Here is a 41,203-nt window from a genome sequence, read left to right on the forward strand (position 1 = left end):
TATCCCGACAACCGATGACATCCGGCAATTCACAAATTTTATTTTTTGATCAGCTCTTCAGCGTTGCCGAGCCAAACATCCGTCCCGTGAGACAATCCTGAAATCTGAACCAGCTCAGAAAATGTTGTCGGTTTGGTTTGTTCAAGCATTTGACGAACAAATCGCGTTCCAAATTCCGGTATACCGAGCGTTCCAGTCTTAGAATCAATATCTTGCGGTGTAACACCAAGAGATTCAGTTGAACCAAACAGCTTCATCACTTCAGGATCATCCGTCGGAATCGTTTTTGGATCAATCCCACTTAAATCCTGCAACATCCGTATTGCCGTCGGATCATCGTGCCCGAGTATATCAAGTTTCAAAACATTATCGTGAATTGAATGGAAATCGAAGTGCGTCGTTTTCCATTCAGAATCCGTTGCATCTGCTGGGAACTGCACTGGTGTAAAATCATAAACATCCATATAATCTGGAATAACGATGATTCCGCCTGGATGCTGTCCTGTTGTCCGTTTTACACCTGTACATCCTGCCACAAGCCGGTCAACCTCTGCCCCGCGAATATTCATATTCATATCGCGTTCATATCCGCGAACATATCCAAATGCCGTCTTCTCAGCAACCGTACCGATTGTTCCGGCACGATAGACATAGTCTTCACCGAAAATTTCTTTCGTATAAGCGTGAGCAACCGGCTGATAATCCCCAGAAAAGTTCAGGTCAATATCGGGAACTTTATCCCCTTTAAACCCTAAGAACGTTTCAAATGGAATATCTTGACCTTCCTTACGGTAAGCCGTGCCGCAGTGCGGACATTCTTTATCAGGAAGGTCAAATCCAGATCCGACCGATCCATCATCAAAGAACTCAGAATGCTTGCAATTCGGGCAAAGATAATGTGGCGGAAGCGGATTTACTTCCGTGATTTCCGTCATTGTTGCAACAAATGAAGAACCGACCGATCCACGCGAGCCTACTAAGTAACCATCGTTTAGCGACTTCTTAACCAACTTATGCGAGATTAAATAAATAACCGCAAAGCCGTGTCCAATGATGCTTTTCAATTCTTTTTCAAGCCGTGCTTCCACAATTTCCGGAAGCGTTTCGCCATAAAGTTGATGCGCCATGTTATAACTCATATCGCGCACTTCGTCCTCAGCACCATCAATCTTTGGTGTGTAAAGCTCATCTTTAATCGGTTTCAGCTCATCCATCCAATCTGCAACAAGATTTGAATTCGTCACTACAATTTCATGTGCCTTTTCTTCACCAAGGAAACTGAACTCTTTTAGCATTTCTTCTGTTGAACGGAAGTGTACATCCGGAAGCTCGTTCCGATTAAGCGGATTGGCTCCGCCCATCGAATGGATCAATATTTTACGATAGATTTTATCTTGCGGATCTTTATAATGAACATTTCCGGTTGCAACAACAGGTTTTCCTGTTTTCTCACCAACTTTTACGATGTTGCGTAAAATCTCTTCAAGCGCTTTTTCATCACGCACCATCTCTCGTTCGATCAGCGGTGCATAAACCGGTTTCGGCTGAACTTCGATAAAGTCATAGAATCCGGCAACTTTTTCAGCCTCTGCCATTCCTTTTTGCATCATCGCTTCGAACAGCTCACCTTGACTGCAAGCCGTTCCAATGATCAAACCTTCGCGTAGTTTTTGCAGCTGCGACCGCGGAATCCTTGGAACACGGAAAAAGTAATTGAGGTTTGACATCGTGATTAATTTGAAAAGATTTTTCAACCCCTCAGCCGTCTGTGCATAGATTGTCGCATGAAACGGACGGGCACGCTTGTAGGCATCGCCCTCGCCCATATAATCATTCAGCTGATCGTGGTAATCAATATCGTGTGTTTCTTTTGCATCTTTGATTAGTTTCCATGCCAGATAAGCCGTTGCCTCAGCATCGAAAATCGCGCGGTGATGTTGTTCAAGAATAATATTGAATTTCTTCGTTAGCGTATTCAAGCGATGGTTCTTGAAATGCGGATATAGAAAACGAGCCAGCTCAAGCGTATCTATAACCGCGTTTGGCGCATCTTGTAGCCCAATTTTACGATAAGCCGTATTGATGAAGCCCATGTCGAATGACGCATTATGCGCCACTAGAATAGCATCTTCGCACCACGTACGGAAATTTTGTAACACCGTTTCGATCGGATCAGATCCTTTTACCATGTCATCAGTGATCCCTGTCAAATTGATTGTTGTTGCTGAAAGCGGATGCCCAGGATCAATAAACGCTTCAAACTTATCCACAATTTCGCCGTCACGCATTTTAATGCCGGCAAGTTCGATAATCGTATCATATACCGCAGAAAGTCCTGTTGTTTCCACATCAAATACAACATAGGTTGCATCTTTTAGCGCCGTATGCTCATCATTATAAGCAATCGGAACCCCATCATCGATCAAATTTGCTTCAATTCCGTAGAGAATCTTCACGTCAAATTTTTGACCAGCCGCATAGGCTTCTGGGAATGACTGCGCCACCGAATGATCCGTCAGCGCCATCGCTTTATGACCCCAATCCGCGGCTTGTTTCACAAGATCCGTCACCGAGTTCGTCGCATCCATTTGGCTCATATTGCTGTGCAGATGCAGTTCAACACGTTTCTCCTTAGCACCGTCAAGCCGTTTTTTCGGCGGAATTTCATTAATATCTTGAGCCATCATGATCAAATCCCGCACAAACGTATCATTTTGAACACTGCCGCGTACTTTAACCCACATACCCTTCTGCAAGTTTTGGAACATCGCCGCATCTTCCTTATCACGCGAGAACATCTTGATGATCATTGAGCTGGTATAATCGGTAATCTTGAATTGCAGCAAACTGCGGCCGCTTCTTAGTTCACGAATTTCCGTTGCGAAAATATAGCCTTGTACAGTAATACGACGCTCTTCATCGTAAATATCGCCGAGGTGTTTAACCTCTTCATCCTCTTTAATTTTATAGCCGATTTGGAAAGGACCCGTGAGTTCCGGAGCTGCACCAGGTGAGCCACTGTCTGCTTCCATTTGCCGTTTTTGCATCACCTCAACAGCCGCCTTCGCTTTAGCCGCGTCTTCCTCCTGCTTCGCTTTCGCGAACGCTTGATAGGCCTCTGTATTTTCTTGGGTTAAAAGTGAGCTACGGGTAGCAAGGCGCGGGAAACCGCGTTCCAAGTACCTCTCAACAATTTCGCCAGCAAAGCTCTGTTCAAATTTCGTCTGCTCCATCTCGTTATGAAAAGCGAGCTCAAGAAAATGCGGTTCCCGAAGCGTCGGTTTTTGCTCGAGCAAAACTTGCCCAATGAGCGGAGATGTAGTAAGAAACGGCGAAACAATCATATTCCAATATTCCTGAATCAAGCTTTCATCAAGCCGTGCATCGCGTGCTTTAATACGCAACTCCGTATCGGCAATCTCGCTAAACGCCCGCTTCATTCCGGCATCAAGCATCGTATAAAAAGCTGCGGGAAATATCTGTTGAGTTTCAAGATGAAACTGCCAGGTTTTCGTCCTTTTATCCGCAACCAATTTTTCAATTTTAGTATCCTTCGTAAAATCCTCGAAAGCTGTTTCCCCTTTTAATCCAATTTGTTCCAAAAGAAGTTGAAATCGCTCCTTTTTTTCTTCCTCTGAAGCACTCAAATGTTGTCACTCCTTTCGACTAGAAAGTCATAAAAAGTACCTTCCGTAAAATGCAAAGGTACTTTCCAAACGTTAATCCTATTGTACATGAAAAATTACTTTTCGCCAAAGAGAATAGGTAGCGTGTTAAGAAGCTCATCTTGACGAACTTCGATCATCTCGCCGGTTTTTCGAATCTTCACTTCAACAATACCATCAGCAGCCTTTTTCCCAACCGTAACCCGAATTGGAAGTCCAATTAAGTCTGCATCGGCAAACTTCACTCCCGCACGTTCAGTCCGGTCATCCAAAAGCACACTGTATCCAGCATCCTTAAGTGTTTTATATAGTGAATCGCCAAATTCGCGTTGCTCATCATTTTTCATATTAACCGGAATCAAATGAATATCAAACGGTGCAATTCCTTTTTCAAATACCAAACCATTTTCATCATTACATTGTTCCGCTATCGCTGAAAGCAGTCTCGATACACCAATCCCGTAACAACCCATTAGAAGCGGGTTTGCACGTCCGTTTTCATCAAGAAACGTTGCATTCATTGCTTCCGAATATTTTGTGCCAAGCTTAAAGATATGTCCTACTTCAATACCTTCTGCAAACTTAATAACTCCTTGACCATCTGGTGACAAATCACCTTCTTGAATCATTCTGAGATCAAAGTAGCTTTGTACCTCAAAATCGCGTCCTGGATTGACATTTACAAAGTGAAAATCATCTTCATTCGCACCAACTGCAGCATTTACAACGTCTTTTACCGCATTGTCGGCATAAATCCGAATATCACTTGGAACACCAACCGGACCAAGCGATCCGAAGTTTGCACCAAGCAGTTTCACAGCCGCATCCGGATCTGCAAACTCAACCACTTTCGCTTCCAGTGCGTTTTTAATTTTAATATCATTCACTTCATGATCCCCACGTACAAGCACCATGATGATATCTCCATCAACATCAAACAGCATTGATTTTACTGTCTTCTCAATTGGAATTTCTAAGCTTTGGACGATATCTTCAATCGTACGTAAGCCCGGTGTCGCAACCTTTTCAAGCGTTGCTTCTTGTTCCACCGATTTTTTCTCCATGTAGAGTACCGGCGCCATTTCTACATTCGCCGCATAATCTGAACTGTCGCTGTAGGCAATTGTATCTTCACCGATTTCAGACAGCACCATAAATTCTTTTGTTTCTTTGCCGCCGATTGAACCAGAATCCGCAATTACTGCACGAAAATTAAGTCCACAGCGGGTAAAAATATTACTATAAGCTTGATACATCTTTTGATAAGTTTCATCCAAACTTTCCTCAGTCGCATGGAAAGAATAAGCATCTTTCATAATAAACTCACGTCCGCGCAAAAGTCCAAAACGAGGACGTTTTTCATCTCTAAATTTTGTTTGAATTTGATAAAGCGTGATCGGTAATCGTTTATACGAATTTAATTCATCACGCACCAGTTCAGTAATGACTTCTTCATGTGTTGGTCCGAGCGCAAAATCACGCGCATTACGATCCTTAAGTCGCATTAATTCAGGGCCGTAATCATTCCATCTGCCCGATTCCTGCCAAAGCTCAGCAGGTTGTAGCGCTGGAAGCAAGAGTTCAGAAGCCCCGATTTCATTCAGTTCCTCGCGGATGATTTGCTCAATTTTTTGAAGCGTCAAAGTTGCAAGTGGTAAATAGCTGTAAATCCCGCTCGCTGTTTGACGGATAAAGCCTGCGCGAAGCAAAAGCTGGTGGCTTTTAACCTCAGCATCAGCAGGCGTTTCTTTCAGTGTTGGTATAAAAGTCATTGTCTGACGCATGAAATACACTCCCTTTTTATAATAATCCCTTTAAATTTCATCCTAGAAAAAAGCTCGCTGAATATCATTCCATGTGACAAGAATCATCAGCACCATCAGGAGTGCAAAACCAATAAAATGAATCATGCCTTCCTTCTTCGGATCAACCGGTTTCCTACGGATCAGCTCATAAGCAAAGAACAACAGCCGCCCGCCGTCAAGCGCTGGAAGCGGAAGCAAATTCACGATACCAAGATTGATACTTAAAACTGCCGTCCAATTAAGCAGCGTCATGAAACCATAGCTTACAACCTGTTCGGTACTAGTATAAATACCAACTGGTCCGTTCAGCATATCTAGCGAAAAGCCGCCCGTCACCATCTTGCCGAGAATTTCAAAAATTTGTTGAATCCAGAACCACGTTTGCGTAAAGCCGTATGTGATCTTATCAACGAACGAATCCTTAATCGGGTTCGCTACCCCAATCTTCCCAACCGTCTTGCCTTGTTCCTTTTGCTTTTCAGGCGTCACAGAAACATCTTGCGTACTGCCGCCGCGTTCAATCTTGAAGTCAACCGTTTTCCCCCGGATTTTTGGAAACCTCCGTCACGATATCCGTCCACGACTCCGTTTTCTTTCCCGAAATTGACAAAACTTTATCGCCTTGTTTAAGACCAGCAGTAGCCGCCGGACTATCCTTGACGACATTGCCAAGCGTATTTTCCTGTGAGGCAACACCGCCCTGAACAAAAGCAAGCACCGTAAAAATGATGACCGCTAAAACAAAGTTGAAAAATGGGCCAGCAAAAATCGTTGCGGCACGTTTCCCAAGCGACTTAGCGCCAAATGTCTTATCATAAGGTACAATCTGCGTTTCAATTTTACCGTCAATAACGACTGCATCGCGCGAAACAGGGTAGCGTACTTTCTTCGATTCATCAAAATCCTCGAAGCCTTCAATATAAAGCTCTTTCTCAAGATCAGCCTTTGCCACTTCAAACGGCTGTGCATCCACATACTGATCTTTTCCATTCACGATGATTTTTGTCACCGTTTCATCATTAGAAAGCTCAAGCCCGACGCGGTATCCCGGTTTTAAATCCAGTTCCTCTCCATCTTCGCCTGCCATCCGCACATAACCGCCGATCGGCAAAAGCCTAATTGTGTACTGTGTTTCTTTTTTCTTATAAGCAAAAATCTTCGGCCCAAAACCGATCGAAAAATCCCGCACCATAATCCCAGAGCGTTTTGCAAGCAAGAAATGGCCTAATTCGTGAAAGAATACAATCAATCCGAAGACCAGAATAAATGCAATAATCGTTGTCAAATTTACTTCACCTCTATAAAAGTGTTTTTGCGTACGCTCTTGTTTCCTGATCGACCTGCAAAATCGTATCGAGCGATGGAACTTGTACGACATCATGTGCATGATGATTCATAGCATTCTCAACCACAGCTTCAATGTTGTAAAAATCAACTTGTCCGTTTAAAAAATCCAGCAACTGCAATTTCATTTGCCGCATTTAAAACCGTCGGCATCGTTCCGCCTATTTTACCAGCATTGTAAGCTAATTTCAATGCCGTAAAACGTTCATAGTCAACTTCCTCAAAATGAAGTGCGCCGATTTCAGCAAGACTGAACCGTTTCGGAAAACTCATTTCCGCCCGTTCCGGATACGTTAACGCGTACTGAATTGGAATACGCATATCTGGGGCACCAAGCTGTGCAATCATGCTTCCGTCTATATATTCTACTAGCGAATGTACAATACTTTCGCGGTGAATTAAAACCTCAATATCATCATAATCCATCTCATAAAGCCAGTGTGCCTCAATCACTTCAAGCCCTTTATTAAACATAGTTGCTGAATCAATCGTAAGCTTATTGCCCATGCTCCAGTTCGGATGATTAAGTGCTTCTTTCACCGTCACATTCCGAAGCTCCTGACGAGTCTTGTCACGAAAGCTTCCGCCACTTGCCGTAATAATCAGCTTCGCAACATTCGCTCGTTTTTCCCCGTTAAGCGCCTGAAAAATTGCCGAATGTTCACTATCAACCGGAAGAAGTGGAACCTTTTTCTTCCGAGCAGCCTCTACCACTAAGTGTCCAGCAGTTACTAGTGTTTCCTTATTGGCAATTGCAATCTGCTTTCCAGCTTCAATTGCATCAAGCGTCGGCAAAAGTCCTACACTGCCAATTACTGCGCTGAGAAGCACTTCGCCTTCTTGATAAGCCGCTACTTCACGTAAGCCTTCAAGTCCGTAATAAAATTTAATCCCCGGAAACTCCGCCCGAAGTCCATCCAGATCGCGCTTATTCTGAACCGACACAAGTTTAGGCTTAAATTCCTGAATAATTTTACGACCGAGCTCTACATTGCGGCCAAATGATAAAGCGGCGATTTCAAATAGTTCTGGATGCTCTCTCACAATTTCGAGCGTCTGTGTTCCAATTGATCCAGTTGCACCCAACAAATTAATTTTCTTCATTGCTTCATCTCCATCAAATTATTTGAAGTATATGCAAGAGCGGCAAGACAAACAGCAAACTGTCGAAACGATCTAAAATTCCGCCATGACCCGGCATAATCTTTCCTGAGTCTTTCACACCATAAAAACGTTTTAAAGCCGACTCCACAAGGTCGCCAAGCTGCCCAAAAATAGAAAGAACAATAAGTCCCAAGAACACAGCAACAAAATTGTCGCCTAAATCAAAGAAGTAAAAGAATCCTCCTGCCACAACAAGCGCAGAAACAATCCCTCCGATAAAGCCCTCAACCGTTTTGTTCGGACTGACATGCGGAGCAAGCTTATGTTTGCCAATAGCTCGTCCGATAAAATAAGCTCCCGTATCCGTTGACCAGACAATTAGTAACGCGAACAATACATAGTAAAAACCTGCATCGCGTGTCAGCGCCAAATGATGAAAGCCCATTCCAACATAGAATGCAGCCAAAACGGCAATTCCCGCTTGATCAAAATGAAATTTATTTCTCGAAAAAACAGTATACGCTAGTAAAAGAGCGATCGCAATGAAAATTAACTGCATCAGCGAAAGCCCGATATGATTGAACCATGTAAGATAGCGATCCGGCACAACAACCAGCCATGTGAGTAGCATTGTCACTATGCCATTTACTGATAGCAGCGGATGCTTGGTCATCGTTAAAATTTCGTATACCGCAATTGAAGCCAGTAAAATGCTGACGAGTTCAAACGGTATCCCTCCGATAACCACAAAGGGAATAAAAATAATAAGCGCTACAATTGCTGTAATAATTCGTGTCTTCACCTTTTTTCTTCCTCCCTACAAGCCACCATATCTGCGTGACCGGTTTTGAAAATCGATCATCGCTTCTAAAAAGTTGCCTTCCGTAAAATCTGGCCAGTGAACATCTGTAAAATAAAATTCGCTATACGCGAGTTGCCAGAGCATGAAATTACTCAGCCGTAATTCTCCACTCGTCCGAATTAATAGATCAGGATCGCCAAGCCCCGAACTCATTAAGTATTTTTCAATATCCGATTCTCGAAGCTCCTCCGCACTTTTCCCAGCCTTCTCAAGCTCACGCACAGCTTCCTTTGCCGCCGAAATAATCTCCGCTCGTGAACCGTAGTTCAGTGCAAAATTTAGTACAAGCCCCGTACAATGTTTCGTACGTTCTATTGCATTTTCAACAGCTCGAAGCGTATGAAGCGGCAAGTTATCGCGGTAGCCCATCACGTTGATTCGCACATTTTGCTCCACAAGTTCAGGCACAAACGTATCGAAAAACTCAACAGGAAGCTTCATTAAATAGTCAACTTCGTCAGTCGGACGCTTCCAATTTTCCGTAGAAAAAGCATAGAGCGTCAAAACTTCAATTCCAAGCGAATTGGCATAACGGGTGATTTTCTTGACCACATTCATGCCTTCCTTATGTCCCGCAATCCGTGGCAAAAGTCTTTTTTTAGCCCATCTCCCGTTTCCATCCATAATGATCGCAACATGCTTTGGAAGCGGTAATTCTGGGGATAGCTCACCATCTATAAAATTTTCGTTTTGTCGAAATAACTTCTTAAACATTCTAGAATCCTCCAATAGAAATGTCGCTTTCCTGCGCATATCTATTCCTATAATACCAAAAAACCCATGATTTATGTACTAAAAGTTATATGTGATTCATGAGATTTCCATGAGAAACTGCACTTCAATTTGGATACAAAAGAAAAAGCATTCCCGTCCTTCCCGAAGTAGAAGAAAAGGAATGCTTTTTCACTTGTTTTATTAAACTTCCATAATTTCCGCTTCTTTATCTTTTGCAATTCCATCAATACGTTTGATACTTTCATCCGTAAGCTTTTGCACATCATCCCCGTAAGAACGCAAGTCGTCTTCCGTGATTTCACCAGCTTTTTCAAGCTTCTTAAGCTCGTCGTTTGCATCACGGCGCACATTACGGACAGCCACTTTCGCCTCTTCCGCTTCCTTCTTCACTTCTTTTGCAAGCTCACGGCGGCGTTCTTCAGTAAGTTGCGGAATCGCAAGACGAATAACCGTCCCATCATTATTTGGTGTTAAACCAATATCCGATTTCAAAATTGCTTTTTCGATATCGTCAAGAATCGTTTTATCAAACGGCGTAATCATTAATAGACGTGCTTCAGGTACAGTAATACTCGCCATTTGGTTCAGCGGAGTTGGAGCTCCGTAGTAGTCAACTTGAACACGATCTAAAATGGAAGCATTCGCCCGACCTGCACGAATTTGCCCAAGAACACGCGACAAAGCTTGTTCTGATTTCTCCATTTTTTCCTTGGAATTTTGTAATACTTCTTTACTCATCGTTTATTTCCCCCTTACCGTTGTCCCGATTTTTTCACCGAGAATGACGCGTTTAATATTGTTTTCATTTTCCGCAAACGAAAATACAACAAGCGGAATATCATTATCCATACTTAGCGAAGAAGCCGTAGAATCCATCACTTGCAATCCTTCTTTGATTACATCAAGATAAGACAGTTCATCATATTTTTTTGCCGTTTCATCAACACGCGGATCTGCGCTATATACACCATCCACATTGTTTTTTGCCATCAAAATCACATCGGCTTCAATTTCAGCTGCACGAAGCGCTGCCGTTGTATCCGTTGAGAAATAAGGATTTCCTGTTCCGCCGGCAAAAATAACCACACGGCCTTTTTCAAGGTGGCGAATCGCTTTTCTTCTAATATAAGGTTCCGCAATCTGACGCATATCAATTGAAGTCTGTACACGCGTAGCCACACCGACACTTTCGAGCGAATCTTGTAGCGACAGCGAGTTCATCACCGTTGCAAGCATGCCCATATAGTCAGCCGCTGCACGATCCATTCCCATTTCGCTTCCAAGACGACCGCGCCAAATATTGCCACCGCCGACAACAATTGCAACTTCTACACCAAGTTCAACCACTTCTTTGACTTGTTTTGAAATGGCATTGACAACATTCGGCTTAATTCCGAATCCGTCTGTACCTGCTAATGCTTCACCACTTAATTTTAAAACTACACGTTTATATTCTGGGGTATCCATAGTGACCTCCACTTATTTATTCTAGTTCGCGATAAAAGAAGCTTTTATCCACCATCTTTTATTTTACTAAAAAAAGCGGCATTACAAAAGCATTTTCTATAAAAAAGCTGAAATTCTTCTTTTAACCTTCCCGTTTCAAGTGTAAAATCGGATAATCTCTGCCTTCACCGTCCGTTTTGCTTTCGGAAACAAGCCGAAAACCAGATTTCTCATAGAACTTATAAGCAGCAGTATTCTGTTTATTCACGTCCACAAAGCGAATTCCTTCTTCCTCAATTAACCTTGCCAAAATTTGTTTCCCTAAGCCTTGCCCTTGAAATTCGGGTTTCAAGAAAAACATTTCGAGATTTTCCTCGTGATGCCCAGTAAAACCGACCAGCTCACCCTCCCATTTCCACAAAAAAAGGGTTAACATCGGAAAATAATGCGGAATTTCTTGCCGAAGCGCGGCCTTATCTTCCTTCTTCAAAAAATTATGCGTCGCGCTTACCGAATTATCCCATATTGCAAGGATTGCGGGATAGTCTTTCTCCCGAGCGCTCTCAAAATCAAGCATATTTAACCCTCCCATTCCCTTCACACAACAATTTTAACAGAAAGTAAGCAACACAAACAACAAAAAAACGAGCCGGCTAACCTGCCGGCTCGTTCAATCCAATCAATAATTATTTAACGATTACAGTCATTGGAATATCAGTAGCTTGAGCTGTGTTCAAGCTGATGATTTGGTAGTAATACATGTAAGTACCTGGTACAGAAGTATTTACGTCATTAACAATAACAGTAAATAAGTATGGGTATACATGGTTAGATGCATCATATAAGTTTGGATCATAATTCCCGTAGAACGGAAGATTTGTTCCATTGATCGTTGCAGTTGCATAAGCAGATCCATCAAATACACTGTTTACAGGAACTTCAACCACATTATCTGGAACTGTGACTGTTACTTCATCCTGAACAACTTGAACTGATGCTGCATCCACACTTCCTGCAACTGGTAATGCTACTGCTGCCAAACTAATGGCTGCTGCTAACGGTAAAGCAAGTAATTTTTTCATGTTTATTCCTCCAATAGATGTTTTTTTTGTACAAGCCAAGTATAGCATAAAAAAAAGATTATTGTGCTATTTTCTAAATTCAGTATTTGTCTGTTAATTAAACAGCGTGTTTTATATGATAATTTTGGCAAATAAAGAAAATGATGGTAACTTAATTCGAATTCGATCATCACTAATTGTGAACAAAAATAGTTACCGAAACATCTTTGTCATCTTCCGTTTTTATTTTTGTTATGAATGTATTTAAAATATCAAGTTATTCAGATCAAAAGATGTGATCTGATAACAAAAGTTTACATTTTCTTCTTTTTTTGCGAACTTTATCTAGGTATAAAAACACTTTCTGGCTTTCCCCCCAATCCAGGTAAAACCAAATTGTTTTGTATAGCTTATACACTCAAACAAAAAAGCCTTGGAAACTTAAAGTTTCCAAGGCTTTCAAATTTATCAAATCTTATTGTTCTTTTTTTACTTGGCTCATAACTTCTTCAACGAAGTTATCTTCTTTTTTCTCAAGACCTTCACCGACTTCAAAACGAACGAATGAAGCAACAGTGGCACCGTTTTGCTCAGCATATTTGCCGACAGTGATATCTGGGTCTTTTACATAAGGTTGATCAAGCAGCGAAATTTCGCTCAACCATTTTTTCAAACGGCCGTCGATCATTTTTTCAACGATATTCGCTGGTTTTCCTTCGTTAAGCGCTTGTTGCGTAAGCACTTCTTTTTCGTGAGCAAGCTCATCAGCATCTACATCATCACGTGAGATGTATTTAGGGTTGATTGCCGCGATGTGCATAGCAATGTTTTTCGCAACTTCGTCATCCGTAGTACCGTTAAGAAGTACGACAACACCAATACGTCCGCCCATGTGGATGTACTCGCCGAAAGCACAGTTTTCGCCTTTTTCAGTGATATCGAAACGACGAAGTGAAATATTTTCCCCAATTTTCGTAATCGCTTCAGTGATGTATTCTTGAACCGTAACACCGCTTTCGATTTCTGTTTTAAGGGCATCTTCCAAGTTTGCAGGACGTACAGCAAGTAAATGCTTAGCCAATTTGTCCACTAAGTTTTGGAAGTTATCATTTTTCGCTACAAAGTCAGTTTCAGCATTCACTTCAAGAACAATTGCATGTTTTTCATTGCTAACAACATGAGTCATCCCTTCAGAAGCAATACGATCTGCTTTCTTCTCAGCTTTTGCAATACCTTTTTCGCGTAAAAGATCAATTGCTTTTTCGATATCGCCGTCTGTTTCAACTAATGCTTTTTTACAGTCCATCATTCCGGCACCAGTTTTTTCACGCAATTCTTTAACCATTTGAGCTGTGATATTTGCCATTTTCAATTTCCCTCCAATAAATAACTTTTAAAAAAAGGTGATAAGAATACCCCCTTATCACCTTCTAGAATGTCTAAAAATTAAGCTTCAGTTGTTCCTTCCGTTTCAGCTGCTGCTTCCACTTTAGCTTCTTCAACGTCTGCTTCTACATTTTCTTCACCTTGGTTTACTTCAATGATTGCATCAGCCATTTTAGCAGTCAATAGTTTAACCGCACGAATAGCATCATCATTTGCAGGGATTACATAATCGATTTCATCAGGATCACAGTTAGTATCTACAATACCGATGATCGGAATATTTAATTTACGAGCTTCTGCAACTGCAATACGTTCTTTACGAGGGTCAACGATGAAAAGTGCATCAGGAAGACCTTTCATATCTTTGATACCGCCTAAGAAGCGTTCCAATTTTTCTTTTTCTTTCTTAAGAAGTACGACTTCTTTCTTAGGAAGAACTTCAAAAGTACCGTCTTCTTCCATTTTTTCGATTTTCTTAAGGTGTTTGATACGTTTTTGGATCGTTTCAAAGTTTGTAAGCGTTCCACCCAACCAGCGGTGGTTTACAAAATATTGACCAGAACGTTCTGCTTCTTCTTTCACAGAATCTTGCGCTTGTTTCTTAGTACCTACGAAAAGGATAGTTCCTCCATCAGCAGCTACTTCACGCATGAAGTTGTAAGCTTCGTCTACTTTTTTGACCGTTTTTTGTAGGTCGATGATATAAATACCGTTACGCTCTGTGAAGATATATTTCTTCATTTTAGGGTTCCAACGGCGTGTTTGGTGTCCGAAATGTACACCAGCTTCTAACAATTGTTTCATTGAAATAACAGGCATGTTATTCCCTCCTATGGTTTTATTTTTGCGATTTCTCGCCCTCCGCACAGATCTCCCAGTTGAAAGACTTATTTATAAGCACCCTTTCCTCTGTCACTGCACGTGTGTGATTTAACACCGTTTACTACTATAGCATAAAACCCTACAAACCGTCAACGTTTCGAGGTAATTTATCGGCCTCTCCCACTCACATCATATTACTTAATGAAAGCGTTGCTCAATCTATAAAACTATAAATGAAACCTGCGATAAAGCCAATGACAATGATTGAAATTATTAGTATCCACATTCCTTTTGAGATTAGCGGTTTTTTATTGTCCATTACTAAAAACCTCTCTTTCGTTGTTTCCTTTAGTTTATAACAGAACAAAGCACCATACAAGAGTGTTTTTCTACTCTAGTACGACGCTTTTTCTTATGTAAACTCTCTAAACTTGGTTTCACCTGCAAGCCTGCGTTCCATTTGACGATCTGTCAGCTCCTCAACAAGTTCTTTGCGCTTTTCAAGTGGGATCAAGCCAACTTTTGCCTCTTTCATTTTTTCATCGACAACGCAAAGAGTTCTGCGCGTTCTACGTCAATAGTTTCCAATCACAAACTTCTTTCCATTTTTTCCCATTTATTAAACACGGTCTGAATTTTATTTACTGCCCGATTAAAAGACGGTCAAATGTTTTCTTTGACCGCCCAGTTTTCCTAGCAAATTTAATTCGCTACAATATTCACGAGTTTTCCAGGAACTGCAATAACCTTCCGAACTGTTTTCCCTTCAATCTCAGCTTGAATCTTTTCATGGTTGAGACCAAACTCTTCAAGCGCTTCTTTCGTCATTGTTTTTGCGACAATCGCTTTTGCTTTCACTTTACCATTAACTTGAAGAACAATTTCAGCTTCGTCTTCCACAAGCTTCGCTTCATCATAAGTTGGCCAAGCTACATAACTGATTGATTCATCATGTCCAAGAATCGACCATAGTTCTTCCCCGACATGTGGTGCAATCGGCGCAAGTGCTTGAACAAATCCATCTGCATATTCATGAGGAATCGTATCTGCTTTATAGGCTTCATTCACAAAAATCATCAAAGCTGAAATCCCAGTATTAAAACGAAGTCCCTCATAATCAGTCGTCACCGATTTAACCATTTGATGATACGCCTTTTCAAGTTTTCCGTCATTTTCAGAAACGACTTTATCAGTCAATTTCTCGTCTTCCGTGACAAACAAGCGCCAAACCCTGTCAAGAAACTTCCGAGCACCTTCAAGCCCATTCTCGCTCCATGCGATTGAAGCATCAAGTGGTCCCATGAACATTTCATAAAGTCGAAGCGTATCTGCTCCGTATTTTTCAACCACTTCATCCGGGTTCACAACATTGCCGCGAGATTTCGACATCTTTTCATTATTTTCCCCAAGAATCATCCCTTGGTTGAACAATTTTTGGAACGGTTCTTTCGTTGGAACAACACCGATATCGTACAAAAATTTATGCCAGAATCGTGCATAAAGCAAATGCAGTACCGCGTGTTCTGCTCCGCCGATATAAACATCAACTGGCATCCATTCCCGCAGTTTTTCCTGATCAGCAATTCGCTCACTGTTGTGAGGATCGATAAAGCGAAGGAAGTACCAGCTTGAACCAGCCCATTGCGGCATCGTATTCGTTTCGCGGCGTCCCTTTCTACCCGATTCGTCCACCACATTGACCCAATCCGTCAAGTTGGCAAGCGGCGATTCCCCTGTTCCAGACGGTTTGATTTCCGTTGATTTCGGAAGAAGTAGCGGAAGTTCATTTTCAGGAACAAGCGTCGTTTCCCCGTCTTCCCAGTGGATGACTGGAATCGGTTCACCCCAGTAGCGTTGCCGACTGAAAAGCCAGTCGCGCAGGCGGTAAGTAATCTTCCGTTTCCCGTGACCTTCCTTCTCAAGCCAGTCAGAGATTGCCGTAATCGCTTCTTCTTTGTTCATTCCGTTGAGGAAATCGGAATTTACGTGAATTCCGTCACCTGAATAAGGCGCTTCTTCCACATTTCCGCCTTGAACGACTTCACGGATAGGAAGACCAAATTGCTTGGCAAACTCATGATCGCGCTCATCATGACCAGGAACCGCCATGACTGCTCCAGTACCATATTGAATCAAGACATAGTCCGCAATCCAAATAGGTATTTTCTCGCCAGTTGCCGGATTAATCGCATAAGCCCCCGTTGGAACGCCTGTCTTTTCTTTCGCAAGGTCTGTTCTTTCAAGTTCACTTTTCAGTTCCACTTGCTTCTTATAAGCTACAATCGCTTCTTTTTGCCCATCTGTTGTAACAACATCCACAAGTTCATGCTCTGGCGCCAAAACGACATAGGTTGAGCCAAATAGCGTATCCGGACGCGTCGTAAATACATCAATTTGTTCCGCGTGTCCATCAATCTTAAAGCTGACTTCTGCCCCTTCCGAGCGTCCAATCCAGTTGCGCTGCATGTCCTTAATATTTTCCGGCCAGTCTACAATCTCCAAATCGTCAATCAAACGATCCGCATAAGCCGTAATCTTAAGCATCCATTGCCGCATTGGTTTCCGGTATACTGGAAAACCGCCGCGTTCACTTTTTCCATCAATTACTTCTTCATTCGCAAGAACCGTTCCAAGAGCTGGACACCAGTTCACGGCAACCTCAGCTTCATAAGCAAGCCCTTTTTCATAAAGCTTCTCAAAAATCCACTGCGTCCATTTATAGTATTCCGGGTCCGTCGTATTAATCTCTCTATCCCAATCATAGGAGAATCCAAGTGATTTAATTTGACGCGTAAAATTCGCGATATTCTGTTCCGTAAAAATAGCCGGGTCATTTCCAGTATCAATCGCATATTGCTCAGCAGGAAGACCAAATGCATCCCAGCCCATTGGGTGCAGCACATTGTACCCTTGCGCACGCTTCACGCGCGACAAAATATCCGTCGCTGTATAGCCTTCAGGATGTCCAACATGAAGTCCAGCACCAGAAGGATAAGGAAACATATCGAGCGCATAAAAGTTTTCCTTTTCTTTATCTTCCGTCGTTTTAAAGGTCTTATTTTCCTCCCAAAACCGTTGCCACTTTGGTTCGATTTCTTTGTGATTAAATGTCATCCGTTCTCTCCCCTTCATACCAGTAAATTTTAGCGAACAATTGAAAAGCAAGAAGCAAAAAACCTCTCGTCCCAATAGCCATTTTAACAGCTATGGGACGAGAGGTTTTCTCCCGCGGTACCACCCAAATTAGTGATTTCTCACTCAACTTCTTGATCCTTAACGCGGACAACGTACGATTTTTATAAAAGGCAAGTTCATCTCGCTTTTCGTTCAGCTTTCACCAGCCGCTGACTCTCTAACTCCCAAGCTTATGAGACTACTACTCCTCTAGTCGCTCTTTTCTGTTCAATTAACAACTATTGTAGCTGATTTCGATTTATTTGGCAAGCGTCTGTTTTCTCATGAGCGGATAAAGAACAAAACCAAGCAAGAACAAGCCGATACTAAGCAGAAAGACTGTAAGATTTTCCGTTCCGCTTTTCATGATCCACAAGCTGTAGCAAAGAGCAAGAAAAGCAATAATGCCATCGGTAATTCGTTTTGGCAATTTTGACGTTTCATATGTGCTCCCTGTGAATACCAGCTTAAGTTGAAAAATAGGCGAGATAAAGTACTGCACAAGGAAGGCCAGAGTAGAAACCTTCACAACAAAATCATAGGCCACTGCAATGTCCCCAGATAATGTAGAGAAAATGAAAAACTGGGATGCGATACAGGTCAAAACAAGTGATCGAACAGGCGTGCCATTTTTATTCGTTTTCTTCAAGTAAGGTAAAAAGATGCCGTTTTTGGCCGCTTGGTGAGGTGCTTCGGAACTCATCATGATCCAGCCGATTGCCGATCCAAATAAACAAATGAGTGCAAGAGTTGCCATCACTGCCGAACCGCCGCTTCCAATAACCGCATTGAGCGCATCCGCAAGCGGGCTCGCACTGCCAATTAAGTTTTCTTTCGGGATAAGCCCTAGTGTCAGAATCGAAATGAGGCTATAAAGCATCACAGCAACGATCAAACCGGTAATCGTAGCCGCACGAACCGTTTTTCCTGACTTGGCACGTCCAGCGAACATCATCGCCGATTCAATCCCGATGAAAGCCCAAAGCGTTACGATCGCTGCACTGTTTACTTGAGACAATAGGCCTTCACTTAAGCCAGCACTATTATATACCGGGTGGTAGAATTCACCCATTTTGGCGGATTGGAAGGAAAAGACTGCGATAATAATGAAGAGAAAGAAACCGCCGACTTTGGCAATCGTTGCTACCAAATTGATTTTTCCAGCCCCACTTACGCCGCGCGAAATGATAAACGCAATTCCCCACAACAAGACGGTACATACGGCGAAGGTCAGTACCTGACCTTCTGTAATCGTGAACTCCCCCATTTTTACAAAAGTGGTTTTACTATTTAAAATCGGGAAAAAGACTGATAAGTATCCCGCAAACGACGTGATCAGCGAAACGTTTCCGGCCCAGTTTGCAACCCAGTAGCTCCACACGGCAATAAAACCGGCAACGTGCTTTGCCCCAGGACGGTTAAAGAAGGCATACGCATGACTTTGAGCACCGCTCGTCAGGTCGGGGCGTTTAACCGCGAGATTTCCAAAAACAAGAGCGATGAGAAGAACGCCGGCACCAGTGAAAATCCACGCGAGAAGCGTCGCGAGCGGACTTGCCACTTCAGCCATTTGGCGAGGAAGCATGAAGATTCCAGAACCCATCATGTTTCCAATTACGAGGGCTGTTAAAATAAAAAAGCCCATTTTTCTTTGCTTTGTCATCCAATATGCAACTCCTTTTATGTATTTTAGTGTATTAGCACTTTACCAAATGAAAGTGTTTTTAGCATAACAAAATTATTTTTATTCGTCAACCAAAAAATATGTTACACTTAAAACAGTGAATTTAAAGGAGTATGAGGCATTTTGAAAATAGAAAATCCATTTCCCTATTCAATAGACAACAAACGTTATCACACATGGAATTACACTTTGCGAGAAGAATTCGGCATGAAAGTATTTAAAGTGGCACTTGACGGCGGGTTCGACTGTCCAAATCGTGACGGCACCGTCGCACATGGTGGCTGTACATTTTGTAGCGCAGCAGGTTCCGGAGACTTTGCCGGCGATCGCAATTTTGATTTATCAGAGCAGTTTGCTGAAATCCGTGACCGCATGCATCATAAATGGAAAAACGGGAAATACATTGCTTTTTTTCAAGCATTTACCAATACACACGCACCGGTTTCTGTTTTGCGCGAAAAGTATGAAGTTGTCATGCAAGAAGAAGGTGTAGTAGGCCTTTCCATTGCAACACGTCCTGACTGTCTTCCTGATGATGTCGTTGATTACTTAGCTGAGCTGAATGAACGTACCTACCTTTGGGTAGAACTTGGGCTCCAGTCGGCACATGACGAAACCGGGCGATTGATTAACCGAGCACACGATTATGATTGTTATCTCGAAGGTGTGGCGAAATTAAAAAAAACGCGGAATTCGTGTTTGTACGCACATCATCAACGGGCTTCCGAAAGAGACACCTGAAATGATGCTTGAAACGGCTAAAAAAGTTGCTGAAAGCGGTGTAGACGGCATTAAAATTCACTTACTACACTTATTGCGCGGCACACCAATGGTAGAAGATTACAAACGCGGCGACTTAAAGTTTCTGACTCAAGAAGATTATGTCAAACTCGTTTGCGATCAGCTTGAAATTCTCCCGCCCGAAATGGTAATTCATCGTATTACTGGCGACGGTGGTGTGGATGATTTAATCGGACCGATGTGGAGCCTAAACAAATTTGAAGTATTAAATGCGATTGATCAAGAACTCGTATGGCGAGATAGCTATCAAGGTAAACGATTCGAGGCGGCAAAAGCATGAATTTGTTGGGAATTGTACCGTTCAGCCATGAACTTTTAAAGAAGGTTATCTTTCCAGGTGATGCGGTGCTCGATGGGACTTGCGGCAACGGACATGATACGCTGTTTTTAGCTGAACTGGTTGGGCCGAATGGGCAAGTTTTCGGATACGATATCCAAGCGAAGGCTATCCAAATTACGGAAAGTCGGCTCGAAGATGCGGGGATGAGCGATCAGGTTCGTCTTTTTTAAAAAAAAGGCATGCTCTTCTAAAAGAAGATATCTCCGTTCCGCTTAAGGCCGCGATTTATAATCTCGGCTATTTACCTGGTGGCGACAAAACGGTGACAACCCTTGCTGTTTCGACACTGGAAAGCATTCGTGCCGCACTTGATTTGCTCGTTTCAGGCGGTGTGCTCGTTCTTGTTATTTATCACGGTCATCCGGCTGGAAAAGACGAAAAAAATGCGGTGCTTGATTTTGCGGAACAGCTACCGCAAAAAGAGTTCCACGTTTTGCGCTATCAATTTGTTAACCAAAAAAACGACCCGCCGTTCGTGGTCGCAATCGAAAAACGTTAAAAAAAAGCACGCTTTCGACGAAAGCGTGCTTTTTGTTTCTATCAAGTATCTTTATTTACTGAATTGGTATTTCTTTTCCACATAAATCGAATACCAGATCATGAAGATGACAACCGTCCAAATTTTGCGGCTGTAATCATGCTTGCCTTTGCAGTGGTCATCAAGCAGCTGCAAGACATATTCCTTATTAATCAAATGATCCGTTTCAGATTCATGGATGATTTTTTTCACCCAATCGTTCATTTCATCTTTAAGCCAGTGGCGAATCGGAACTGGGAATCCAAGTTTGCGACGATTTAAAACGTGTTCTGGAACGAATGTTTCTGCAGCTTTGCGAAGCACATATTTCGTCGTTCCGTTTGTCGTTTTAAGTGAAGCGGGAACTTGTTTAGCTACGTCAAAGACTTCCTTATCTAGAAACGGAACACGAACTTCAAGCGAGTTTGCCATCGTCATCCGGTCAGCTTTCAGTAAAATATCACCACGAAGCCATGTATGCATATCAATATACTGCATCCGTTCTACAGGACCATAATTTTTTGTTTCTTCATAAAAAGGTTTGGTAATATTCGTATAATCATGACCTTCTTGATATTTAGGCAGTAAAATGCGTTTTTCAGCTTCCGTAAACATTTTCGCGTTTCCAATATAGCGCTCTTCCATCGGTGTTGTTCCGCGTTCTAGGAAACTCTTACCGCGCATTCCCTCAGGCATAACTTTCGCAACACCGCTAAGCATCGATTTGAAAACACCTGGCATTTTATTAAACATCGAAAGCGAATTAGGTTCGTTATAAATATTATAACCGCCAAACAGCTCATCAGCTCCCTCACCAGAAAGCGCAACTGTTACTTGTTTACGTGCTTCACGCGATAAGAAATAAAGCGGAATCGCTGCTGGATCGGCCAAAGGATCATCCATGTGCCACACAATTTTCGGCAATTCATTCATATATTCTTGCGGCGTGATCACATAACTGATATTTTCCACACCAAGTTTATCCGCCGTTTCTTTTGCCACATCAATTTCGCTAAACCCGTCGCGTTCAAAACCAACCGAAAACGTTTTAATCGCCGGATGGTATTCTTTTGCAATCGCTGCAATAATCGAAGAATCAATCCCGCCCGAAAGAAACGAACCAACTGGCACGTCAGAACGCATGTGCATTTTTACAGAATCATACATAACGTCGCGAATCTCTTTAATAAACGTATCTTCCGACTTTTGAACCGGCGCAAATTCAGGCTTAAAGTATTGCTTAAACTGCATCTCGCCGCCGATTTTTTTCGTGAAATAGTGTCCTGGAAGCAGACGCTTCACTTCTGTTGTAAGCGTATCTGGTTCCGGCACAAATTGGTACGTCATATAGTTTTGCAAAGAAACTTCGTCGAGCTTTTGGTTTTTTAAAGCGTGCAGAATTGATTTCTTTTCGGAGCCCATGTAGAGCTTGCCGTCTTCTTCAGCATAAAAGAACGGCTTAATGCCAAACGGGTCGCGGGCGCCGTAAATCGTATTTTCTTCCTTATCCCAAATTACAAAACCGAACATTCCGCGTAGTCTTGCCGCCGTTTCTTCCTTATATTTCGCATAAGTTGCAATGATAACTTCCGTATCGCTTTCCGTTTCAAACGTAAGCCCATCCTTAAGAAGACCTTCCCGCAGTTCCACATAGTTATACACTTCACCATTAAAAATAATCCAATAACGTTCATTTTCATAAGTAAGCGGCTGATGTCCATTTTCGACATCAATAATACTAAGACGTCTAAAGCCGAACTGAACATGATCATCCGTGTAATAGCCTTCATCATCTGGCCCGCGGTGTGTGATCATATCATTCATTTCTTTAAAAACCTGTTTTTCTTCACCTGTAATTTCAGCAATGCGATCATGAACGCATCCAATAAATCCACACATTCTGACATTTCTCCTCTATATGATTTTTCATTAATTCACAGTTTACACAAGCTTTACTATATCACAAAGCAAGCGGCTTTGCACGGCGAAGTCCATCACTTTTTGAAAAAAAGAAGGAGCTTGTCCAAATCAATGGACAAACCCCTTCTGCCTTGTTATTTCGCCAAATAACGCTTTAAATCCTCAACTTTATCCGTTTTTTCCCAAGGAAGATCAAGGTCGTGGCGTCCAAAATGCCCAAACGCTGCTGTTTCTCGGTAAATCGGACGGCGCAGATCAAGCATCTTAATAATTCCCGCCGGACGAAGATCAAAGTTCGCCCGCACCGCCTCAGTCAACTCGCTTTCACTATAAGGACTCGTCCCATAAGTTTCAATCGAGATCGAAACCGGATGAGCCACCCCAATCGCATAGGCAAGCTGTACTTCGGCTTTTTTGGCAAGCCCCGCCGCCACTAAATTTTTAGCGACATATCGCGCCGCGTAAGCGCCTGAGCGGTCCACCTTGGTCGGATCTTTCCCAGAAAATGCTCCGCCTCCGTGTCTTGCGTATCCGCCATATGTGTCGACAATAATTTTGCGTCCCGTAAGCCCAGCATCACCTTGCGGGCCACCGATCACAAAACGTCCTGTCGGGTTAATAAAATATTTTGTATCTTTATCAAGCCATTTTTCATCAATAACCGCCGAAATCACAAGTTCATGCATATCGCGCGCAATTGTTTCTTGATCTACTTCCGGATGATGTTGCGTCGAAATCACAACCGTATCAATCCGAGCTGGCTTATTACATTCATCATATTCAACCGTAACTTGCGTTTTAGCATCTGGACGGAGATAGTCAAGTGTGCCATTTTTACGCAGTTCCGAAATCTTTCTGACAAGTTTGTGGGCAAGTGAAATCGGAAGCGGCATCAACTCTTCAGTTTCGTCTGTTGCAAATCCAAACATCAAACCTTGGTCACCAGCTCCAATTGCCTCAATTTTAGCATCTTCATCTTCACCGCTACGAGATTCAAGCGATTCATTAACGCCTTGTGCAATATCTGGTGATTGTTCATCAATCGCTGTTAAAACCGCACATGTTTCAGCATCGAATCCGTATTTTGCACGCGTATAGCCGATTTCCTTGATCGTTTCCCTAACAATCTTTGGAATATCCACATAAACAGAAGTTGTAATTTCTCCAGCGACAAGCACAAGCCCCGTTGTAACAGTTGTTTCACACGCAACACGCGCATCCGGATCACGCGCAATAATCGCATCCAAAATTGCATCCGAAATTTGGTCAGCAATCTTATCTGGATGTCCATCAGAAACCGATTCTGATGTAAACAAATGACGATTTACAGTCATTCTTGTTCCTCCTTTAGTTCTCATCTCCACACTGGCACACAGCAAAGAAAAAAAGCCTTCTCTCTAAGTTTAACTGCATAGAGAAAAGGCATAACATTGCATTACCTTCACTCTCATCGATCAGGATTACAAGAAATCCTGCTCAGGTTAGCACCTTACAACAAGTGTAGGTTGCCGGGCTTCAAAGGGCCAGTCCCTCTACCGCTCTGGATAAGAGATAATCTTATTTTCGTCTTTCGACTGTTTCCAGTATAAATGTTTACAAATAGAAAATCAAGAGTGAATCCTCGCTCATTTTTTACTCAAAGCAGAAACTTCGGCCACGTCTTTTCTTCCATTACCCGGTAATGATTGTAAAATGCTTCGCCTTCTTCCGTCCGGCTATAACGAATCCCATCATTTGAACGATAACGAAACAATAAACCAATTTCCTCGAGTTGATAGATCGCAAGTAAAAACTCCGTCTTGTTTGGAATGGGATGTGTTTCATCTTTTGCCCGATCATTTACGAGCTCATTCATATTTGATGGACCACGGTAAACATTTTCAACGATTCGAAAAGCCAAATGAAAGGACAGCGCCATGATTTCACACACTTTCTACTTGAATTATCCCAATTATACCGCAACCTTCTTCATTTTTTCAAAACAAGTTTGCAGTTGAAAACGCAATTTTTGAAAAATCCTCCATATTTTTCCACGGTTTTTAGCAAATGCGCGATACACCCGTTCTCCAAAAAATGGAATTCCAGGAAAGTAGCACAAAAGAGCGATTGGCTTAAAGAAACTAAGGCGAAACATAATTCGCCTAATTGCCTTAAACCCGCGATAAACTCTTCCATTTTCACTTACGACATGAAGTTCACGAAGAAGTTCCGTCCGATTAAAATAATCACCACGATAATCTTGCAACGCTTTAAAAGAAAGTCTTTTTTTTGGAATCGAATTTTTCAAAAAAAACTTTTGCAGCCTTGCAAAACTCACAAGTTCCATCATAGAGCACTATATCTTTCAACAAAAAAACCTCCTTTTCTATTTCCTTTCCCCTTATCATATTTTTCAACCTGTGGTATCATTAAGGGTATTAAAAATATGATTTTGTTCGAGTTCGAGCAATAAAGGAGTTTAATTATGGCCTTATTACCACTTACTCTAATCATTCTTGTTGGATTCATTGTCACGATGCTGCTATTTGAATTTGTAGTAAAATGGGAATGGTTTAAATATTTTCTAGCGACAATCGGACTGATCGCAAGCGGCATTATTTTCTTTATCAGTTTTTACGGAGGCGGTCTCAAACAAACAGATATCGCGATTGCCCTGTTCTTTGCTAGTTTCGGCGAATACGTCGTATCACTCATTGTTAGCCTGATTCGTATGATTCAAAGAAGAAAAAATCAAACCGCACAAACAAAATAACACAAAAATCCGAGCGAAAAATTTTTCGCTCGGATTTTTTATTTAGAATAAACCTCATGAAACGCTTGTTTAATCACAAGACACGATTTTTCATAACGTTCCAATTCCTCAATTGTTAAATCAGCAAGTGAAAGTACTTCCTTAATGCCTGATTTATTAAGAATCGCAGGTCGACCTACATACACATCGCGCTTTTCATCATAAACCGAAACCGGCATTACCTCATGCGCATCACGTAGCACAATACTGATCAGTTCGGCTGCTGCCGTAGCAATTCCAAAACTTGTCCAGCCTTTTCCAAGCAAAATATTCCAGCCGCGTGCCCGAACCTGTTCTTTCAACATTTCTTGTTCTGCGAGAGAAAACCGCTTTTCGACTGCTTCATTAGCAAGGCGTACACTTGACCAAGCGATGAACTGTGATTCTCCGTGTTCACCTAGCACATATCCAGTGATGCTTGTTGGCGCCACATCAAAATGCTCGCCAAGCGTACTTCGCATCCGCATCGTATCAAGTGCTGTACCGGTCCCAAATACCCTTTCTTTTCCTAGCCCGCTTTCTTTCGCAATAATTTGCGTAATGACATCACATGGATTCGTGATGTTCATAAAAATCCCATCAAATCCTGCTTTCATAATTTGAGGAACAATCGAACGCACCGCAGCACTCGTTTCCTTCAATTCTTCCATTCGATCTTCTCGCAAGAGCGTCGTTGGTCCGATTGCCATCACAATCAGATCTGCATCTGCAAGAAGCGTATAATCCGTTCCGCCAGCAACAATCTTTGTATGACGCTGCACGGCAGAAAGCATATCCCGAAGCTCCATCGCTTCGCTTGCCACTTTTTCCTCTGCCTGATCAAACAATATGATTTCACTGCAAATTCCTTGCGTAACAAGCGAAAAGGCTAAATCTGAACCGACATGTCCACATCCGACAATTCCAATTTTTTGATTCATTCCTAAGCCCCCTCTTAATTGCTTGAATTAAGCGATACAAGTTCATATGTAAGAAGTGTAGCTTCATTTTCCCAAACGAGTTTTCGCGGAATCACCGTGCCGCTTGTCTCGCCTTCCTTCGTTTTGCGTAGTTCAACAGGAACATCAATCGGATAGATCCGATAACCGTCTTTTTTCAGTTCAAATAAATTCTCTGCAATTCGTTTTTCATTGCCTTTTGTCACAACCATTGTATTCACTTCAAGCTGCATACCCATCATGATCCCTCCAATTCTTTATTTTCTATCATAGCAGAAAACGGCCTTGTTTGCCTAACATCTCCACAAGTTTCGCCAAAATTTCCTGCATCCCTGCATCTCGCATAAAAAAACTAAACGTAGGTTTTCTAACCAGCTGCCGCAAATCCCCCTTACAAATTAGTGGCCCATCCGTTTCGAGATAATCTTTTTGCGGAATGATTTCACTCACTTCACAAAAAAAAGACCCGCTTCGTAAAACTCCTTCCATCCGATTTTACACTGTAATCTGCTACAAAATGAAACTGGTCTGTGCGTGCTCCCGTTTCCTCCATCAGTTCACGTGCAGCAGCTTCCTCATTCGATTCGCCTTTTTCTCCCTTGCCGCCAGGAAATTCAATGCCGCGAACCCTGTGCTTAGTAAAAAGCCATTTTCCTAAATAAAGCGGAATCACCAAAACATCATCCGCATCTCCCTTTTGTTTCGTAAAATAAATCGTCACTTGACCACCGTAATCATCCACATAAGAAAACAAAAACATCGCCCCTTTCTTTTTCAAAAAAAATGTGTTAAGCTATAACTAGCAAATCAGAGAAGGTGAAAAAACTTGGTGAAAAAATTTTTAATTGGCGGAATTCGCATCTATCGAAAGTATATCTCACCGCTCACACCGCCTTCGTGCCGATTTTACCCGACTTGCTCCCAGTACGGCATCGAAGCAATCGAAACACACGGCGCATTTAAAGGTAGTTATTTAGCCATAAGACGCATCTTAAAATGCCATCCCTTTCATAAAGGCGGACTCGATCCTGTTCCTCCAAAAAAAAGCGGCACAGAATGCCATCATCACCACTAATATAGCATAAAAAACTGCTTCCGCAAGAAGCAGTTTTTTATTTTTTTAAAGAAAACACTTGCATTTTATATTTTTTTCCTGTAACATCAATAACGGATTATAAATCGGAGTGATTACGATTTATTTTTTTATTCCCTAAACCGGAATGATTTTGATTTAAGGAGTTGACGATAATGAAGAAAAAAAAGAAATAAAATTTTTATCGCCGTTATTTGTACTTATGCTGTTAGTATTAGCCGCTTGCGGAAATTCAGGTGCAGCCAAAAAAGATGATGGGAAAATTCAAGTTTATACGACCGTTTATCCTCTTACTTATTTAACGAAACAAATCGGCGGTTCTTCTGTTGAGGTAAATAGTATTTATCCAGCTGGAGCAGACGCTCACAGTTTCGAGCCGACTCAAAAAGATATGCTGAAAATTGCGGATAGTGATTTGTTTTTCTATATAGGGCTTGGCATGGAAGGTTTTGTTGATAAAGCTAAATCCACATTAAAAGATGAAAAAGTTTCTTTTGTCCCGCTTGCTGAAAAACTTGATCTTCCAAAAGATCCTGATGCAGAGGCCGAACATGAAGCAGAAGAAGGTCACGACGATCATGATGACCATGAACATGGTGATATTAATCCACATGTATGGCTATATCCAAAATACATGGAGCAGATGGCTGAACTTGTAAAAGTTCAATTAACCAAGCAACTTCCCGATAAAAAAGCTGAATTTCAGGAAAACTACGATAAACTTATCGTAAAATTAGACAAACTTGATGACAAGTTCAAACAAACAGCTGAATCAGCTAAACAAAAAGACTTTGTAACTGCCCATGCAGCATACAGCTACTGGGATACTGCTTATGGCTTGCATCAAATTCCGATTGCTGGCGTTTCGACAAGCGATGAACCTTCCCAAAAGAAACTGCAATCGATCGTAAAGAAAATTAAGCAGGAAAAAATTCCATACATTATGTTGGAACAAAATACCAACTCCAAAATTGCCGATGTCATTCAAAGCGAAACGGATACAAAAGCCTTAACACTGCACAATTTGGAGACTCTTACAGAAAAAGATATCCATCAAAACCGTGATTACATTTCGATTATGAATGATAATCTCAAAGCGCTTAAAGAAGCACTTAACTACTAAAAAACCATGGAACCGTCCCGGTTCCATGGTTTTTCATTTAATAATCAGCTTTCCAAATTGCCGCTTCAACCATTTCAGCGACATTTTGAATTTCAGCCTGCGCTACACCGTCTTCAATGGCTGCTTGGACGACCGCTTCCGTCACAACACGCGAAACTTCCCGTACCATTTCGACCGGTGGAAGCAGTGGTGCCCCGCGTTTATCGAGTTCTTGTAGCCGTGTGATGCTTCCTGCTGCCTGTGACAGCATATTTTCTGTGACGCGGCTGGCTTTGGCAAGAACCGTTCCGAGACCAAGTCCTGGATACAGCAACGCATTATTCGCTTGACCAATTTGATAGGTGACTCCGCCATATGAAACCGGATCAGACGGGCTTCCAGTCACGACAAGTGCTTTTCCGTCCGTCCATTCGATCAAATCTGCCGCTTTTGCTTCTGCAAGGTGCGTTGGATTTGAAATCGGCATGATCGCCGGACGTTCATGAAAACTGGCCATTTTGCGCACTGCTTCTTCCGTGAAAGCACCCGCTTGACCGCTAGTTCCGATTAAAACAGAAGGCTTCACAGCTTCGATGATTTCCGCTAGGCTAGTCAAGCCATGCAGTTCCGGCTCGGTCCGCGCAAATTTCTTTTGACCTGCCGTGAGATTTTCCATATCGGCCGTGATCAAACCGTGTCTGTCAATCAAATAGAATTGTTCGACCGCCTCAGGTTCAGTTAGTCCTGCTCGAACTAATTCTTCCCGAATCTGCTCGGTTACCCCGACGCCAGCTGTCCCAGCTCCAAAGATTAAATAACGCTGCTCAGTGACAGGCTTTTTCGTCACCTCAGCCACCGCATGAACCGCCGCAGCCATCATGACGCCTGTTCCTTGAATGTCATCATTAAACGTCGTTACTTCATTCCGGTATTTTTCGAGGATCACACTAGCGTTATCACGCCCAAAATCTTCCCAGTGGAAGAGTACATTTGGAAAAATCGCTTTTGCTTTTTGAATAAACGCATCAATGAACGTAAGGTATTCCGTACCGGTTTTACGCGGTTTTTTCTTGCCGAGATAATGCGGATCGTTCAAAAGTTCGGCGCGGTTCGTCCCATTATCTATCACAATCGGGAGTACACGTTTCGGATGAATTCCGGAGGCGATTGTATAAACTGCAAGCTTTCCAACCGCAATCATGACACCTCCGATGCCCCAGTCGCCAATTCCAAGAACACCTTCTCCGTCAGTAATCACGAGCAGATCAACATGATCTAAATCAGCGCTTGCCGCTAAAAGCGATGCTTCAATCCGTTCTGGATGATCGCTGTCGAGAAAAACCGATTCACTTGGCGCGCTGAAATCCCGCGAATAATGAATCACACTTTCAGCGATGGTTGGCGTATAGATCACCGGAAGAAGCTCCTTAATATGGTCGCTAACAACCCGGTAAAATAAAATCCGATTCGAGTGGTAAATCGTCATCAAATATTGATTTTTTTGGTAGCTGTCCGAAAGCGAAGCCAGTTTTTGATAAACCAGTTCCGCTTGCTCAGCAAGACTGCGAATTTCAATCGGCAAAAGACCATGGAGCTGATACTTGCTTCTCTCTTCCTCCGTGAAGGCCAGCCCTTTATTGTAAAACGGATTTTGCAAGAGCTCTTTTCCAGTTAAATGCGGCATCGTTTTTCCCCTCTCTATACACAATACACTTATTTTACCGCGAATTTGGATTCTATTCCACAGTAAAAAGAGAAATTCAGTGCTAATCAGCACTGAATTTCTCTTTTTTCAACCTATGCCGCTGCACTTTCCCAGAAGCCGTCCGAGGAAGTTTTTCATGGTAGATAAACGCCTTTGGAATCTTGAAGCGCGCAAGGCGCGCTTCAAGATTTTCGCGGAGCGCTTCTTCATCAAAATTGCTAGCCACAACAAGGTGCGCGACGGGTTTTTCGCCCCATTCGGCGTCTTTTTCCCCAACAACCGCCGCCTCCAAAACGCCAGCAACACTCAGCAAGACATGCTCCACTTCGGTCGGATAAATATTTTCACCGCCCGAAATAATCAAGTCACTACGGCGCTCTGCTACATATAAAAAACCGTCCGCATCAAGATGCCCCAAGTCCCCTGTGCGGAAAAAGCCATCCACAAAAGCAGCTTTCGTTTCTTGTTCGCGGTTTAAATAGCCGGCAAATACAGTTGGGCCTTTAATCCATATTTCACCATCTAAGTCAGTTTCCTGCTGCTTGACAATTTTTAATTCAGATGGAAATAGAATTTTACCAGAAGAGCCGATTTTTTCTGCCGCCGCTTCCGGCTGAAGCGAAACGACTTGGGAAGCTGTCTCTGTCATTCCAAATGACTGCACAAGCGGCCAGTTTTGCGCAAGGCTTTGTGCCACTATTTCCTTCGGTGCCGCGCTTCCGCCAAGCAGCATCACCCGTAAATTCGAATGAAACGGCTCGCTTTTCAGTTCCAAAAGCCGCTTAAGCATCGTCATCACAACCGAAACATGCGTCACCCTACCGCTTGCTATAAGCTTCACCATCCGCTCTGCATCAAAACGCGGTTCAAGATAAACCGGAATTCCATAAATGACGCTCCGCATCAGAATCGAAAGCCCGCTAATATGAAAAATCGGCACCGCACACAGCCAAGCATCTTTCTCCTTTGAGAAACCGAAGTTAAGCATAGATGCCGTCGCGCTGAAAAAGTGATTGCCATATGTTTGCAAGACTCCTTTCGGCTTCCCCGTCGTCCCAGAAGTATACATGACCGAGGCAATATCTGTCAGTTCGATTTCTATTTTTTTTAGAAACTGCGCCGGATAAAGCTTCAAGTTCCTCAAAACTCGTTGCGGGCACAACTAATCGCGAAACAGCCGTCGTAAAATCCGAATGATACATCAAGAATTTTGCTCCGCTGTCTTCAAGCTGAAACTGCATTTCGAGCGGCGAAAGCCGCGGGTTTAAGAAAACGGTCGATGCCCCGATCAGTTCCAAGGCATGAATCGCAACATAAGTTTCCACGTCATTTCGACCAAGTAGAGCAATAAAGTCGCCCTTTCCCCCACCAAGTTCTGTCAGTCGCTCCGCACATTTTTCGGCCATCAAATAAACATCCTGAAACGTATAACTTTTTTCTCCAAAATAAAGCGCAGTTTTCTCTCCCGAAAGCTGCGCTCGCATTTTAAGCCAATTTTCCATTTCGATCACGGAAACTTCGGAAATTGATCGAAGTCAGGATCGCGTTTTTCCTTAAAGGCATCGCGCCCTTCCTTCGCTTCATCCGTTGTATAGTATAAAAGTGTTGCGTCTCCTGCCAGCTGCTGTATCCCAGCCAGACCGTCCGTATCCGCATTGAAGGCTGCTTTGATAAACCGAAGTGCTGTCGGGCTCTTCTTAAGCATTTCCTTCGCCCAAGAAACCGTTTCATTTTCCAGTTCAGCAAGCGGAACAACCGTGTTGATCCAGCCCATTTCAAGCGCTTCATCCGCTGTATACTGGCGGCACATGAACCAAACTTCTTTTGCTTTTTTATGTCCAATTACGCGCGCTAAGTAGCCCGAGCCGTAACCTGCATCAAAACTGCCGACATTTGGTCCCGTTTGACCAAACTTCGCATTATCTGCAGCAATCGTAATATCGCATACAAGCTGAAGTACATTCCCGCCGCCGATTGACCATCCAGCAACCATCGCAATAACCGGTTTCGGAATGACACGAATCAAGCGTTGTAAATCAAGCACATTTAAACGCGGAATTTGATCGTCACCGACATAACCACCGTGACCGCGTACTTTTTGGTCGCCCCCTGAACAAAAGGCTTTGTCTCCTTCACCCGTCAAAATGATTACGCCGATTTTTGCATCATCACGTGCCAGATTAAACGCATCAATCATTTCCATCACCGTTTTTGGTGTAAACGCATTATGAACATGCGGACGATTAATCGTTACCTTCGCAATTCCTTCATGTGATTCATATTTAATCTCTTCATACTCTTTTTCCGTTACCCAATTCACCATAAATCAAAATCCTCCTAAAAATGCTTATTTTGAAAGCGACGAATCGCCTTAGCAAGTTCTTCTGGTTTTTCAAGCTGAATCGCATGCCCCGCGCCTTGAATTTCAACATGTTCCGCAAGCGGAAGCCGCTCTTTCATCCTAGCCGCAAGCCGTTTAAATTTCAAGTCCTGTTCACCGGTAAGTAACAAAACCGGGCACTTCACTTTCGTAAGATCCGCCCACCCAGAAGGAAGTTCGCCTGTACCGACACCGAGAAGACTAAGCGCCAGCCCTTCCGGATTTTGGCTGAGCCTTTCTGTTTCAACCGCCGTTTGTTTTAAAAGCGGAAGTTTGCGCTGCGACTCGAACAGCGAAAGCGCCGCCCATTTTTCCGTAAAAAATGAAATCCCCTGTTCGCGCAACATCTGAACCCACGCCGCATCCTTTTCACGCCGCGCTTCGCGCTCACGCTCTGTTTCAAGCCCCGGCGAGCTGCTGATAAGAACAAGTCCCGAAAACGCATCTGGATGATCAATGACCATTCGAAGTGCAATCCGGCCGCCCATCGAGTATCCGATAAGGAGCGGCTTCTCCCCAGCCGTTTCCCGTGCCGCGATTTCAAGCAAACTTTCCTCCGTCGCCAAAAGCGAATAATCATCCGGATTAAGCGATAGCGACCGCCCGTGTCCCGGAAGATCGGGAAGCAAATACCGACCGCTCTCGAAGTATCCAAGCAGTTCAGCAAATGTCAAATGCGTTCCTGTAAAGCCATGAAGCAGCATAACGGCCGGATGTTGCGATTTCTGCACTGTTTCGTAAAATAAATCCATCAAATACCTTCGCGCTCAATGCGCTCGGTAATCTTCGCCCAAAGCGCATCATGACTAGCTTTATTTTCATGGCGGTTTGTATGCACCTCGATAATATCCAATCCCTTATGATAAGACGCTTTATCAAGCGCATCGCGAAACGCTTCAATCGCGTAAACCTCTTCATAATTTGCATCATAAAGCGCTGCTGCATAGCGGAAATCAAGATCCGTTGCTGTGCCAAACAGCGATTCAAAATACTTTGGCGTGCGGCTTTGCGGCAAGAACGAAAAGATTCCCCCGCCATTATTGTTCACCACAATAATCGTCAAGTTGAGCTGATATTTTTTCGCCATCAAAAGCCCGTTCATATCATGATAAAACGACAAGTCGCCGATCAAAAGATACATCGGCTGAACAACCGTACTGGCACCAAGCGCAGCTGAGACAACACCGTCAATGCCATTTGCCCCTCGGTTTGCAAACATCTTGATTTTTTTTATTCGTTTGCATAAAGTACGTATCGACATCACGAATCGGCATGCTGTTCCCGATGAAAAGTCCCGCTTGTTCTGGAAGCTGTTCTCGCAGCTCATAGACAATCTGACCTTCTTCAAAAACCGTAAGCCCATCCATATGTGCCGCAAGCGCTTCACGCGCAACCTTATTGATCGTTTGCCATTTCGATAGCCAACCAGATGCAGGTTCAACCTCAGCATCTTTCAGTGCATCCAGCAAAAAGCGCTCATCACAGTGAATCATATCCGTCACACCTTTTACCGGATCGCGCCAAGCTGCACCGGGATCAACCACAAAAGTACGTACATCCTCGAGTGCTTCAAGCCAAATCCGAAGCGGTTTTGAAACCGGCATCGCGCCAAAACGAATGACAACTTCCGGTTGAAGCTCATGACCCAGTTTCTCACTTTTCAAGAATCCATCATAACCATCAATGACAACATCATCCGTTTCACCATATGAACGAAGCCCCGAAAGCGGATCAGCCAAAATTGGCCAGCCAAATTTATGTGCCGTTTGAATAAACTTGGTTTCAATATCTTTTTTATCTAAAGGACCGACAATAATAATCCCTTTTTTACCGCTACATGCTGCAATCATTTTCTCAAGCGCTGCTGCCTCGAGCACCTCATGTGTATAATAAATATGCACATGATGACGCTTTTTATCAGTTGCAGCAAAAGGCGATGGCTCTAAAATCGGCGTTAGTGGTTCACGGAATGGAAAATTAAGATGTACCGGTCCACGCGGAGTCTTAAGCGCAAGATCGACCGAACGACTGCCGTGCCACTTCGCATAACGAATCATTTCCTCCGTATCTTCTGGAAGCGCCATATCCGTAAAACTTTTCACATGCGAACCATAAAGTTCAATTTGATCCATTGCTTGCGGTGCCCCAACATTACGAAGTTCATGCGGGCGATCCGCTGTAAGAACAATTAATGGAATTTGAGACAAATTCGCTTCCGCTACAGCTGGAAAATAGTTTGCCGCTGCCGTGCCGCTTGTTGAAAGCAAAACCACCGGTCGCTTAGAAGCCTTTGCCATTCCAAGTGCGAAAAATCCAGCCGAACGCTCATCAATGTCCACGTGAATTTTAAGCGTCGGATGCTCCGCTAAAAGCAGTGCAAGCGGTGTCGAGCGTGATCCTGGGCTAATCACTGCATCCTTGACCCCTGCTTGAACTAGCTCTTCAATAAAAGCGCTCAAGTAGGATGTCATCGCTTCCTGATGTTTCGTCATAATTTCGTTCCTCCTAATACCCTAAGCATTGGTTGAAATTTGATTTTCGTTTCCTGAAGCTCTTCATCTGGAACAGAGTCCGATACAATCCCACAGCCGGCAAATAATACACCGAGCGAATCAATCACAAGTCCCGAACGAATCGCAACCGCAAACTCTCCTTCAAAGTCCGGATCAACAAAGCCAATTGGAGCCCCGTATAACCCGCGATCTTCCGTTTCCTTCATTCGAATAATCGCCTTCGCTGTTTGCTGAGGCAGTCCGCCAAGCGCCGGTGTCGGATGAAGAGCCTTCACAATTTCCGTAATCGTCGTATCCGGATGTTTTTTTCCACTGACATTCATATAAAGATGCTGAATATCACGATTTTTAAGCAGAACCGGTTCACTCGAAAGCGAAAGATTTTCGGTAAAACTACGCAAAGTATTTTCGATCATATCGACCACATACCGATGTTCGCGCAAATTTTTTGCGTCATTTAAAAGTGCATTCCCAATTTGCTCATCCTCAAGCTCCGTTTCGCCGCGTTTTGCCGAGCCGGCCACACACGAAGAAAAAAACTTCGCCGTCAGAGACAGAAACAAGCCGCTCAGGAGTTGCCCCGAAAAACAAACTTGATCCCTTTTCAAACATAAAGAAATAACTATTTTTCTGCGTATCAATCATCTGTTGTAAAACCGCACCACTATCCACTTGATGATTAAAACGTAGCCCCATTCGCCGTGACAAAACGACCTTGTGCAAGTCTTCCGACGTCTTAAGCAACTCAATAATCTCAGCAGCATTCGCGAGAAACTCATCAGGCGCAAGTTCCTTCGCAGTTACGAGCGAATCAACCGTCAAGCTTGGTAGTTCCGCTTCCGTAATCTTTTCCCACTGCGCTTGAACAGCTTCAAATTTGTTTGTCTCATCGTCCGGATAAATGACTACATTGACCGTTAAAAATACACGATCAGCTTTTTTAGTTACCATAAAGAGCGGCAAGTAAAATAAGCCGTCTTTAAAGTCCTGCCATTCTTTTCCTGTTTCGCGTTCCGGGTCAAACGAAAATCCGCCGAAAAAAAGCGGTCCCGTCTGCTTTTCCGTTGCATTTGTCACCGTACGAAGTTTAACAGAACGAATTTTATTCTCAAGACCGGCATAAGCATCCTTAGATTTATCTTGCGAAAGAAACTGATTGGTTACGCCAAATCCAGCTAATGTAAGCGTCATTTCCGGATTTTGCCAAAAAAAGCGTTCTCCTGAAAATGCATCTTTTGCTTTTTGATATAAGACAAGCGGTGAAAAATCAGGCGGACATTCGTGAACGAAACTGAGAAGTGCCGGTTCATCCTTTGTCGCATGACGTTTTGCTTGTTCAAACAAAGCAAGAGGCAATGTGATTCCCATAACTCATCTCTCCTTTACTACACTCTTTCTATTATAGCAAAAAGAGCCGCTTCCTGCTTATTTTTCGCATTGTTTCTTTATCATTGACGAAACTCTTTTCTTTCCCTAAAATGAAGAAAGACAGTTTTAAAAAAAGGAGCGAAAAAAATGGCAACTTATGAAAAACAAGTTCTTGAACGGGAATCCGGTTTTAAAAAATGGTGGCGGCTACTTCGTCCGCACACCCTCGTTGCCTCTTTTGTTCCGGTATTTCTTGGCACATCGGTTGCAATGAGCTATACAAACTTTCACTTCACGCGATTTTTTGTCATGCTGATTGCCTGTTTTTTTATCCAAACATCAGCTAATTTGTTCAACGAATACTTTGACTATAAAAAAGGCCATGACGACGAGCATTCAGTCGGCAATGGCGGCGCAATTGTACGTAACGGCATGAAACCAGGCTTCATTCTCTTTCTCGCTATCGTACTTTACGCTTTATCTATCCTTGGCGGCGTTTATCTTTCAATCGAGCTGAACTGGTATGTCGGCTTACTTGGCGCAATCTGTATGCTCGTCGGCTTCCTATATACGGGCGGCCCCTATCCAATCGCATATACACCGCTTGGCGAGATCATGGCCGGATTTTTCATGGGGGGAATCATCACTTTCATTTCCTTCTACATCCAAGCTGAGTTCATCAGCCAAGAAATCATCTACATTGCAATCCCCGTCATGATATTAGTTGGTAACCTGTTGCTCGCAAACAGCTTGCGTGATCTTGTTCCAGATAAGAAAAGCGGGCGCTTGACACTTGCGATCTTACTTGGCAGAAAAGCCGGCACAGCACTATTCGCTTTAGCCTTCCTATTCGCTTACATCTTTGAACTTTCACTGATCTTCTGGATGGGTGCACCTTACTGGACACTTTTAATCCTCCTAAGCGCGCCGGAAGCAATCCGTGCTGTACGAGGCTACATCGGCAAAACCGAACCATTTACAATGATGCCGGGAATGAAAGCCACATCAAAGGCTATCACCTATTTCGGCTTACTCCTTGCAATTGCCTATCTGCTGAGCTTACTGCAAAAAAATCTTTTCATGTAATAAAAAACACTCGCGTTCCAAGATTTCGTCTTGAACGCAAGTGTTTTTTATATCGTTTTATTCCGGTGAAAAAACAGACCGAGTGCCCCTGCTGCTAATAAAAACGATATCGCATAGTAGAAACTTGTTGCCCCAAAATGACCAATAAGCGCTCCTGTGACAGTTGGGCCAAGAATACTTCCCATACTGAAGCACATCCCGACTAAAATATTTCCTGCCGGTAAAAGTGCAGTCGGTGTCAAGTCGGTCATATAAGAAAGCCCTAACGAATAAAGCGATCCGAGTAAAATTCCTAGCACAAAAAAGAAGCCGATAAAAAGCCAGTGCAAAGAAACAAAAGCAAGCATCAAAAAGACTGCACTTCCAGCCAGAATAAGTGCGGGCAGTACCTTACCTCGTCCAGTTCTATCACTAAAAATCCCAATTGGTACTTGAAACAAAATTGTTCCTACTGAAAAAGCAGAAATAATCGTTGTAATCATAAATGTCGACATCCCGCCGCGCAACCCGACAATTGGAAAAGTCGCATTCAATCCTGTCTCAAGAACCCCGTACAAAAAAGGCGGAATCATCGCAACCCAAGCAATTCGCATCACATCCGAAAAACGCTTTATACTCGCAAAAAACGACAACTTTCGAACCTCATCCCCATCCGCAATAAACGCATTTCGAATCGACCAAACGAGCATCCAAGCAACCAGCACCATCACACCAGAAACAAAAAAAGGCACCGCTGTCCCGATATGTGTCAAATTAACTAGCTGCGGCCCAACAGCGAATCCAAGCGAAAAGAATAAACCATAAATCGCCATATTCCTTCCCCGTTTTTCTGGCGCCGTCATCGCCCCAATCCATGTCTGCGACGAAAAATGTAGCATATGATCCCCAACACCTATCACTAGCCGCAACACAAACCAAAATGTCAAACTAAACCACGCCGGAAACAGCATCAAGGCAGCTGCAACTAAGAAACCTCCAAGAAGAATGATCGGCTTAAACCCATACTTATGCAGCGGAGCTCAATAAAGGGAGAAACCAGTAGCACTCCGAGATAAATCCCCGTGGCATGGAACCCATTAATTCCTGAGCTAATCCCCTTTTCCTCAAAAATTATCGAAATAAGCGGCAACAGCAGCCCTTGTGACAATCCCGAAATCGCAACAACAATAGTAAGTATCCAAAACTCTTTTTTTCCAGCTCGCACTTCACTTCTCCCTTTCCAACTTCTTCAGAAATAAAAAAAACAATGCTTTTAGCAAGCATTGTTCTCAAAGATGACCCGTACGGGATTCGAACCCGTGTTACCGCCGTGAAAGGGCGGTGTCTTAACCGCTTGACCAACGGGCCTTACTGGCGGAGAAGGAGGGATTTGAACCCTCGCGCCGCGTTAACGACCTACACCCTTAGCAGGGGCGCCTCTTCAGCCACTTGAGTACTTCTCCAGATCATTATTTAATAATACTTCTTTTTTAAGAAGAAACTCCACAGGCAGGACTCGAACCTGCGACCGATCGGTTAACAGCCGATTGCTCTACCAACTGAGCTACTGTGGAATAAAGTGGGCCTAAGTGGACTCGAACCACCGACCTCACGCTTATCAGGCGTGCGCTCTAACCAGCTGAGCTATAGGCCCATAAAAAAAGCGGGTGAGGAGAATCGAACTCCCGACAACAGCTTGGAAGGCTGTGGTTTTACCACTAAACTACACCCGCATTATAAAAAGTAAAATAAACAGGGGCGGATAAAGGGAATCGAACCCTCGAATGCCTGAACCACAATCAGGTGCGTTAACCACTTCGCCATATCCGCCATGAGCAAAAGTCTAAAGAGTGGCTTGGGACAGAATCGAACTGCCGACACCTTGAGCTTCAATCAAGTGCTCTACCAACTGAGCTACCAAGCCAAATGGCGGTCCCGACGGGATTTGAACCCGCGATCTCCTGCGTGACAGGCAGGCATGTTAACCCCTACACCACGGAACCACGATTGCGGGGACAGGATTTGAACCTGCGACCTTCGGGTTATGAGCCCGACGAGCTACCAGACTGCTCCACCCCGCGACGATATTATAAAATTTTATTGTCCACCAGTCAAGATAATTATTAAGAAAAAAACGGAGGAAGAGGGATTCGAACCCCCGCGAGCTTTTACACCCCTGTCGGTTTTCAAGACCGATCCCTTCAGCCAGACTTGGGTATTCCTCCACGATATGAAAATTAAAGTGACAAGTGGACCTTGCAGGACTCGAACCTGCGACCGGACGGTTATGAGCCGTCTGCTCTAACCAACTGAGCTAAAGGTCCAAGTATAAAGATAGCGGCGGAGGGAATCGAACCCACGACCTCTCGGGTATGAACCGAACGCTCTAGCCAGCTGAGCTACGCCGCCACGTTAAAATGAGCTATCTTATTCTTATATAACAATTATACTACTAATGGTGGAGCCTAGCGGGATCGAACCGCTGACCTCCTGCGTGCAAAGCAGGCGCTCTCCCAGCTGAGCTAAGGCCCCAAAATAAAAGGAATGGTGATAAGATAATGGTCGGGAAGACAGGATTCGAACCTGCGACCCCTTGGTCCCAAACCAAGTGCTCTACCAAGCTGAGCTACTTCCCGTACAAAAGCGCGCCCGGAAGGAGTCGAACCTCCAACCGCCTGATTCGTAGTCAGGTACTCTATCCAGTTGAGCTACGGGCGCAAAAACAAATAATGGTGCCGAGGACCGGAATCGAACCGGTACGGGTATCACTACCCGCAGGATTTTAAGTCCTGTGCGTCTGCCAGTTCCGCCACCCCGGCATCGGAGTTACATGGAAGCGGAAGACGGGGTTCGAACCCGCGACCCCCACCTTGGCAAGGTGATGTTCTACCACTGAACTACTTCCGCATCATATAAAACTAGAAAAGAAAGTGCGGGTGAAGGGACTTGAACCCCCACGCCTTGCGGCGCCAGATCCTAAATCTGGTGCGTCTGCCAATTCCGCCACACCCGCAAAGTGAGCCGTGCAGGGTTCGAACCTGCGACCCTCTGATTAAAAGTCAGATGCTCTACCAACTGAGCTAACGGCTCTTATTCCAAATTGCTTCGTCTACTTATGTAAGTGGACCAAAAAAAGTGGTGCCGGCTGCAAGAGTCGAACTCGCGACCTACTGATTACAAATCAGTTGCTCTACCAACTGAGCTAAGCCGGCAAAAATGGTGGAGGTTAACGGGATCGAACCGCTGACCCTCTGCTTGTAAGGCAGATGCTCTCCCAGCTGAGCTAAACCTCCAAATATATCTTGCCCGGCAGCGACCTACTCTCACAGGGGGAAGCCCCCAACTACCATCGGCGCGGAGAAGCTTAACTACCGTGTTCGGGATGGGAACGGGTGTGACCTTCTCGCCATAGCCACCAGACAAGTTTGACTGAAAGAACGTTGTTCTCTCAAAACTAGAGAAGAAAAGGGTTCAAAAAACCAGGGAATCAAAGTTTGAGGTTAAGTCCTCGATCGATTAGTATTTGTCCGCTCCATGTGTCGCCACACTTCCACTCCAAACCTATCTACCTGATCATCTTTC

Annotated in this window: 27 protein-coding genes, 21 tRNA genes, 2 rRNA genes, 9 pseudogenes and 1 riboswitch; of the genes and pseudogenes, 6 read left to right on the plus strand and 53 right to left on the minus strand. The window is 43.5% G+C overall.

Annotation, left to right across the window (positions count from 1 at the left end):
• The 15 genes and pseudogenes from MFLO_RS01865 to MFLO_RS01930 all read right to left on the minus strand — a co-directional run.
• Positions 1 to 3,647: pseudogene (locus MFLO_RS01865) on the minus strand (PolC-type DNA polymerase III); the annotation flags it as partial.
• A gap of 95 nt (positions 3,648 to 3,742) precedes the next feature.
• Positions 3,743 to 5,449, minus strand: coding sequence for a proline--tRNA ligase (locus MFLO_RS01870; RefSeq protein WP_036096024.1), 1,707 nt, complete (start codon positions 5,447 to 5,449; stop codon positions 3,743 to 3,745).
• 42 nt (positions 5,450 to 5,491) lie between these two features.
• Positions 5,492 to 6,755: pseudogene (gene rseP / locus MFLO_RS01875) on the minus strand (RIP metalloprotease RseP).
• Between the two features lie 13 nt (positions 6,756 to 6,768).
• A pseudogene (locus MFLO_RS01880) lies at positions 6,769 to 7,918 on the minus strand (1-deoxy-D-xylulose-5-phosphate reductoisomerase).
• A 13-nt stretch (positions 7,919 to 7,931) separates the two neighbouring features.
• Positions 7,932 to 8,720: a phosphatidate cytidylyltransferase gene (locus MFLO_RS01885; protein ID WP_036096026.1), complete on the minus strand. Its 789-nt coding sequence runs from the start codon at positions 8,718 to 8,720 to the stop codon at positions 7,932 to 7,934.
• A gap of 15 nt (positions 8,721 to 8,735) precedes the next feature.
• On the minus strand, positions 8,736 to 9,494 hold the full coding sequence (locus MFLO_RS01890; RefSeq protein WP_036096028.1) for an isoprenyl transferase: 759 nt from the start codon (positions 9,492 to 9,494) through the stop codon (positions 8,736 to 8,738).
• A gap of 201 nt (positions 9,495 to 9,695) precedes the next feature.
• Positions 9,696 to 10,253, minus strand: a complete 558-nt coding sequence (frr, locus tag MFLO_RS01895) for a ribosome recycling factor (RefSeq protein ID WP_036096030.1) — start codon at positions 10,251 to 10,253, stop codon at positions 9,696 to 9,698.
• Positions 10,254 to 10,256: 3 nt separating this feature from the next.
• A complete protein-coding gene (pyrH, locus tag MFLO_RS01900) occupies positions 10,257 to 10,982 on the minus strand; it encodes a UMP kinase (RefSeq protein WP_036096031.1) in 726 nt (241 codons plus the stop codon).
• Positions 10,983 to 11,103: 121 nt separating this feature from the next.
• Positions 11,104 to 11,538 carry a GNAT family N-acetyltransferase gene (locus MFLO_RS01905; protein WP_077913126.1) on the minus strand — a complete coding sequence of 145 codons (435 nt, stop codon included), beginning with the start codon at positions 11,536 to 11,538 and terminating at the stop codon, positions 11,104 to 11,106.
• Between the two features lie 109 nt (positions 11,539 to 11,647).
• On the minus strand, positions 11,648 to 12,001 hold the full coding sequence (locus MFLO_RS01910; RefSeq protein ID WP_149022947.1) for a hypothetical protein: 354 nt from the start codon (positions 11,999 to 12,001) through the stop codon (positions 11,648 to 11,650).
• 496 nt (positions 12,002 to 12,497) lie between these two features.
• Positions 12,498 to 13,388, minus strand: coding sequence for a translation elongation factor Ts (tsf, locus tag MFLO_RS01915; RefSeq protein WP_036096037.1), 891 nt, complete (start codon positions 13,386 to 13,388; stop codon positions 12,498 to 12,500).
• An 80-nt stretch (positions 13,389 to 13,468) separates the two neighbouring features.
• Positions 13,469 to 14,227 carry a 30S ribosomal protein S2 gene (gene rpsB / locus MFLO_RS01920; RefSeq protein ID WP_036096039.1) on the minus strand — a complete coding sequence of 253 codons (759 nt, stop codon included), beginning with the start codon at positions 14,225 to 14,227 and terminating at the stop codon, positions 13,469 to 13,471.
• 415 nt (positions 14,228 to 14,642) lie between these two features.
• A complete protein-coding gene (locus MFLO_RS16695) occupies positions 14,643 to 14,765 on the minus strand; it encodes a hypothetical protein (RefSeq protein WP_277619754.1) in 123 nt (40 codons plus the stop codon).
• 167 nt (positions 14,766 to 14,932) lie between these two features.
• Complete coding sequence (gene leuS / locus MFLO_RS01925; RefSeq protein ID WP_036096040.1) at positions 14,933 to 17,344, minus strand: leucine--tRNA ligase; 2,412 nt, start codon at positions 17,342 to 17,344, stop codon at positions 14,933 to 14,935.
• Positions 17,345 to 17,663: 319 nt separating this feature from the next.
• Positions 17,664 to 19,067: an amino acid permease gene (locus MFLO_RS01930; RefSeq protein ID WP_036096042.1), complete on the minus strand. Its 1,404-nt coding sequence runs from the start codon at positions 19,065 to 19,067 to the stop codon at positions 17,664 to 17,666.
• Positions 19,068 to 19,211: 144 nt separating this feature from the next.
• Between MFLO_RS01930 and mnmL the strand changes: the two are divergent.
• Together mnmL and mnmM are read left to right on the plus strand one after the other, a co-directional pair.
• A pseudogene (gene mnmL, locus MFLO_RS01935) lies at positions 19,212 to 20,169 on the plus strand (tRNA modification radical SAM protein MnmL/YtqA).
• A pseudogene (gene mnmM, locus MFLO_RS01940) lies at positions 20,166 to 20,728 on the plus strand (tRNA 5-(aminomethyl)-2-thiouridylate-methyltransferase MnmM). The pseudogenes mnmL and mnmM overlap by 4 nt, the downstream one beginning before the upstream one ends.
• Before the next feature lie 51 nt (positions 20,729 to 20,779).
• Here the strand turns inward: mnmM and asnB are convergent.
• The 4 genes from asnB to MFLO_RS01960 form a co-directional block, all read right to left on the minus strand.
• Positions 20,780 to 22,645, minus strand: a complete 1,866-nt coding sequence (gene asnB / locus MFLO_RS01945) for an asparagine synthase (glutamine-hydrolyzing) (RefSeq protein WP_036096044.1) — start codon at positions 22,643 to 22,645, stop codon at positions 20,780 to 20,782.
• A 155-nt stretch (positions 22,646 to 22,800) separates the two neighbouring features.
• Positions 22,801 to 24,000, minus strand: a complete 1,200-nt coding sequence (gene metK, locus MFLO_RS01950) for a methionine adenosyltransferase (RefSeq protein ID WP_036096046.1) — start codon at positions 23,998 to 24,000, stop codon at positions 22,801 to 22,803.
• A 110-nt stretch (positions 24,001 to 24,110) separates the two neighbouring features.
• A riboswitch (SAM riboswitch) is annotated at positions 24,111 to 24,217 on the minus strand.
• Between the two features lie 85 nt (positions 24,218 to 24,302).
• A complete protein-coding gene (locus MFLO_RS01955) occupies positions 24,303 to 24,584 on the minus strand; it encodes a DUF3116 family protein (RefSeq protein ID WP_036096048.1) in 282 nt (93 codons plus the stop codon).
• A 33-nt stretch (positions 24,585 to 24,617) separates the two neighbouring features.
• Complete coding sequence (locus tag MFLO_RS01960) at positions 24,618 to 24,995, minus strand: thiol-disulfide oxidoreductase DCC family protein (RefSeq protein ID WP_338151499.1); 378 nt, start codon at positions 24,993 to 24,995, stop codon at positions 24,618 to 24,620.
• A 135-nt stretch (positions 24,996 to 25,130) separates the two neighbouring features.
• Between MFLO_RS01960 and MFLO_RS01965 the strand changes: the two genes are divergently transcribed.
• Positions 25,131 to 25,418 carry a membrane protein gene (locus MFLO_RS01965; RefSeq protein ID WP_036096050.1) on the plus strand — a complete coding sequence of 96 codons (288 nt, stop codon included), beginning with the start codon at positions 25,131 to 25,133 and terminating at the stop codon, positions 25,416 to 25,418.
• 38 nt (positions 25,419 to 25,456) lie between these two features.
• Here the strand turns inward: MFLO_RS01965 and MFLO_RS01970 are convergent, their stop codons facing one another.
• The 3 genes and pseudogenes from MFLO_RS01970 to ytkD all read right to left on the minus strand — a co-directional run bounded on the left by MFLO_RS01970 (position 25,457) and on the right by ytkD (position 27,149).
• Positions 25,457 to 26,377, minus strand: coding sequence for an L-lactate dehydrogenase (locus MFLO_RS01970; protein ID WP_036096052.1), 921 nt, complete (start codon positions 26,375 to 26,377; stop codon positions 25,457 to 25,459).
• Between the two features lie 14 nt (positions 26,378 to 26,391).
• Positions 26,392 to 26,634, minus strand: coding sequence for a DUF2584 domain-containing protein (locus MFLO_RS01975; RefSeq protein ID WP_036096053.1), 243 nt, complete (start codon positions 26,632 to 26,634; stop codon positions 26,392 to 26,394).
• 28 nt (positions 26,635 to 26,662) lie between these two features.
• Positions 26,663 to 27,149: pseudogene (ytkD, locus tag MFLO_RS16700) on the minus strand (RNA deprotection pyrophosphohydrolase).
• A gap of 75 nt (positions 27,150 to 27,224) precedes the next feature.
• On the opposite strand from ytkD, the gene yidD reads away from it, so the two are divergent.
• Together yidD and MFLO_RS01985 are read left to right on the plus strand one after the other, a co-directional pair.
• Positions 27,225 to 27,470: a membrane protein insertion efficiency factor YidD gene (yidD, locus tag MFLO_RS14980; protein WP_149022950.1), complete on the plus strand. Its 246-nt coding sequence runs from the start codon at positions 27,225 to 27,227 to the stop codon at positions 27,468 to 27,470.
• A gap of 220 nt (positions 27,471 to 27,690) precedes the next feature.
• Entirely contained in the window at positions 27,691 to 28,611 is a 921-nt protein-coding gene (locus MFLO_RS01985) for a metal ABC transporter solute-binding protein, Zn/Mn family (RefSeq protein WP_051993420.1), read from the plus strand.
• Positions 28,612 to 28,648: 37 nt separating this feature from the next.
• Here MFLO_RS01985 and MFLO_RS01990 read toward each other — a convergent pair whose 3' ends face one another.
• From MFLO_RS01990 to MFLO_RS02015, 7 genes and pseudogenes are all read right to left on the minus strand, one after another.
• The gene (locus tag MFLO_RS01990; protein WP_036096055.1) at positions 28,649 to 30,274 is read right to left on the minus strand and encodes an NAD-dependent malic enzyme; all 1,626 of its coding nucleotides are present in this window, start codon (positions 30,272 to 30,274) and stop codon (positions 28,649 to 28,651) included.
• Positions 30,275 to 30,356: 82 nt separating this feature from the next.
• The gene (menE, locus tag MFLO_RS01995) at positions 30,357 to 31,364 is read right to left on the minus strand and encodes an o-succinylbenzoate--CoA ligase (RefSeq protein ID WP_241433506.1); all 1,008 of its coding nucleotides are present in this window, start codon (positions 31,362 to 31,364) and stop codon (positions 30,357 to 30,359) included.
• The gene (locus MFLO_RS16170) at positions 31,276 to 31,797 is read right to left on the minus strand and encodes an AMP-binding protein (RefSeq protein WP_241433504.1); all 522 of its coding nucleotides are present in this window, start codon (positions 31,795 to 31,797) and stop codon (positions 31,276 to 31,278) included. Before MFLO_RS16170 ends, menE begins: the two co-directional genes overlap by 89 nt.
• A gap of 5 nt (positions 31,798 to 31,802) precedes the next feature.
• Positions 31,803 to 32,618: a 1,4-dihydroxy-2-naphthoyl-CoA synthase gene (menB, locus tag MFLO_RS02000; protein ID WP_036096056.1), complete on the minus strand. Its 816-nt coding sequence runs from the start codon at positions 32,616 to 32,618 to the stop codon at positions 31,803 to 31,805.
• Between the two features lie 14 nt (positions 32,619 to 32,632).
• Positions 32,633 to 33,427: a 2-succinyl-6-hydroxy-2,4-cyclohexadiene-1-carboxylate synthase gene (gene menH, locus MFLO_RS02005; RefSeq protein WP_036096057.1), complete on the minus strand. Its 795-nt coding sequence runs from the start codon at positions 33,425 to 33,427 to the stop codon at positions 32,633 to 32,635.
• Positions 33,427 to 35,167: pseudogene (gene menD, locus MFLO_RS02010) on the minus strand (2-succinyl-5-enolpyruvyl-6-hydroxy-3-cyclohexene-1-carboxylic-acid synthase). Before menD ends, menH begins: the two are co-directional and overlap by 1 nt.
• A pseudogene (locus tag MFLO_RS02015) lies at positions 35,164 to 36,556 on the minus strand (isochorismate synthase). The pseudogenes menD and MFLO_RS02015 overlap by 4 nt, the downstream one beginning before the upstream one ends.
• 147 nt (positions 36,557 to 36,703) lie before the next feature.
• On the opposite strand from MFLO_RS02015, the gene MFLO_RS02020 reads away from it, so the two are divergent.
• On the plus strand, positions 36,704 to 37,642 hold the full coding sequence (locus MFLO_RS02020; RefSeq protein ID WP_036096058.1) for a 1,4-dihydroxy-2-naphthoate polyprenyltransferase: 939 nt from the start codon (positions 36,704 to 36,706) through the stop codon (positions 37,640 to 37,642).
• Positions 37,643 to 37,689: 47 nt separating this feature from the next.
• On the opposite strand, the pseudogene MFLO_RS02025 reads toward MFLO_RS02020, so the two are convergent.
• The 24 genes and pseudogenes from MFLO_RS02025 to MFLO_RS02140 all read right to left on the minus strand — a co-directional run.
• Positions 37,690 to 38,846, minus strand: a pseudogene (locus MFLO_RS02025) (MFS transporter).
• 71 nt (positions 38,847 to 38,917) lie between these two features.
• Positions 38,918 to 38,989: transfer RNA gene (locus tag MFLO_RS02030), tRNA-Glu, on the minus strand.
• Positions 38,990 to 38,993: 4 nt separating this feature from the next.
• Positions 38,994 to 39,084 (minus strand) — tRNA-Ser (locus tag MFLO_RS02035).
• A 38-nt stretch (positions 39,085 to 39,122) separates the two neighbouring features.
• Positions 39,123 to 39,195 (minus strand) — tRNA-Asn (locus MFLO_RS02040).
• 6 nt (positions 39,196 to 39,201) lie between these two features.
• Positions 39,202 to 39,275: transfer RNA gene (locus MFLO_RS02045), tRNA-Ile, on the minus strand.
• A gap of 8 nt (positions 39,276 to 39,283) precedes the next feature.
• Positions 39,284 to 39,354: transfer RNA gene (locus MFLO_RS02050), tRNA-Gly, on the minus strand.
• 24 nt (positions 39,355 to 39,378) lie between these two features.
• Positions 39,379 to 39,451 (minus strand) — tRNA-His (locus tag MFLO_RS02055).
• 21 nt (positions 39,452 to 39,472) lie between these two features.
• Positions 39,473 to 39,545 (minus strand) — tRNA-Phe (locus MFLO_RS02060).
• 3 nt (positions 39,546 to 39,548) lie between these two features.
• Positions 39,549 to 39,624, minus strand: a tRNA-Asp gene (locus MFLO_RS02065).
• A gap of 4 nt (positions 39,625 to 39,628) precedes the next feature.
• Positions 39,629 to 39,702 (minus strand) — tRNA-Met (locus tag MFLO_RS02070).
• Between the two features lie 54 nt (positions 39,703 to 39,756).
• A tRNA-Ser gene (locus MFLO_RS02075) sits at positions 39,757 to 39,846 on the minus strand.
• Positions 39,847 to 39,871: 25 nt separating this feature from the next.
• A tRNA-Ile gene (locus MFLO_RS02080) sits at positions 39,872 to 39,945 on the minus strand.
• Between the two features lie 11 nt (positions 39,946 to 39,956).
• Positions 39,957 to 40,030: transfer RNA gene (locus MFLO_RS02085), tRNA-Met, on the minus strand.
• A gap of 47 nt (positions 40,031 to 40,077) precedes the next feature.
• Positions 40,078 to 40,153 (minus strand) — tRNA-Ala (locus MFLO_RS02090).
• A gap of 27 nt (positions 40,154 to 40,180) precedes the next feature.
• A tRNA-Pro gene (locus MFLO_RS02095) sits at positions 40,181 to 40,257 on the minus strand.
• A gap of 8 nt (positions 40,258 to 40,265) precedes the next feature.
• A tRNA-Arg gene (locus MFLO_RS02100) sits at positions 40,266 to 40,339 on the minus strand.
• Between the two features lie 12 nt (positions 40,340 to 40,351).
• Positions 40,352 to 40,440, minus strand: a tRNA-Leu gene (locus tag MFLO_RS02105).
• Positions 40,441 to 40,456: 16 nt separating this feature from the next.
• Positions 40,457 to 40,528: transfer RNA gene (locus tag MFLO_RS02110), tRNA-Gly, on the minus strand.
• Positions 40,529 to 40,552: 24 nt separating this feature from the next.
• Positions 40,553 to 40,634: transfer RNA gene (locus MFLO_RS02115), tRNA-Leu, on the minus strand.
• 4 nt (positions 40,635 to 40,638) lie between these two features.
• Positions 40,639 to 40,711, minus strand: a tRNA-Lys gene (locus MFLO_RS02120).
• A gap of 46 nt (positions 40,712 to 40,757) precedes the next feature.
• A tRNA-Thr gene (locus tag MFLO_RS02125) sits at positions 40,758 to 40,833 on the minus strand.
• 5 nt (positions 40,834 to 40,838) lie between these two features.
• Positions 40,839 to 40,914: transfer RNA gene (locus MFLO_RS02130), tRNA-Val, on the minus strand.
• Between the two features lie 11 nt (positions 40,915 to 40,925).
• Positions 40,926 to 41,041: ribosomal RNA gene (gene rrf, locus MFLO_RS02135) — 5S ribosomal RNA — on the minus strand.
• 76 nt (positions 41,042 to 41,117) lie between these two features.
• Positions 41,118 to 41,203: ribosomal RNA gene (locus tag MFLO_RS02140) — 23S ribosomal RNA — on the minus strand; the annotation flags it as partial.

This window comes from Listeria floridensis FSL S10-1187, from assembly GCF_000525875.1.
In the GTDB taxonomy this organism is placed as follows: domain Bacteria; phylum Bacillota; class Bacilli; order Lactobacillales; family Listeriaceae; genus Listeria; species Listeria floridensis.

What these genes read in the sequence shown, in the direction of transcription:
- MFLO_RS01870 (WP_036096024.1), bottom strand. Translation starts at nt 5,449, where the DNA reads ATGCGTCAGACAATGACTTTTATACCAACACTGAAAGAAACGCCTGCT.
- MFLO_RS01890 (WP_036096028.1), bottom strand. Translation starts at nt 9,494, where the DNA reads ATGTTTAAGAAGTTATTTCGACAAAACGAAAATTTTATAGATGGTGAG.
- frr (WP_036096030.1), bottom strand. Translation starts at nt 10,253, where the DNA reads ATGAGTAAAGAAGTATTACAAAATTCCAAGGAAAAAATGGAGAAATCA.
- pyrH (WP_036096031.1), bottom strand. Translation starts at nt 10,982, where the DNA reads ATGGATACCCCAGAATATAAACGTGTAGTTTTAAAATTAAGTGGTGAA.
- MFLO_RS01905 (WP_077913126.1), bottom strand. Translation starts at nt 11,538, where the DNA reads ATGCTTGATTTTGAGAGCGCTCGGGAGAAAGACTATCCCGCAATCCTT.
- tsf (WP_036096037.1), bottom strand. Translation starts at nt 13,388, where the DNA reads ATGGCAAATATCACAGCTCAAATGGTTAAAGAATTGCGTGAAAAAACT.
- rpsB (WP_036096039.1), bottom strand. Translation starts at nt 14,227, where the DNA reads ATGCCTGTTATTTCAATGAAACAATTGTTAGAAGCTGGTGTACATTTC.
- MFLO_RS16695 (WP_277619754.1), bottom strand. Translation starts at nt 14,765, where the DNA reads ATGAAAGAGGCAAAAGTTGGCTTGATCCCACTTGAAAAGCGCAAAGAA.
- leuS (WP_036096040.1), bottom strand. Translation starts at nt 17,344, where the DNA reads ATGACATTTAATCACAAAGAAATCGAACCAAAGTGGCAACGGTTTTGG.
- MFLO_RS01930 (WP_036096042.1), bottom strand. Translation starts at nt 19,067, where the DNA reads ATGACAAAGCAAAGAAAAATGGGCTTTTTTATTTTAACAGCCCTCGTA.
- asnB (WP_036096044.1), bottom strand. Translation starts at nt 22,645, where the DNA reads ATGTGTGGATTTATTGGATGCGTTCATGATCGCATTGCTGAAATTACA.
- metK (WP_036096046.1), bottom strand. Translation starts at nt 24,000, where the DNA reads ATGACTGTAAATCGTCATTTGTTTACATCAGAATCGGTTTCTGATGGA.
- MFLO_RS01955 (WP_036096048.1), bottom strand. Translation starts at nt 24,584, where the DNA reads ATGGCGCTGTCCTTTCATTTGGCTTTTCGAATCGTTGAAAATGTTTAC.
- MFLO_RS01960 (WP_338151499.1), bottom strand. Translation starts at nt 24,995, where the DNA reads ATGATGGAACTTGTGAGTTTTGCAAGGCTGCAAAAGTTTTTTTTGAAA.
- MFLO_RS01965 (WP_036096050.1), top strand. Translation starts at nt 25,131, where the DNA reads ATGGCCTTATTACCACTTACTCTAATCATTCTTGTTGGATTCATTGTC.
- MFLO_RS01970 (WP_036096052.1), bottom strand. Translation starts at nt 26,377, where the DNA reads ATGAATCAAAAAATTGGAATTGTCGGATGTGGACATGTCGGTTCAGAT.
- MFLO_RS01975 (WP_036096053.1), bottom strand. Translation starts at nt 26,634, where the DNA reads ATGGGTATGCAGCTTGAAGTGAATACAATGGTTGTGACAAAAGGCAAT.
- MFLO_RS01985 (WP_051993420.1), top strand. Translation starts at nt 27,691, where the DNA reads ATGCTGTTAGTATTAGCCGCTTGCGGAAATTCAGGTGCAGCCAAAAAA.
- MFLO_RS01990 (WP_036096055.1), bottom strand. Translation starts at nt 30,274, where the DNA reads ATGCCGCATTTAACTGGAAAAGAGCTCTTGCAAAATCCGTTTTACAAT.
- menE (WP_241433506.1), bottom strand. Translation starts at nt 31,364, where the DNA reads ATGTATACTTCTGGGACGACGGGGAAGCCGAAAGGAGTCTTGCAAACA.
- MFLO_RS16170 (WP_241433504.1), bottom strand. Translation starts at nt 31,797, where the DNA reads ATGGAAAATTGGCTTAAAATGCGAGCGCAGCTTTCGGGAGAGAAAACT.
- menB (WP_036096056.1), bottom strand. Translation starts at nt 32,618, where the DNA reads ATGGTGAATTGGGTAACGGAAAAAGAGTATGAAGAGATTAAATATGAA.
- menH (WP_036096057.1), bottom strand. Translation starts at nt 33,427, where the DNA reads ATGGATTTATTTTACGAAACAGTGCAGAAATCGCAACATCCGGCCGTT.
- MFLO_RS02020 (WP_036096058.1), top strand. Translation starts at nt 36,704, where the DNA reads ATGGCAACTTATGAAAAACAAGTTCTTGAACGGGAATCCGGTTTTAAA.